Annotated in this window: 63 protein-coding genes (1 of these 63 running past the window's edge); 4 read left to right on the top strand and 59 right to left on the bottom strand. The window is 34.4% G+C overall.

Annotation, left to right across the window (positions count from 1 at the left end):
- From neuC to FNW52_RS13225, 15 genes are all read right to left on the bottom strand, one after another.
- Positions 1 to 1,001, bottom strand: partial view of a UDP-N-acetylglucosamine 2-epimerase gene (gene neuC / locus FNW52_RS13295; protein ID WP_185965980.1) — the 5' portion only. The gene continues 157 nt to the left of window position 1, outside the view; only the first 1,001 of its 1,158 coding nucleotides appear in the window; the start codon lies at positions 999 to 1,001; its stop codon lies off the left edge, out of view.
- The gene (gene neuB, locus FNW52_RS13290) at positions 994 to 2,016 is read right to left on the bottom strand and encodes an N-acetylneuraminate synthase (protein WP_143377935.1); all 1,023 of its coding nucleotides are present in this window, start codon (positions 2,014 to 2,016) and stop codon (positions 994 to 996) included. The genes neuC and neuB overlap by 8 nt, the downstream gene beginning before the upstream one ends.
- Before the next feature lie 10 nt (positions 2,017 to 2,026).
- Complete coding sequence (locus FNW52_RS13285) at positions 2,027 to 3,169, bottom strand: LegC family aminotransferase (RefSeq protein WP_143377934.1); 1,143 nt, start codon at positions 3,167 to 3,169, stop codon at positions 2,027 to 2,029.
- A 2-nt stretch (positions 3,170 to 3,171) separates the two neighbouring features.
- The gene (locus tag FNW52_RS13280) at positions 3,172 to 4,359 is read right to left on the bottom strand and encodes a UDP-N-acetylglucosamine 4,6-dehydratase (protein WP_143377933.1); all 1,188 of its coding nucleotides are present in this window, start codon (positions 4,357 to 4,359) and stop codon (positions 3,172 to 3,174) included.
- A gap of 40 nt (positions 4,360 to 4,399) precedes the next feature.
- Positions 4,400 to 5,473: a Wzz/FepE/Etk N-terminal domain-containing protein gene (locus FNW52_RS13275; RefSeq protein WP_143377932.1), complete on the bottom strand. Its 1,074-nt coding sequence runs from the start codon at positions 5,471 to 5,473 to the stop codon at positions 4,400 to 4,402.
- A 130-nt stretch (positions 5,474 to 5,603) separates the two neighbouring features.
- Positions 5,604 to 8,051 carry an SLBB domain-containing protein gene (locus FNW52_RS13270; protein ID WP_143377931.1) on the bottom strand — a complete coding sequence of 816 codons (2,448 nt, stop codon included), beginning with the start codon at positions 8,049 to 8,051 and terminating at the stop codon, positions 5,604 to 5,606.
- A 332-nt stretch (positions 8,052 to 8,383) separates the two neighbouring features.
- A complete protein-coding gene (locus tag FNW52_RS13265) occupies positions 8,384 to 8,848 on the bottom strand; it encodes a UpxY family transcription antiterminator (protein ID WP_143377930.1) in 465 nt (154 codons plus the stop codon).
- Between the two features lie 81 nt (positions 8,849 to 8,929).
- On the bottom strand, positions 8,930 to 9,976 hold the full coding sequence (rfbB, locus tag FNW52_RS13260) for a dTDP-glucose 4,6-dehydratase (protein ID WP_143377929.1): 1,047 nt from the start codon (positions 9,974 to 9,976) through the stop codon (positions 8,930 to 8,932).
- Positions 9,977 to 10,051: 75 nt separating this feature from the next.
- Positions 10,052 to 11,335, bottom strand: coding sequence for a nucleotide sugar dehydrogenase (locus tag FNW52_RS13255; protein WP_185965979.1), 1,284 nt, complete (start codon positions 11,333 to 11,335; stop codon positions 10,052 to 10,054).
- Between the two features lie 317 nt (positions 11,336 to 11,652).
- Complete coding sequence (locus FNW52_RS13250; protein WP_143377928.1) at positions 11,653 to 13,044, bottom strand: UDP-glucose 6-dehydrogenase; 1,392 nt, start codon at positions 13,042 to 13,044, stop codon at positions 11,653 to 11,655.
- A gap of 90 nt (positions 13,045 to 13,134) precedes the next feature.
- Positions 13,135 to 14,121 carry an SDR family oxidoreductase gene (locus FNW52_RS13245; protein ID WP_143377927.1) on the bottom strand — a complete coding sequence of 329 codons (987 nt, stop codon included), beginning with the start codon at positions 14,119 to 14,121 and terminating at the stop codon, positions 13,135 to 13,137.
- Positions 14,122 to 14,153: 32 nt separating this feature from the next.
- Positions 14,154 to 16,598, bottom strand: coding sequence for a polysaccharide biosynthesis tyrosine autokinase (locus FNW52_RS13240; RefSeq protein ID WP_143377926.1), 2,445 nt, complete (start codon positions 16,596 to 16,598; stop codon positions 14,154 to 14,156).
- Between the two features lie 15 nt (positions 16,599 to 16,613).
- Positions 16,614 to 17,408 (bottom strand): polysaccharide biosynthesis/export family protein, encoded by a 795-nt coding sequence (locus tag FNW52_RS13235; protein ID WP_143377925.1) that lies wholly within the window; start codon positions 17,406 to 17,408, stop codon positions 16,614 to 16,616.
- Positions 17,409 to 17,477: 69 nt separating this feature from the next.
- Positions 17,478 to 18,098, bottom strand: a complete 621-nt coding sequence (gene recR / locus FNW52_RS13230; protein ID WP_143377924.1) for a recombination mediator RecR — start codon at positions 18,096 to 18,098, stop codon at positions 17,478 to 17,480.
- Positions 18,099 to 18,250: 152 nt separating this feature from the next.
- Entirely contained in the window at positions 18,251 to 18,619 is a 369-nt protein-coding gene (locus FNW52_RS13225) for a CoA-binding protein (protein ID WP_143377923.1), read from the bottom strand.
- A 378-nt stretch (positions 18,620 to 18,997) separates the two neighbouring features.
- On the opposite strand from FNW52_RS13225, the gene FNW52_RS13220 reads away from it, so the two are divergent.
- Positions 18,998 to 19,627, top strand: a complete 630-nt coding sequence (locus tag FNW52_RS13220) for a MarC family NAAT transporter (protein WP_143377922.1) — start codon at positions 18,998 to 19,000, stop codon at positions 19,625 to 19,627.
- Positions 19,628 to 19,717: 90 nt separating this feature from the next.
- Here FNW52_RS13220 and ctlX read toward each other — a convergent pair whose 3' ends face one another.
- The 44 genes from ctlX to rpsL all read right to left on the bottom strand — a co-directional run bounded on the left by ctlX (position 19,718) and on the right by rpsL (position 50,977).
- The gene (gene ctlX, locus FNW52_RS13215) at positions 19,718 to 20,653 is read right to left on the bottom strand and encodes a citrulline utilization hydrolase CtlX (protein WP_143377921.1); all 936 of its coding nucleotides are present in this window, start codon (positions 20,651 to 20,653) and stop codon (positions 19,718 to 19,720) included.
- A 173-nt stretch (positions 20,654 to 20,826) separates the two neighbouring features.
- On the bottom strand, positions 20,827 to 21,741 hold the full coding sequence (locus FNW52_RS13210; protein WP_143377920.1) for a dimethylarginine dimethylaminohydrolase family protein: 915 nt from the start codon (positions 21,739 to 21,741) through the stop codon (positions 20,827 to 20,829).
- A 72-nt stretch (positions 21,742 to 21,813) separates the two neighbouring features.
- Positions 21,814 to 23,088 carry a citrate synthase gene (locus FNW52_RS13205; protein ID WP_143377919.1) on the bottom strand — a complete coding sequence of 425 codons (1,275 nt, stop codon included), beginning with the start codon at positions 23,086 to 23,088 and terminating at the stop codon, positions 21,814 to 21,816.
- Positions 23,089 to 23,243: 155 nt separating this feature from the next.
- A complete protein-coding gene (gene eno, locus FNW52_RS13200; protein ID WP_116761874.1) occupies positions 23,244 to 24,536 on the bottom strand; it encodes a phosphopyruvate hydratase in 1,293 nt (430 codons plus the stop codon).
- A 620-nt stretch (positions 24,537 to 25,156) separates the two neighbouring features.
- Positions 25,157 to 26,500 (bottom strand): TolC family protein, encoded by a 1,344-nt coding sequence (locus FNW52_RS13195; RefSeq protein WP_143377918.1) that lies wholly within the window; start codon positions 26,498 to 26,500, stop codon positions 25,157 to 25,159.
- Positions 26,501 to 26,511: 11 nt separating this feature from the next.
- Complete coding sequence (locus FNW52_RS13190) at positions 26,512 to 27,651, bottom strand: FtsX-like permease family protein (RefSeq protein ID WP_143377917.1); 1,140 nt, start codon at positions 27,649 to 27,651, stop codon at positions 26,512 to 26,514.
- A gap of 2 nt (positions 27,652 to 27,653) precedes the next feature.
- The gene (locus FNW52_RS13185) at positions 27,654 to 28,601 is read right to left on the bottom strand and encodes an HlyD family secretion protein (protein WP_143377916.1); all 948 of its coding nucleotides are present in this window, start codon (positions 28,599 to 28,601) and stop codon (positions 27,654 to 27,656) included.
- 13 nt (positions 28,602 to 28,614) lie between these two features.
- Positions 28,615 to 29,337, bottom strand: coding sequence for an ABC transporter ATP-binding protein (locus tag FNW52_RS13180; protein WP_143377915.1), 723 nt, complete (start codon positions 29,335 to 29,337; stop codon positions 28,615 to 28,617).
- Positions 29,338 to 29,561: 224 nt separating this feature from the next.
- Positions 29,562 to 29,975, bottom strand: a complete 414-nt coding sequence (locus FNW52_RS13175; protein ID WP_143377914.1) for a DUF2141 domain-containing protein — start codon at positions 29,973 to 29,975, stop codon at positions 29,562 to 29,564.
- A 44-nt stretch (positions 29,976 to 30,019) separates the two neighbouring features.
- On the bottom strand, positions 30,020 to 30,937 hold the full coding sequence (locus tag FNW52_RS13170; protein WP_255515596.1) for a DUF6268 family outer membrane beta-barrel protein: 918 nt from the start codon (positions 30,935 to 30,937) through the stop codon (positions 30,020 to 30,022).
- A gap of 331 nt (positions 30,938 to 31,268) precedes the next feature.
- Positions 31,269 to 32,147, bottom strand: a complete 879-nt coding sequence (locus FNW52_RS13165; RefSeq protein ID WP_143377912.1) for an AraC family transcriptional regulator — start codon at positions 32,145 to 32,147, stop codon at positions 31,269 to 31,271.
- Positions 32,148 to 32,278: 131 nt separating this feature from the next.
- A complete protein-coding gene (carA, locus tag FNW52_RS13160) occupies positions 32,279 to 33,379 on the bottom strand; it encodes a glutamine-hydrolyzing carbamoyl-phosphate synthase small subunit (protein WP_143377911.1) in 1,101 nt (366 codons plus the stop codon).
- A 363-nt stretch (positions 33,380 to 33,742) separates the two neighbouring features.
- A complete protein-coding gene (rplQ, locus tag FNW52_RS13155) occupies positions 33,743 to 34,231 on the bottom strand; it encodes a 50S ribosomal protein L17 (protein WP_143377910.1) in 489 nt (162 codons plus the stop codon).
- Positions 34,232 to 34,271: 40 nt separating this feature from the next.
- The gene (locus tag FNW52_RS13150; protein ID WP_035668087.1) at positions 34,272 to 35,264 is read right to left on the bottom strand and encodes a DNA-directed RNA polymerase subunit alpha; all 993 of its coding nucleotides are present in this window, start codon (positions 35,262 to 35,264) and stop codon (positions 34,272 to 34,274) included.
- Between the two features lie 21 nt (positions 35,265 to 35,285).
- Positions 35,286 to 35,891: a 30S ribosomal protein S4 gene (gene rpsD / locus FNW52_RS13145; RefSeq protein ID WP_143377909.1), complete on the bottom strand. Its 606-nt coding sequence runs from the start codon at positions 35,889 to 35,891 to the stop codon at positions 35,286 to 35,288.
- A gap of 93 nt (positions 35,892 to 35,984) precedes the next feature.
- Complete coding sequence (gene rpsK, locus FNW52_RS13140) at positions 35,985 to 36,368, bottom strand: 30S ribosomal protein S11 (RefSeq protein WP_024981527.1); 384 nt, start codon at positions 36,366 to 36,368, stop codon at positions 35,985 to 35,987.
- Between the two features lie 8 nt (positions 36,369 to 36,376).
- Complete coding sequence (gene rpsM / locus FNW52_RS13135) at positions 36,377 to 36,751, bottom strand: 30S ribosomal protein S13 (RefSeq protein ID WP_073210387.1); 375 nt, start codon at positions 36,749 to 36,751, stop codon at positions 36,377 to 36,379.
- Positions 36,752 to 36,753: 2 nt separating this feature from the next.
- Positions 36,754 to 36,870 (bottom strand): type B 50S ribosomal protein L36, encoded by a 117-nt coding sequence (gene ykgO, locus FNW52_RS13130; RefSeq protein WP_008992256.1) that lies wholly within the window; start codon positions 36,868 to 36,870, stop codon positions 36,754 to 36,756.
- 12 nt (positions 36,871 to 36,882) lie between these two features.
- A complete protein-coding gene (gene infA, locus FNW52_RS13125) occupies positions 36,883 to 37,098 on the bottom strand; it encodes a translation initiation factor IF-1 (RefSeq protein WP_007136545.1) in 216 nt (71 codons plus the stop codon).
- Between the two features lie 3 nt (positions 37,099 to 37,101).
- Entirely contained in the window at positions 37,102 to 38,448 is a 1,347-nt protein-coding gene (gene secY / locus FNW52_RS13120) for a preprotein translocase subunit SecY (protein ID WP_143377908.1), read from the bottom strand.
- A gap of 13 nt (positions 38,449 to 38,461) precedes the next feature.
- The gene (gene rplO / locus FNW52_RS13115) at positions 38,462 to 38,914 is read right to left on the bottom strand and encodes a 50S ribosomal protein L15 (RefSeq protein ID WP_116761860.1); all 453 of its coding nucleotides are present in this window, start codon (positions 38,912 to 38,914) and stop codon (positions 38,462 to 38,464) included.
- 11 nt (positions 38,915 to 38,925) lie between these two features.
- Complete coding sequence (gene rpmD / locus FNW52_RS13110; protein ID WP_027310825.1) at positions 38,926 to 39,108, bottom strand: 50S ribosomal protein L30; 183 nt, start codon at positions 39,106 to 39,108, stop codon at positions 38,926 to 38,928.
- Between the two features lie 12 nt (positions 39,109 to 39,120).
- Positions 39,121 to 39,648 (bottom strand): 30S ribosomal protein S5, encoded by a 528-nt coding sequence (gene rpsE / locus FNW52_RS13105; protein ID WP_035668102.1) that lies wholly within the window; start codon positions 39,646 to 39,648, stop codon positions 39,121 to 39,123.
- Positions 39,649 to 39,654: 6 nt separating this feature from the next.
- Positions 39,655 to 40,005: a 50S ribosomal protein L18 gene (gene rplR / locus FNW52_RS13100; RefSeq protein WP_039110219.1), complete on the bottom strand. Its 351-nt coding sequence runs from the start codon at positions 40,003 to 40,005 to the stop codon at positions 39,655 to 39,657.
- Positions 40,006 to 40,016: 11 nt separating this feature from the next.
- Positions 40,017 to 40,559, bottom strand: a complete 543-nt coding sequence (gene rplF, locus FNW52_RS13095) for a 50S ribosomal protein L6 (RefSeq protein WP_143377907.1) — start codon at positions 40,557 to 40,559, stop codon at positions 40,017 to 40,019.
- A gap of 18 nt (positions 40,560 to 40,577) precedes the next feature.
- On the bottom strand, positions 40,578 to 40,976 hold the full coding sequence (gene rpsH, locus FNW52_RS13090) for a 30S ribosomal protein S8 (protein ID WP_116761853.1): 399 nt from the start codon (positions 40,974 to 40,976) through the stop codon (positions 40,578 to 40,580).
- Between the two features lie 141 nt (positions 40,977 to 41,117).
- The gene (gene rpsN / locus FNW52_RS13085) at positions 41,118 to 41,387 is read right to left on the bottom strand and encodes a 30S ribosomal protein S14 (protein WP_026707007.1); all 270 of its coding nucleotides are present in this window, start codon (positions 41,385 to 41,387) and stop codon (positions 41,118 to 41,120) included.
- Positions 41,388 to 41,390: 3 nt separating this feature from the next.
- Positions 41,391 to 41,942 carry a 50S ribosomal protein L5 gene (gene rplE / locus FNW52_RS13080; protein ID WP_077377755.1) on the bottom strand — a complete coding sequence of 184 codons (552 nt, stop codon included), beginning with the start codon at positions 41,940 to 41,942 and terminating at the stop codon, positions 41,391 to 41,393.
- Positions 41,943 to 41,944: 2 nt separating this feature from the next.
- Complete coding sequence (gene rplX / locus FNW52_RS13075) at positions 41,945 to 42,259, bottom strand: 50S ribosomal protein L24 (protein ID WP_116761849.1); 315 nt, start codon at positions 42,257 to 42,259, stop codon at positions 41,945 to 41,947.
- 11 nt (positions 42,260 to 42,270) lie between these two features.
- The gene (gene rplN / locus FNW52_RS13070; protein WP_026717863.1) at positions 42,271 to 42,639 is read right to left on the bottom strand and encodes a 50S ribosomal protein L14; all 369 of its coding nucleotides are present in this window, start codon (positions 42,637 to 42,639) and stop codon (positions 42,271 to 42,273) included.
- A gap of 2 nt (positions 42,640 to 42,641) precedes the next feature.
- Positions 42,642 to 42,902: a 30S ribosomal protein S17 gene (gene rpsQ, locus FNW52_RS13065; protein ID WP_026707010.1), complete on the bottom strand. Its 261-nt coding sequence runs from the start codon at positions 42,900 to 42,902 to the stop codon at positions 42,642 to 42,644.
- Between the two features lie 12 nt (positions 42,903 to 42,914).
- Positions 42,915 to 43,106, bottom strand: coding sequence for a 50S ribosomal protein L29 (gene rpmC / locus FNW52_RS13060; protein WP_026707011.1), 192 nt, complete (start codon positions 43,104 to 43,106; stop codon positions 42,915 to 42,917).
- Positions 43,107 to 43,119: 13 nt separating this feature from the next.
- Positions 43,120 to 43,545, bottom strand: coding sequence for a 50S ribosomal protein L16 (gene rplP / locus FNW52_RS13055; RefSeq protein WP_007803637.1), 426 nt, complete (start codon positions 43,543 to 43,545; stop codon positions 43,120 to 43,122).
- Positions 43,546 to 43,564: 19 nt separating this feature from the next.
- The gene (gene rpsC, locus FNW52_RS13050) at positions 43,565 to 44,320 is read right to left on the bottom strand and encodes a 30S ribosomal protein S3 (RefSeq protein WP_077377764.1); all 756 of its coding nucleotides are present in this window, start codon (positions 44,318 to 44,320) and stop codon (positions 43,565 to 43,567) included.
- 5 nt (positions 44,321 to 44,325) lie between these two features.
- Positions 44,326 to 44,739, bottom strand: coding sequence for a 50S ribosomal protein L22 (rplV, locus tag FNW52_RS13045; protein ID WP_035668120.1), 414 nt, complete (start codon positions 44,737 to 44,739; stop codon positions 44,326 to 44,328).
- 6 nt (positions 44,740 to 44,745) lie between these two features.
- Entirely contained in the window at positions 44,746 to 45,024 is a 279-nt protein-coding gene (gene rpsS, locus FNW52_RS13040) for a 30S ribosomal protein S19 (protein WP_007136562.1), read from the bottom strand.
- A 6-nt stretch (positions 45,025 to 45,030) separates the two neighbouring features.
- On the bottom strand, positions 45,031 to 45,855 hold the full coding sequence (gene rplB, locus FNW52_RS13035) for a 50S ribosomal protein L2 (RefSeq protein ID WP_059114053.1): 825 nt from the start codon (positions 45,853 to 45,855) through the stop codon (positions 45,031 to 45,033).
- 6 nt (positions 45,856 to 45,861) lie between these two features.
- On the bottom strand, positions 45,862 to 46,152 hold the full coding sequence (gene rplW / locus FNW52_RS13030; protein ID WP_116761845.1) for a 50S ribosomal protein L23: 291 nt from the start codon (positions 46,150 to 46,152) through the stop codon (positions 45,862 to 45,864).
- Between the two features lie 6 nt (positions 46,153 to 46,158).
- A complete protein-coding gene (gene rplD / locus FNW52_RS13025) occupies positions 46,159 to 46,788 on the bottom strand; it encodes a 50S ribosomal protein L4 (protein ID WP_116761843.1) in 630 nt (209 codons plus the stop codon).
- The gene (rplC, locus tag FNW52_RS13020; RefSeq protein ID WP_066081043.1) at positions 46,788 to 47,405 is read right to left on the bottom strand and encodes a 50S ribosomal protein L3; all 618 of its coding nucleotides are present in this window, start codon (positions 47,403 to 47,405) and stop codon (positions 46,788 to 46,790) included. Before rplC ends, rplD begins: the two co-directional genes overlap by 1 nt.
- 154 nt (positions 47,406 to 47,559) lie before the next feature.
- On the bottom strand, positions 47,560 to 47,865 hold the full coding sequence (rpsJ, locus tag FNW52_RS13015) for a 30S ribosomal protein S10 (protein ID WP_011963470.1): 306 nt from the start codon (positions 47,863 to 47,865) through the stop codon (positions 47,560 to 47,562).
- 11 nt (positions 47,866 to 47,876) lie between these two features.
- The gene (gene fusA / locus FNW52_RS13010; protein ID WP_143377906.1) at positions 47,877 to 50,033 is read right to left on the bottom strand and encodes an elongation factor G; all 2,157 of its coding nucleotides are present in this window, start codon (positions 50,031 to 50,033) and stop codon (positions 47,877 to 47,879) included.
- Positions 50,034 to 50,043: 10 nt separating this feature from the next.
- Positions 50,044 to 50,520 (bottom strand): 30S ribosomal protein S7, encoded by a 477-nt coding sequence (gene rpsG, locus FNW52_RS13005; protein WP_035668130.1) that lies wholly within the window; start codon positions 50,518 to 50,520, stop codon positions 50,044 to 50,046.
- Between the two features lie 73 nt (positions 50,521 to 50,593).
- A complete protein-coding gene (gene rpsL / locus FNW52_RS13000) occupies positions 50,594 to 50,977 on the bottom strand; it encodes a 30S ribosomal protein S12 (RefSeq protein WP_007136570.1) in 384 nt (127 codons plus the stop codon).
- A 265-nt stretch (positions 50,978 to 51,242) separates the two neighbouring features.
- Here rpsL and FNW52_RS12995 point away from each other — a divergent pair, with 265 nt between their 5' ends.
- The 3 genes from FNW52_RS12995 to FNW52_RS12985 all read left to right on the top strand — a co-directional run bounded on the left by FNW52_RS12995 (position 51,243) and on the right by FNW52_RS12985 (position 57,498).
- Positions 51,243 to 52,949, top strand: coding sequence for a hypothetical protein (locus FNW52_RS12995; RefSeq protein ID WP_143377905.1), 1,707 nt, complete (start codon positions 51,243 to 51,245; stop codon positions 52,947 to 52,949).
- 84 nt (positions 52,950 to 53,033) lie between these two features.
- On the top strand, positions 53,034 to 56,099 hold the full coding sequence (locus tag FNW52_RS12990) for a SusC/RagA family TonB-linked outer membrane protein (protein ID WP_143377904.1): 3,066 nt from the start codon (positions 53,034 to 53,036) through the stop codon (positions 56,097 to 56,099).
- A gap of 16 nt (positions 56,100 to 56,115) precedes the next feature.
- On the top strand, positions 56,116 to 57,498 hold the full coding sequence (locus FNW52_RS12985) for a SusD/RagB family nutrient-binding outer membrane lipoprotein (RefSeq protein ID WP_185965978.1): 1,383 nt from the start codon (positions 56,116 to 56,118) through the stop codon (positions 57,496 to 57,498).
- Positions 57,499 to 57,671: the final 173 nt, after the last annotated feature.

The raw sequence follows: 57,671 nt of genomic DNA, 5'->3' as shown, positions 1-57,671 counted from the left end.
ATTTCATTTATATCAATTCCACAATTAATTACATTCACATTTGATAATCTTCCTTTTTGTCTATTCCCGACGTTGATTACTGGTAAATTAAACGATTGAGCTTCAACTAATCCACTCGAAGAGTTTCCAATCATAATATCCGCATATTTTAATAAAGAATAATATCGTTTTTGCCCCAAACTTTGAACAAAGACAACACCACTGTTTTCAGAAGCAAATTTTTCAATCACTCCGTTAATTTCTCTACCCCCATTATCAAAATTAGAAGCCGTAATTAAAACTTGAAATTCATTATAACAACTGATTTCCCTAAGAAGACTTTCAACAAAATCACCATCAATCAGATTGTCAATTGTTTGAGGATGAAAAGTACAACAAATTGTTTTCTTATTTAATGACAAACCTAAGTCCTCAAACAAATCATCTTTTTCAATAAAATCCATATTTAAGATTTCATCTAGACCTGGTTCTCCTGAAGTACAAATCCTCCATTCTTCTTCTCCCATTTTTAAAATATTCTTTTTATAAATATCTGTAGCGGGAAAATGCAAATGAGCCATTTTAGTCAACGCATGTCTAATTTGATTATCGATAGCTCCTTCGGTTGTTTCTCCACCAGAAATGTGAGCAATAGGAATATTATAAAGTAATGCTGAAGAAGCAACAGGTATAAGCTCATATCTATCTCCTAAAACAAATATTAAATCTGGCCGGTTAAAATAAAAATACTTGCCAATTTGTTCTTGCAAATTAGATAAAGAACTTGTAGAAAAATCGTCATGGTTATTGATATCTAAAAAATCAAATGTTTCAGATATTTTAAATCCATCCGCTATAATTTGATTAATAGTTTCCCCGTATTCCTTTATTAAATGTGCTCCTCCTACAAGTAAATCAAGTGAAAAATCCAAGTCCTTGTCAATTGCTCGAATTAATGGGCTTAACAAACCGTATTCAGACCTAATAGAGGTAAAAACAGCAATGTTTTTTATTTTATTCAAAATTCAAATCGTTTAGTTTTAGCACTTCCCCTTCTTCAATTTCTTTATTAGCAGTTTTGCCAATAACGAAATCATAATCCTGAGCACTTAATGCACTTACTGGTCTTTTCATTATCAAATGTTCATCAGTAATGATTTCTCCCGAACTAATAGTTCTATTCAAATAAATTCCTTTTTGAACAATTTTTTTGGTTTCAATTTCAGAATTATGAGCTTTTTTTAATCCATCCCCACTAATTGCTTTCTCAATATTCCTTATCTGTAATACCATCTCTTTCAACTCTTCAGGTTCAAGGGAAGCTTTATGGTCTGGTCCAGGTAAATTTTTATCTAATGTATAATGCTTTTCTATCACAGTTGCTCCAAGCGCAACAGCTGCTAGAGAAACTTCAACACCTTCTGTGTGATCAGAATATCCCACAGCTGTATTAAATACTTTAGCAAGAGTACCCATTACTTTTAAATTAACAGACTCTAGAGAAGCTGGGTAATTTGAAGTACAATGCAAAATTGTAACTGATGGGGCACCAGATTCTATTAGAGCATAATATGCTTTTTCTACTTCACCAATCGAAGACATTCCTGTAGAGAGAATAATTGGTTTTTTTTTCTGTCCAAAACGTCTTAAAAACGGGATGTTTGTAACCTCTCCTGAACCGATTTTAAGAATAGGAAGCTGTAATTCATCTGCTAAGAAATCTAAACTTTTATAATCATCTGGAGTTGAAAGAAACTTAACTCCTTTGGATTCTGAATAAACTTTAAGCACTTTGAAATCCTCGAAAGATAATTCTAATCTTTTAAGCATTTCAAATTGAGTAGTATCTGAACCATCATTGTTTTTTTGATAATCTGCTTTGGCAGCTGATTTATCAACAATATCTTCAGTTATCCACGTCTGAAATTTTACATAATCTACATTAGCCTCAGAGGCCACATCAATTAATTTTTTTGCTAAATTAATATCTCCATTGTGATTAACTCCAGCTTCTGCAATAATAATTACTTTACTCATTATTTATTCTTTATCTAACACTACTTGGTATATTAACAATTCGTTCTTCTAAAAATTCAGCATTGATCTGCCCGTCTTTCTGACAATGAGCATACATCGGCAAACGATACATCAATTGCCATATTGGTCGGGTCATCACTCCGTTCACATTGGTTGTTTCCAGAAACAAATCACGTTCAGCTTTATTTTCCAACTCCACACACATCAACCAATAGTTTGCTTTGGTCTCAGGCGTTTCAGTTCTGAATTTTATCCCATTAGTCGCAAAGAATGATTGGTACTCTTTGGCTAATTTTCTTTTATTATCTAAAAAACCATCCAACTGTTCCAATTGGGCACATGCCAAAGCAGCATTCAAGTTGGGCATTCTGAAGTTATAACCCATTTCATCATGCACATATTCATATGGATGTGGAATTTTGGCTGTAGTGGTTAGGTATTTTCCTTTCTCCCCTATTGAAATGTCGTTGGTAACTATGGCACCACCACCACCACAGGTCACTATTTTATTTCCGTTAAATGAAAAAACACCTACTTTCCCTAAACTCCCTGTTGGTTTTCCTTTGTACTCACTGCCTAATGATTCTGCAGCATCCTCTACCACTGGGATTTTCCAAGCATTACAGACGCTAATCAGTTCGTCTAAATGCACTGGAAATCCAAAAGTGTGCATCGGTACACAGGCACTTATTTTTTTGCCTGTCTTTCTATTATAGCAACCGTCCTCACGCAAATCACCAAATTCTTCTAAAAATGAAGCAACCGCCTTAGGAGACAATCCCATCGTGTCTAAATCAACATCTAAAAAAACAGGGATTGCATTTTGATACGCTATAGCATTGGCAGTAGCTACAAAAGTCAGTGCTTGTGTCAATACTTCATCCCCCGCTTTCACACCCACTAACCGCAATGCCACTTGAATACCCGCAGTACCATTAACAACAGCAACTGCTTTTTGAGTTTGGGTAATGCCTTGCATCATCAATTCAAATTGATCCACATAAGCCCCTACAGAGGACACAAAAGTAGAATCAATAGTTTCTAATAAGTAATTTTTTTCGTTACCCCCAAAATGAGGAACGTGCAACGGAATAAAACTTTCCGTTTTAAACTGTGCTTTTATAAAGGATATAACCGAATTAATATCTGCCATAATTACATTTTTGAATCTAAATATTTACCGGTTTCTTTATGTCCAAAATTTGGAATCATTACATGAAACAAAGCGACAATTTCCTCTTTATCCCATTTTTCATCTGTTTTCATCTGAGCAATTTTAGCGGTAAAATTTTCTAATTTAGATGGATCAAAGTTAGCTTCATTTTTAATAACCCCCAAGTTTTCGAAACGTTGCATATCCAAAACCTCGCTATCAGTAAAAAACTCCTCAAAATCTTTTTCTCCTGTAGTATCACTGGCTGTAAACAAACACGGCCATTTTTTTTGGACTAGCAAAGCCTCAACATTATCTCTGGCTTCTTCTTCATTTTCACACAAATAGGGTTCGTATCCAATTTCAGCCAAGTATTTAACGGCTATGTCTGCAAAAGAGATCAAATGCAAGTTCTCACTCAATTTAGGAAAGAAAATATCTCTATTTTCCCCGAATATACAGGACATCAAACATAATTCTCCCGATTCTTTTGGAGTTACAAAATAACGTTTAATATCATTGGGAGCCACTATAGGCTGTTTTTTTAAAATACGTTGGTTGAAGCCATGTAATAAAGACCCATCCGAAAAGGCCACATTGGCAAAACGGGCGGTGGAAATTTTTATCTGTTGACTTTTACGCATCAAATACATTTCCATGATACGCTTGGAAGCTCCCATCATGTTTACCGGATTAGCCGCTTTGTCTGTTGAAACACAAAAATATTTCTTGGTTCCGTTTTCTATCGATTGTTGTAAAGTTTTCTCGGTATTGAAAACATTCACATCAATCATTCTCATCAATGTAAACGGATCTTTTTCGCTACGAACGTGTTTTAGAGCCGAAAGATTTAAAACATAATCATATTTTCCGTCCGAATTGATAAATGCATCATATTCAACAGATCCGATATCCAAGGCGAAAGTTTGAAAGTCCCCGTCGATATACCCGTAAGAACTTCTCAAGTCACGAACCAGTTCCACCATATTATTTTCGCTGATATCAACAACATGTAACTTTGATGGATTGCGTTTAAAAATTTCTTTGGTTACCGCTTGACCTATTGACCCAGCACCACCTATTACCAAAAAAGAAGAACTACCAACAATTTTAGAAAGTTCATTTTCATACTTTAAAATATCTTTTTCAAATATTTCTGAATCTCGGCCAATTAATTTAAGGATATTCATTTGGTGTCTTAATTGAAGAATAATTTATTATTTAAAAAAATTATTGAATTATTGATTTTAATAACCGCTTTACTATCAAAAACAGTACTGTTAAAAACCCGAACAAAAATCCACCTATCATTAATCCTTTGGCTTTACCAAAACGCTCTTTAGGTAAAGGTAAAATAGGGCGATCAATTACTTGTATTAACGGTGTTTCTTTGCGTAATGTCACTTTAGCCAATTCGCTTTGTTTGACCAACTCTGTTAATATGGCCGTATTGGCTTGTACATCTATCTGTCTGCGGGCTGAAGGGGCACGTCTTACATTCATAGCGGGATTCAGTCCAAAAGTATTATCATTGGCAACTGCTACTCCTGTAATAGCTCCGTTAAGTTCTCTGCGAATAGAATCTCTTTGCTTTTCTAAAATAGCCATATTCATTCTGGCTTTTTTACTTTTGGTATCTACATAAAATTTACTTACTTGTTTAGCAAGTGCTTCGCAAAAATATTTAGAGAACAATTCGTTTGTCGATGCAACATCCACACTTATAATGGCAATTTTTTTATCCTTTTGTGCAACACTCAATGCTTCTTTGGATAAACTTCCATACATCACTCCCATAATACTATCATGTATGCGTGTAAAATATTTGCGTTTGGCATTAGGTAAAAAATGTATATTCTTATATTTTGGATTGTCTTTCCAATCGTTTCTCCATTTGTTATTCTCGATATACATCTCAGCCAAAGAAATTACTTTTCCATTTACTGTAACAGGAGTCAATAATGTCTGTTCTACCATTAAACGAGACTTAAATAGCTCTGTCAAATTGGATCCTGTAAATATACTACCGCCTCCGCCTCCGCCAAGGTCTAATCCTAATGAACTCGCCAATCCAAGCGCACTTCCTAAACCGCCACCACTACCTTTCTCATCTTCTAAAGCAAACGATAATGTTGCGGTATAAACGGGCTTTTTAATAAAGGAGTAGGTCAATCCCAAAGCAGCTCCTATAATTCCTGCTATTACAATGATTTTCCATTGTGACAGCAAATAGGCATACCATTCCTTGGCTTTCTCTAATAACTCTTTTAAAGATATTTCGTCGTTGGGTATTTGTTCGTTCATTTAATTCGGTATTCAATTATTTGTTGTGTATTTTCTGTAGTCTTAAATCAACTTATTTTGTTTATTTTTCAATCATTTGTTATCTAAATTCAGCTTTAACATTATTGAATTCTGTATTATGAGAACCCAGTTATTTAAAAGCGGTAATAATTAACAATGCCATACTGGTAATGACACTACCAATACTTACCCATTCTCCCGTTGTTAATTTTTTAGTAAGAGGTTTTTCAGGAACAACAATCTGAGAACCTGGGGTAACTTTTGGATACGTCCTAAAAAACAAAAATCTCGATTTGGAAACAGCAGCTCTACCATTAGGATAAATGACAAATGCTTTTTTCTTCCAACCTTTAGCATTCACACCTCCTACAGCATTCAAATAATAACTAAAACCCCTTCCGCTTGCATAAGGAATTTCCGACGTTAAAAGCACGCTACCCACAACCTTAACTGTTTCTTTAAAGAATGAAACCTCAATTTCATCACCGGGTAACAAAACGATATTGCTACTATTATTTGGATTTTTAAGCACTTTTTCCCAATTTACAGGGATTGTAGAATACTTTATATCCTCCTTTAATTTCCGTGCCAATTTGTTTTGAATCGTATCTTTACTATCCGCATTTACATTTTGCAATTCATCAATTTGATCTGCTGATATAGGTCTCATAATTTTAACACCTCCTAAAGTAGCGTTTGCTGTTAATCCCCCTGCCCTATTGATAACATCAAATATTTTTTCTTTCTTATGGGCTAAAACATATTTTCCGGGATAGGCTACAGCACCGCTTATTACTACCATTTCTGGTTTTGAAAAAACAGACATCCTTCTAACATTTACAACATCAAATGGTTTTAATACAAAGTTTTTTAGCTGTTCATTATTATCAGAAGCAATTTCTATATTAAATAATTCAACTTTATTTGGGTTGTTCACATCGATTTCTTCGGCTTTTATCATTCGTGCTATTTCCACTCTCTTGGAAGCCGACCCTTTTAACCCCCCTGATTCTATTAATAAATCATTCAAAGTTAGGTTTTCATGGTATTCATAAACACCTGGAGTTTTTACTTCTCCATCGATAGTAACTTTATATTCTTCCTTGAAATCCAAAATAGAATATACCATTACTTTATCTTCTTTACGCAAGGTAATATTAGCATTCATGTCCCCCAACAAAGCTTTTTCTAGATTTACATTTACAACTTCCGTTGTCAAATCCGACTTTAATCTCACTATGATAGCTCTGTTTTTATAGGCATCTTCTTTTAATCCTTCGGCTTGTGCCACTAAATCAGAAATACGCATCCCCTCATAAAAAGAATAGGTGTCTGGCCTAAAAACAGCACCTGCAATTACGATACGGTTTTCAAATCGGTTTAAGATTTTGGAAACTTTATAGACATCTCCATTTAACGGAATATAACTGCTAAATTTTGATGCTTGAATATCTGCGACTTTATACTCTTTTCCTGTTTTTTGCAATACATTTACTGAAGCTGTGTAAGCAAACTCATTAAATCCTGAAGTAAAAGTTAATAAATCTGAAAAACGCTCTCCTTTTTTTATTTCAAAAATCCCAGGTCGTTTTACCTCTCCTTCTACCGTAACTCTATTAGTGTACGCTGGAATCCGAATAACATCATTATCCTTTAAACCAACATTATCCGATTGATTACCACTCACTAGAAAACGATAAATATCAATAATCTTATAAACCTTATTATTTCTTATTAACTCAATATTTCTATAACTCTCATTTTTTGAGGGACCTCCACATAGAAACAAAGCATTATACACTGTTGCAAGTGATGAAATGGAATAGTTACCAGGAAGTCTACTTCCTATGATAGTTACTTTTATAGTTCTAATTCGGCTTAAACTTACCTCTACTTTTGATTGTCCTGAACGTACTGTACTATAAACACGAGCTATAGCTCCTTTTATTTTTTGAGTAGCTGCTTCAATTGTCAGTCCAGACACCTGTATATTACCAACATTTTGTATTGATACTATACCTTCTCTAGAAACCGTTATTTTATCCTCAAACACTTGAACTCCAAAAACACTGATTTGCAATTCATCTGCAGGTCCCAAAATGTAATTTACAGGAGTAGCCAATTTTAAATTAGGTTCGAAATTTAAAGTGGGATTATCAAACAACTCAGAGCCAAAAACAAGTAAATTAAGTGTGTCTTTGAATTTCTTATTTTTGAATTTCTCTTGTTTAAGTTCGGAATCTTCACCATTTCCCTCTTCATATTCAAAATCTTCTTTCTTGACTTTTTTCTTTGTCGTCGTTTTTTCCGAATCACTGGACGAAGGCATCGCCAAACGCTTTTTTAATTTGGCAAACTCCGAAGCACTCATTCCTTTGGCCAAGGCCATTGGCTCAGCTTGGTCAACAGTCAAATTATTACTTTGCAACTGTGTTTTTATTTTAAAAATTTCAGCATCGGTTAAATAATCAACTCTTACAGTACTTAAATCACTCCCTTTTAGAATATCCTGAGCCATCAAAGAGCTCGTTTGAAAAAGGGCTATAAAAAGGACAATTGCTGTAATTATTTTTTTCATATTCTATTTAATTTTTCGCTTGAATTAAAACAAGCTATTTAATATTTTTTTTAATAAACACTAGACATCTACACTCTTCTATTTTACAAGAAAAAGAGACCCCTTTACACGGCTTCGCCGCAGTGAGTCCCAATATTAGGTCACCGTATTATTAAGAGTTTGCAAATTTACATTAAAAAAAAAGATTTTACCTTCTTTTTAAACTCCTGATTTAGCGTTTTCAGAGCTAGCTCTTTTAAAGAAAAACAACAGCAAAAAAACATTGAAAACCAACACCTTAAGCCTAAAACAAGACGCTCTTTTGCTTTTTTTACTTAACAAAAAAAAATAAATTATTTTTTTTCCACTCTAAGAATACATCCTAAAGATTCTAAAACCAATACATAATGATGGTGTTTTACCTCTTGCACAATAGCAGATTGCGCTGCAAAAGGACCCGATTCTAACACGACCTTATCTCCTTTTTGCCAAGTGTCTGCACTAACTTCATAAGTATCTGGTGCACTCAACCAATCTTGAATGATTTGGATCTCTGTTTCTTTTACTACGGCGGGTTTCCCTAGCCAAAACAAATACCGAATGGCACCAGGAATTTCAAAAATAGCATTGCGCTCCTTTTCATTGAGCTGAACAAAAATATAGGAATTAAACAATGGCAGCTCCACCTTTTTTTTGCGATCAGACCATTGACTCACTTTAGTTATCAAAGGACAATACGCTATAACACCTATTTCGTTCAACCGCTCTGCGACTTTCTTTTCCCACTTAGGTTTGGTGTAAACTACGTACCAGTTCATTTTTTAATTTACTATTAATTATCTAGTATCTACATTCAAAAATTAGCCCCGAAATTATCGGGGCTAAAATCTAAAATTCCTCTATGAATACTGTTTTTCATAATACGAAGCATACGCCCCAGAAGTCACATTATTTAACCAATCTTGATTATTCAAATACCAATCGATAGTGATTTCCAATCCTTGTTCGAAAGTTACCGATGGCTTCCAACCCAATTGGGTATTTATTTTTGAGGCATCAATGGCATAACGCAAATCATGGCCTGGCCTGTCTTTTACGTAAGTAATTAACTGTGCTGATTCTCCTGCTGTTCTACCTAGTTTTTGGTCCATAAGTTGACACAATGCTTTAACCAAATCAATGTTTTTCCACTCATTAAACCCGCCAATATTGTACGTCTCGTGATTTTTTCCATCGTGAAAAACCAAGTCGATAGCCACCGCATGGTCTTTTACAAACAGCCAATCTCTGGTGTAGTTTCCATCTCCGTAAACCGGTAATGGTTTATTATTGATGATATTATTGATAAACAACGGGATCAATTTCTCTGGAAAATGATAAGGACCATAATTATTGGAACAATTGGTTATTACATACGGCAATCCGTAAGTTTCCCCATAAGCACGAACGAAGTGATCCGAACTTGCTTTAGAAGCCGAATACGGTGAATTAGGATCATAAGCAGTAGTTTCTGTAAACAAGCCTTCGGCTCCTAGTGATCCGTAAACCTCATCGGTACTCACATGGTAAAAACGTTTACCCTCAAAGTTCCCCAACCATTGCTTTTTGGCAGCGTTCAATAAATTCATAGTTCCAATCACGTTGGTTTTCACAAAAGCCAAAGGATCTTCAATAGAACGATCGACATGCGATTCGGCAGCTAGATGAATGACTCCATCAAACTGTTGCTCTTGAAACAACGTATTTATAAAACTTTCATCTGTAATATCTCCTTTTACAAAAGTGTAATTCGACTCATTTTCAATATCCTTAATATTTTCTAAATTCCCTGCATACGTCAAGGCATCCAAATTAAAAACTTGGTACTCTGGATAGTTTTTTACAAATCGTCTTACGACATGTGAACCAATAAACCCCGCTCCTCCTGTAATAAGTATCTTTTTCATTTTTTTTAGTTTTATATTTTCTATTGACTGAAATCTACCGTCTATTTTCTATTCTCTATTTTCTATTTGACATTGTCAAAGTTTTCCATCAACACCTTCTGTCAAAACTCCTTTCACATCATACAAAACACTACAGTTTTTTCGTAGTGAATTAATGTCTAAATCCAAAAATTCGGCATGAGCCACGCCTAAAACTACAGCATCAAAAGTATTATTTGGAGCCTTATTTACCATTTTTAAACCATATTCGTGTTCCACCTCAGAAGGATTGGCCCAAGGGTCAAAAATAGTCACTTGAATCCCATAATCTTCTAATGCTTTTATCACATCCACGATTTTGGTATTGCGAACATCAGGACAATTCTCTTTAAACGTAATACCCAACATCAACAAGTTAGCCCCATTGATAGTCACTCCTTTTTTGATCATTAGTTTCACTACTTGCGAAGCCACATATTCGCCCATACTGTCATTCAAACGACGACCGGCCAATATTATTTCAGGGTGATAGCCTTTTTCTTGGGCTTTCTGAGCTAAATAATATGGATCTACTCCTATACAATGTCCACCAACCAAGCCCGGCTTGAAGGGTAAAAAATTCCACTTGGTTCCCGCCGCTTTAAGCACAGCAGCAGTATCAATATCTAAAAGATTAAAGATTTTGGCTAATTCATTTACAAAAGCAATATTGATATCTCGTTGTGAATTTTCGATTACCTTGGCAGCCTCAGCCACTTTTATAGAAGGAGCGAGATGTGTCCCCGCAATGATAACCGATTGGTACAATTCGTTTACTTTTTGACCAATTTCAGGAGTGGATCCCGAAGTTATTTTTAAAATTTTCTCAACCGTATGTTCTTTATCGCCTGGGTTAATACGTTCTGGAGAATACCCCGCAAAGAAATCGACATTAAATTTCAATCCCGAAACTTTTTCTAAAACAGGTACACATTCCTCTTCGGTAACTCCTGGATATACTGTAGATTCATAAATAACGACATCTCCTTTTTTTAAAACAGAACCAACGGTTTCACTTGATTTAAACAAAGGCGTTAAATCGGGACGGTTATTTTTGTCAACTGGAGTAGGAACCGTAACAATAAAATAATTACAATTGGCTATGTCTGCTATTAACGAAGTACAATACAACCCTTTTTCAGTACTTGATTTTTGAACTAACACTTTTTGTAAAGTTACTGCATCAACCTCTAGCGTACTATCCATACCAGATTGTAGCGCTTCAACTCTTGGCACATTGATATCAAATCCTACAACCGAAAATTGGGTAGCAAACAATCGAGCCAAAGGCAAACCAACATAACCCAAACCTATTACTGCAATTTTTATGTCTCTATTCAATTTCTTAAACTATTGTTGGATTTAAAAGCTTTATTTATAAAAACAAATTTTCAGAATAGCACTCAAATAATAAAGTTAATTTCCGTTTTGAATTTAGCTCACAAATGTACAAAAAATAAGAATTCCTTTTATTCAAAAAAAGGCCTTCTATAGGGCAAAAAAAAGATTTTTAAAAACTGTAATTGTAAACAACTAACAGTCATAAAAATCTTTAAAAAAAATCGCAGCCAAAAAGTGAAAAATCACTATTTTTAGTTATACCCAATTAAATAAAAAACGCTTACTTTAAGTCACTTTTTATTATATATTTAAAAATATCACGATCCGATAGCTTGATAAACGAACCCAATTTTCACCAATTCTGTTTTATTGAGTATATTTCTTCCATCAAAAATAAAAGCTGGTTTTTGCATACCATCATATATCTTTTGCCAATCATAATTTACAAATTCGTCCCATTCCGTAAGTACTGCAATGGCATGAGCTTTTTCACAAGACAAATAAGGATCGTCAAAAGTAAATATACTATTTGCATTCTCCTCTTCGGTTCTAGTTTCTAAATAATTCAAGTCCGAAAGAATTTTTTTTCTAGACACTTTAGGATCATACACCGCAATTTTTGCCTGTTCGTTAATCAAATCATTAGCTACATATATCGCAGCCGACTCTCTGGTATCATTGGTATCCTTCTTGAAAGCCCAACCCAAAAATGCAATTTTTTTATCGGCAACGGTATTGTAAAGCGTTTGCACTATATTATTAGAAAAACGACGTTTTTGATGATCGTTCATGATAATCACTTGCTCCCAATAATCGGCTACTTCGTTCAATCCATATGATTTCGCAATATAAACTAAGTTCAAAATATCTTTTTGAAAACAAGAACCACCAAATCCTACCGATGCTTTAAGAAATTTAGATCCAATTCGGCTATCCATTCCTATGGCTTTAGCCACTTCATTGACATCGGCACCTGTTTTTTCGCAAAGCTCAGACATGGCATTTATAGACGATATTCTTTGTGCCAAGAAAGCATTAGCCGTTAATTTAGACAACTCTGATGACCAGACATTAGTAGTTAATATTTTTTCAGGACTAACCCAATTGGAATACACATCAACCAAAGCCTGAATCGCTTTTTGTCCTTCTTCCGACGTATCACCTCCAATCAATATTCGGTCAGGATCTAATAAATCCTGAACAGCGGTACCTTCGGCTAGAAATTCCGGATTAGAGAGAATCTGAAATTGAACCCCATTTCCAGTAGTATCCAGAATACTCTTGATTGCTCCAGCTGTTCGTACTGGCAAAGTAGATTTCTCTACAACAATCTTACTGTTTTTGGCAACTTTGGCAATTTGTCTGGCACACAATTCAATATATTTCAGATCGGCTGCCATTCCTTTTCCTTTTCCATAGGTTTTCGTTGGCGTATTTACCGATATAAAAATAATTTGCGCTTCATCTATTGCCTTATCTACTTCGGTAGAGAAAAACAAGTTTCTCCCTCTTGCTTCGGCTACGATAGCATCTAATCCCGGCTCATAAATCGGAATATTATCAGTATTTTCATCATTCCAAGCTAAAATTCTTTCTGCATTCAAATCTACAACTGTAACTTGAATGTGAGGGCATTTTTGCGCAATAACGGCCATCGTCGGACCTCCAACATATCCTGCTCCGATGCAACAAATTTTTGTAATTTTCATATTCTATATAAAATTTAATCATTTAGGAGTAAAGACGCGATTTATCGCGTCTCTACATTTATCATAGACGCGATAAATCGCGTCTCTACACTATCGGACTAGATTCTCCCAATACCAGCCCACGGCTTCCTTCAATCCTTCTTGCAAAGAAAATTTAGGTTCATATCCCAACATCGTTTTAGCTTTATCAATACTTGCCAACGAATGCGGAATATCTCCCGCTCTGTTGGGCCCATATTCAATAGCTACTTCTGCAATCGCTGGATCGTATTGAGCTAAAAATACTTTCAAATAACCAATCAAATCATTTAAGGTATTCCGATCTCCATAAGCCGTATTATAAACCGTGTTTACCGCTTCTTGGTTTTCAGTAGTCATAGCTAATTCATTCATCTGAATAACGTTATCGATGTACGTAAAATCTCGCGAATAATTACCGTCACCATTGATTCTTGGACTCTCATGTTGCATCAATTGCATCACAAACTTAGGAATAACAGCTGCATAAGCCCCGTTGGGATCTTGTTTTCTACCAAATACATTAAAATAACGCAATCCGATGGTCTCCAATCCGTAGGTTCTACTAAAAATTTCGGCATACAACTCATTTACATATTTTGTAATGGCATAAGGAGAAAGAGGTTTCCCAATCACGTCTTCTACTTTTGGCAATCCCACAGAATCTCCATAAGTTGACGAACTTGCCGCATATACAAATCGCTTTACATCGGCATCTCTAGCTGCTACCAGCATATTCAAAAATCCAGAAACATTGACATCATTTGTGGTAACAGGGTCATTGATCGATCTAGGTACAGAGCCCAATGCCGCTTGATGCAACACATAATCTATTCCTTGTACTGCTTGTTGACATGTTTCTACATTACGTATATCCCCCTCAATCAAACTAAAATTTTCGTTGTTTATGAAATTCTTCAGATTATGACGATGACCCGTAGCAAAATTATCCAAACAAACCACTTTATAATTTTTGGATAAAAAATACTCACATAGATTAGACCCTATAAATCCTGCACCTCCCGTAATTAATATCGCCTGTTTATTACTTTCTATCATTACCAATTAATTTAGAATAATCCATCTGGACATTATTTTCTGAATATTTTTTCAAAAACACTTTTCTTTTTTTCAACCTCATGGTATCCACTTGAATAGTTGCCACTTCCATAACCGTAACCGTAACCATAACCTCCACCATACTTGGCTTTATTTTCAAAACCATTCAAAATGACACTGGTATTGTTAAGCTCTCCTCGATTTAATCTATTATTCAATAGCGTTATCATTTCTTTCTTGGTGAAATTTTGGCGTACAATATATAAAGTAACATCACAATATTGAGCTAATTCTAGAGAATCCGCCACCAAACCTACCGGCGGAGTATCCAAAATAATATAATCGTACTTTGTCTTAAGCTCATCTATCAATTCTTTCATTCCATCACCCATAATCAACTCTGATGGATTTGGAGGTACAGGACCTGATAGTATAACATCCAGAAAAGGAATTGAAGTAGTATTAACAATCTCGTCCAAACTTTTTTGTCTAATTAAATAATTTACAACTCCTAGTGCATTATTCAAATTAAACTCTTCAAACAACTTTGGTTTTCTTAAATCCAATCCAACAATGACTGTCTTTTTTTCACTTAAAGCAAATACAGTAGCTATGTTTATCGAACAAAATGTTTTTCCTTCTCCACTCACCGAGGATGTTATCATTAATGTTTTTGCCCCAGCAACATTACTCTTTTTATATAAAAATTGCAGCGAAGATCGAATAGCCCTAAAAGACTCTGACAATGCCGATTTTGGTTTTTCAAAAACAGCCAAATTAGTATTGTCGGTATTCATTCCGATTATCCCAATTAATGGAATACTGGTTAATTTACTAATGTCTTCAGGATTATGAATGGTATTGTTGATAAAGAAAATAATAACAATAACCAACAAAGGAAGAAGCAATCCAAGAAACAGAGCTAATACATAATTTACACCCGTTTTAGGACCAATAAGTCCTCCTCCAATATCTTTTGCAGGATCAATAAAATGAATATCTGATAAATTGGCTGCTTTTACAATATCGGCCTCACTTCTTTTTTGAAGAAACGTACTGTAAATATTATCATTTAGATCGTATTTCCTTTTGATTTTTATCAATTCTTGTTGATCATCGGGAAGACGCTTAATCTTGCTTTCTGTTTGATTAATTTTACTCTCTACTGTTGCCAAGTCATATTGCAGAGCCGCTTTTGCAGTAGTTATATTTTCTAATAAAACATTCTTAACCGCTTCCATTTGATTATCAAAATCCCTAAAGATTTTTTCACTTTTTACAGCATAAGCCATTTCCGATCTTTGGGTAGAAAGTGCTATTAATTTAGACACATTGACAACAATATTGGGATCCTCAATTCCAGCTACTGAAGGCGCAGGTAATTTTGAATAATCTACACTGTTTCTTAAATAGGCTTTTAAAGAATTGTAGTAGCTTATTTTTCTATTTACAGCATCTTTCTCTATATCAAAATCAAGAATTTTATCCGAGAATTTGACTCCTCCTCCTTCTTCAATATCATAAATATTTTTGTCTTTCCTAAACGATTTTAGTTCATTACCCGTTTCTTTTAGCTGAGACTCCATAGCAACAAGTGTGCTATCAATAAAATTAATGGTATTTGTTGCAAATTGATTTTTACTATCCAATTGCCTTTTGATCAACATCTTTACAGTCGAATTAAGATATTCAACCATTCGGGCTTTATTCGTCCCTTGTATTCCCAAAGTGATTATAGAACCTCCTTTGTCGTCTGATTTAACATCTACATTTCTATAACTAGAAACAGTGCCGTCAAAATCATTAAATCGAACAAAATATTCATTTCCTTTATACAAACCGGGATTGTCTTTAATTTGCAACTTCCAATTCAAAAAAGGCAAAGAAACCAGCTCTCCCACTTTATATTTTTTTACAAATTCCCCCTCAACAACGGCAGTATTGCTATAACTATTATCAGAATAATGAATCAATGACGCAGAAGTTCCCTCAAAAGGGATTCTTATTTCGTATTCATTTTCACTTATAAATTTAATTCCGACAACATTCCCAGCTACTTGCCCTTGCTTTTTATCGATATCCACATAAAACGGAACGGCTCCGTAAGCATCTACAAGATTGTATTCACCTTGCACCAAATAATCAATATAAAATTGTAATTTATCTACCACCAACTCATTATGAGAGCGAGATTGTAAGGTGGTCGAAATGGTCTGGATTTGATCTGAAGCGCCACCCCAATTAAACACCAGATTTGTATTTGAAGTAAAAAGTGGATTGGTTTCTTCTTTTACTGAAATTAAGGTTTCGATTTCATAAATCTTTTCTTTACGTATATTTATCTGATACGCAATCATTAATGTTATAAGTATGGATACTAAAAACCATTTCCAATAACTTAATATCTTTATTAAAAATCCCTTAAAATCAAAACTAGTGTGATTTTCAAAAACGGTAAAATCATTAATATCTAACATCTTTTGAAATTGATTTTAATTTTTTAGCAATAAATAAGTAGTGGTTACTATAGACAATAGCGTAATAAGAGTTGTTAAAGATTGTATTCCTGTGCTACCCGTTCCCCATGTTTTTTGCCTAAGCGGTTTCACATAAATATAATCATTGGGCTGCAAAAAGTAATACGGAGAATTCATCACATTGATGTTTGTTAAATCCAAATCTTTCATCTCGGTTCCATTCGGTGTTTGTCTAATAATGGTTACCGCTTTTCTATCTCCTGTGGTGGATATATCTCCAGCATTTGCAATAGCTTCCATCACATTCACTTTTTCCTGAAACAATGTTTTGGTACCTGTACTTCCAACTTCCCCATTAATGGTATATCGAAATCCAGCCAATTTAACTACCACAAAAATATTGGCATTTTCTTTGAAATAGTTTGCCAACAATTGCTTTTCTATGCTAATACGTACTTCCTCAAGAGTAAACCCCATTACATTCATCTCCCCCAAAACTGGAATTCGAATGTTCCCATGATCATCAACCGTAAAACCATCAAAATACAAACTAGACTCTGTTTGCCCTGACGTTCCATCAGGAGCATTACTAGGATTAAAAATAGCCACTAGTTTAGAATCTACCGCTTTAATGGTGATACTCAAAACATCATGCGTTTGCAAACGATAAGGTTTAGATTCTACCATAACAATTGTGTTTTCACTTAAAGGATCCCCTTTTTTCTGAAGATAAACCAAATCCTTTACTGGAATACAAGACGTAAACAACATACTTATAAGTAAGAATATATAGGTAAAATACTTATTCATTTGCAATAGTTTAATAACAAATATAGTTTTAAAATTACTATTTAAAAAGCATTACGCTTAATAAACAATTTAATTGGATTTCAACGATTTCTCAAAAGGAACTCTATGCAATATACTTCTACCTAGAGTCACTTCATCCGCGTATTCTAATTCATCTCCAACTGCTATTCCCCTGGCAATTGTTGAAACAATAATAGATAAACTCGCAATTTGTTTGTAGATATAAAAATTGGTCGTATCCCCTTCCATTGTTGAGCTTAGCGCAAATATTACCTCACTAACCTGACCCAACTTGGCTTTCTCTACCAATGAATTAATGTTAAGCTGACTAGGCCCTACCCCATCAATCGGTGAAATTTTACCTCCCAAAACATGATAAATCCCCCTAAATTGCCCTGTGTTCTCGATTGCCATTACATCTCGAATATCTTCGACTACACAAATAATTTGGTGGTTTCTTTTTTCATTGGCACAAATTTCACAAACTTCACTGTCGGATATATTATGGCAACTGTTACAATATTTGATTTCCTCACGCATAGTGACTAATGCCTGGGCCAAAAAAGAAGCCTGATCTTTGGGTTGTTTTAAAATATGCAAAACCAATCGCAAAGCAGTTCTTTTACCAATTCCTGGCAATTGAGACATTTCGTTAACTGCTTTTTCTATTAATTTTGAAGAAAATTCCAAAGGCTAAAGGATTTAAGATTTTTGATTTTTGATTAACGATTGCAGATTTCTGATTTGGTGTTGGTAAATATCTAAGATTGTCGATTTTACGGAGACTACTACATCTTAATTCAAAAATCATTAATCAAAAATCAGCAATTATTTCCTCTTAATCAATACTTATTTAAGGTCAATAAAGTCAGCGTACATGCCTCTTCAACCTTTATGTTATTTAATTGCAACAATTGATAAAACTCTGGATTTTCTGTCCCAGGATTAAAGATCACACGTTTGGGTTTTGCTTCTACAATATAATTATAATAATCTCTTTGGCGTGCTGAATTTATATAAAGACTTACCGTATCGATGTTTTTAATTGGAATTGCCTTGGTCTTAATTTTCACTCCTGCTACTTCCCCCATATTTTGTCCTAAAGCAAGAACAGAATGTCCTTTATCTACCAACATTTCAATAGCTTTAAAAGCTGCTTTTTCAGGTTTTGTTGTCGCTCCAAGAACTAAGGTTTTTTTATTTTTTGTCATTTTATATCAATATATGATGCAAAAGTAATCAAAAAGGATCAAGCACTTGCTATATATTAGCTGATACTAGGTCATTCTCTTTTAAAATAGCAATGTATCGTGCTTAAAAAATACCACCCCTTTCGGGGTTTTGGGACGATGGAATTACTTATTTCTATAATCATATCACCCTTTCAGGGTTTCTAGTGGGCATCTAATATTGCATTTAACCCGTAACAATCAAAATGTCAATTATTCTATAATCTTTCACTCTTTCAGGTTTCTATAACTCATCTAAACCCAGAAAGGGTGAAATGATTATAGAAAACAAAAAACCTAACAATAGTTTAAAATCATTAATTCAAAAATGTGTATTTTTACAGTAAAAACAAAAACTGCATGGATTTATTTATCTACTTATTTGCCGCATTATTCTCCGTATTAAACCCTATTGGAACAGTACCAATATTTGTTGGTTTGACACATGGCGATTCTAAACAAGAATGCTCAAGAATCTCGTTATGGACTGCTATAAATGTATTTGCCATCCTAATTATTTCCTTTTTTGCTGGACAATATGTTTTAAGTTTTTTTGGCATTAGTATTGATTCTTTACGAATTGCCGGAGGTTTAATCATTGTGAGTTCTGGGTTTTCCTTACTTTCGGGGAAATTCAATAAAAAAAGAGGAATCAATAAAAAGACTGAAACTGATGCTCAAAAAAGAAATGACATCGCATTAACCCCTTTGGCAATTCCGATGTTGGCCGGTCCTGGTTCTATTTCTTTGCTGATTGCCTTTTACCAAGAACACAATTCTACAAATGAACTCATCATAGCATCATTGGCCATATTTGCCATTGCCGCAGTTATCTTTATAATCCTTAGAAGCGCTCATTATCTCGCAAAAATCCTTGGTGCTTCTGGAATAGTGGCTATTTCTAGAATAGTTGGTTTTATTGTTATCGCTATAGGAATTCAATACATCATCAGTGCGATTACCAATATAATTAAAGCGAACATAGCGTAACTCAAAAATATTCAACGAAAAAAATCCAAATTCCAATTAATCGCTATAATTGGAATTTGGATTTTTTGCCTTTTGCCTTTTGTCCTGTCTTTATTCTCTAGGCAAGAAAATTTCGGCCATCATACATCGGGCACTTCCACCACCACAAGCTTCAATGGTATCCAAACTTGAACTCAATATCGTTACATGTTCTTCGATTTGTGCAATTTGCTTTTTAGTCAAACTTTGATAAGCCGAGTCACTCATGACTAAATACCTTCTATCATCTGCTCCTTTTAGTTCTAGCATGTTACCCGCAAAATTATTCACTTGTTCTTCTGTAATCAGAATCACTTGCTTATCATCTCCTTTTAAGCTGTCAAGGACCATTTTTCGTTCTTTTTTATCATCAATACAATCAGCACAAATAACGGCAAAAGTCTCGCCTAAGCACATCATTACATTGGTATGATAAATCAATTTTCGTTCTTTATTGACCGTTTGAAAAGCTTCAAAAATTACGGGAGTAAATTCAAAATCTTCACAAAATTCAATAAACAACTCTTCATCGGCTCTAGGAGAAAGGGCACAATATGCTTTTCCATTTTCTCTATCCAAAACCAAACTTCCTGTTCCTTCCAAGAAAAAACCATCTTCTTCTGCCGAGGTATAATCCATAATATTATCAATTACAAATCCCTTCTCCTCTAGCGTATCCAAAATATCTTCACGACGTTCTAGACGACGATTCTCTGCAAACATCGGATATAATGCCACATCTCCATTCCCATGTAAAGAAATCCAGTTGTTCGGAAAAATACTGTCTGGCGTATCTGAATTTTCCTTATCATCGACTACAGTCACATCAACCCCAACCGCACGAAGCTTTTCTACAAAAACATCAAATTCCTGTTGTGCTTTTGCATTTACTGTTGCAGGCAAAAGACCGTCTAAAACTTTTTGATAATAATTATTGACCGCTGTTTGCTCATTCATTCGGAACGCAACTGGTCGAATCATCAATATGGAGTTTGTTGTTTGTTTCATATTTTTATTTAGTTTAAAAGATTCATTTTATAAAGTTAAGAAATTTTAGATTGAGGATTAACGATTTTTGATTTCAGATGTCATAGACCTCGTAAAATCGACAATCTAATATTTATCAACACCAAATCTGAAATCAAAAATCGTTAATCAAAAATCAACAATCATTTTATCATTTATCCTCTTATTAATGGCAAAGTTGAACAACGCAACAAACCCTCTTGTTTGGCAATCTCCGCGTAAGGGATTTCTTCAACAATAAAGCCATTGGTTCGCAACCAATTATTTAATCTCGTAAAGTTTTTTTCAGAAACCACCACATTCAAATCTATAGAAAATACATTCGAATTCATATTATACATTTCGTCTCTTGTAATATGAAACAAATTTTCTTTCCCAAATAAATTCACTAGAAACATATAGTCCGCTTCTTCTCTGAATCCACTTTTATAAATAATCCCTTTATCTTTACCCACTGGCTGAAAACAACAATCCAGATGCAATGCATTATCACGTGCTTCGATTTTTGATTTAACCAAATCAAATTCTTTCACAATTTTATTAGGAAACAGTTCTTTTATATACTGCACTCCTTGCCAATTGGTTCTGGCCGTTATATAATCTTTGTAATCACTTCCTTTATAAGTGCCAATAAAAACATAATCATTCCAGAGCATCACATCACCTCCTTCTATATGCACTTCTTCGGGTGGGCGAACAACTTTTGAGGGATTCATTCTATCAATTACATATTGAATAGCCTCTAATTCGCGTTCTCTATCTGGCAAAATATTAGACTTAATAAAGATATCATCTATTACAAAACCTATATCTCTTGCAAAAATCTGATTGTAATTTTCTATCGTTTCAGGACGCAAAACGGTTACTCCATATTTTTTTAATACGGAATTGAAGGCTTCCATTTCGACGACCATATCAACTTCTAGCGGATAGGTATTAGCTAAAATATGCTCTAATGATTTAGGATCATAGGCTTCTTCTACTTTTGGTGTTGGTCCGTTATTAATGGCCGAACCTAACACTACAATCCTTAATCTTGAAGTTTCATTTTTTATATTTAATTCTAGCATTTTTGTCAACTTTTGTCAAAGATAAAAAAAAAGCTTCACCAAATGGTGAAGCTTTATTAATCTAAAAAAGTTTTATGACTTAGGATAATCTCTCAAAGGATGACCTGTATATACTTGTCTTGGTCTTCCTATTGGCTCTTTATTCTCTCTCATTTCTTTCCATTGCGCTATCCAACCTGGTAATCTACCTATTGCAAACAATACGGTAAACATATCTGTTGGAATCCCCAAAGCTCTGTAAATAATTCCAGAATAAAAATCTACATTTGGATATAAGTTTCTTGATTTGAAATATTCATCTTCTAAAGCAGACATTTCTAATTTCTTTGCAATTTCAAGAATTGGATCATTTACTCCCAAAGTCGAAAGTACTTCGTCTGCTGCTTTTTTGATAATTTTAGCTCTTGGATCAAAGTTTTTATATACTCTATGACCAAAACCCATTAATCTAAAAGGATCATTTTTATCTTTGGCTTTTGCCAAATACTTATCTGCATCACCTCCAGTAGCGTGAATTTCCTCTAACATCTCAAGAACTGCTTGGTTAGCACCTCCGTGTAATGGCCCCCATAAGGCAGAAACACCAGCCGATATGGAAGCAAAAAGCCCCGCATGCGATGAACCTACCATTCTAACAGTAGATGTAGAACAGTTTTGTTCATGATCGGCATGAAGGATAAATAATTTATCTAAGGCATCTATAACAATAGGATTTGCTGTATAAGGGCCTGTAGGCAACTTAAACATCAAATTCATAAAGTTCTCTACATAACCAATTGTATTGTCGTAATAATTTAAAGGATATCCCATACTTTTTCTATAGGTCCAAGTCGCTATTACTAAAAATTTTCCAATCGTTTTACATACTGTCTCATACATTTCTTTTTCATTCTCAACATTAACCGATTTTGGATTAAACGCAGTCAATGCACTTGTCAAAGCAGACAATACCCCCATTGGATGAGCAGTTTTAGGAAAACCATCAATGATGTTTTTCATCTCTTCATTTACCAATGTAAATCTTCTAATATCATTTTCAAATTGAACCAATCGTTCTGCAGAAGGCAATTCTCCAAAAATTATCAAATAGGACACTTCTAAAAAATGAGATTTCTCCGCTAATTCTTCAATTGAATATCCTCTGTATCTTAAAATACCTAGCTCACCATCCAAAAAAGTGATTTCACTTTTACAAGCACCAGAATTTTTATAACCTGGGTCAAGGGTAATTACTCCAGATACATCTCTTAATTTACTAATATCTATGGCTACTTCGTTTTCACTTCCTTGAATAACAGGGAATTCAAATTTTTTACCGTCAATTTCTAATGTGGCTATTTTTGACATAATATGTTTTTGGAATATACTTTTAAATTATAATTTTCAAATCTAAGGAATTCCATATCAATTTAAAAATTAAAACGGCAATGAATTTGTTAAATATTCAATAAAAAAGCCATTCACTTGAGATGAATGGCTTCTTAAAATTTATTCAATTCTAATTATTTTATTTTGAAAGCATTTTTACCTGGAAAATAGGCAGAACTTCCCAACTCTTCTTCTATTCTCAACAATTGATTGTATTTTGCCATACGATCCGATCTAGAAGCTGAACCAGTCTTAATTTGACCACAGTTCAAGGCTACTGCCAAGTCTGCAATCGTATTATCTTCTGTTTCACCAGAACGATGAGACATTACCGAAGTATATCCAGCGTTTTTCGCCATGTTTACTGCTGCAATAGTTTCTGTCAAAGTACCAATTTGATTTACTTTAATAAGGATTGAATTGGCGATTCCTTTTTGAATACCAGTAGACAAACGCTCTACATTAGTAACAAACAAATCATCTCCAACTAACTGAACTTTATCTCCAATTTTTTCTGTCAATAATTTCCATCCATCCCAGTCATTTTCGTCCATTCCATCTTCGATAGAAATAATTGGATATTTAGCCACTAATTCAGCTAAATAATCAACTTGCTCAGCAGAAGTTCTCACTTTCCCTGTTTCTCCTTCAAATTTAGAATAATCGTATTTTCCGTTTACATAAAATTCTGCCGAAGCACAATCTAAAGCAATCATAATTTCATCACCAAAGGTATATCCAGCAGTTTCTACCGCTAATTTGATAGTATCTAAAGCATCTTCAGTCCCACCAGCTAAATTAGGTGCAAAACCACCTTCATCACCTACAGCAGTACTTAAACCTCTATCGTGTAATACTTTTTTCAAACTGTGAAAGATCTCAGTTCCCATTTGCATTGAATGAGAAAATGAAGTCGCTTTTACAGGGAAAATCATAAATTCTTGAAAAGCAATCGGAGCATCAGAATGCGACCCACCATTGATGATATTCATCATAGGAACCGGCAAAGTATTCGCCGAAACACCACCCACGTATCTGTACAAAGGAAGACCTAACTCATTTGCAGCCGCTTTTGCAACAGCAAGAGAAACACCAAGAATAGCATTTGCTCCTAAATTTGATTTATTTGGTGTACCATCTAAATCAATCATCATTTGGTCGATCAAATTTTGTTCGAAAATTGATGTCCCAATTAATTCTTCAGCAATTTTGAAATTAACATTTTCAACTGCTTTCAAAACTCCTTTACCTAAAAATGCTTTACCACCATCACGTAATTCAACTGCTTCATGTTCTCCAGTAGAAGCTCCAGAAGGAACTGCTGCTCTACCTAAAATTCCATTATCCGTAATTACATCAACCTCAATAGTAGGATTTCCTCTTGAATCAAAAATTTGTCTTGCGTGAATTTTTATAATAATGCTCATTATTTTAAACTTTTATAGTTGTTATTAATTTTGAAATACAAATATATTATATCTAAACAAATGATTTTACAAAATTAAATGAATCTTATTAACGATAACGTTGTAAATTAGATTAAAATCTGTTTTAAATACAATATACATGTAAGTAATAGTACCTAAAAATGTTTTTTTGATATAAATTTCACAGATTGCCTTGAATTTGTTCAATAGAATAATTAAAAAATCAGTGATACTATAATTAAATCTACATCATCCACACCAATATCGTTAAGTAAAAGGATTTAAGAATGAAGATTAACAATTCTTGATTTTCAATTATTTGAATTCGGATTTGGATGCACGACAAATTGCCTCTTTTAAAAAAGCACAATCTATTTAATTCGGGAACGATTGCTTTTATGGTAAATTAACCCATCGAATCTGCGTAAATCTGCCAAATCTGCGTGAAAAATTTTTAGCACGCAGATTTGGCAGATTTATGCAGATTTTTTAAAAATTGATCAAGAAATGTAATTTGTCGTGCACCTTTCAGATTTCTACATCAAAAACAATTCATAAAAACTCCTTAACTTGATTACACCAACATCTGTGCGGCATTTTCAATTGATACCTTTTCAACATTACAAAACTAATTTTCCCGCCGCCTTTTTCCAATCAAGCCATGACACTATCAATTCCTTTTGAAGTTGATTATACACTAGTTCTAAATTTTGCAATTGAATCTCTTTATCATTTAGCTCATTAAACGATATTTGGTCAAACTTATACCTTTCTTGATAAACCATTACAATCTCGGAAGTGAGCCTACTATTTTCACGCACTGTTTTTAATTGCTGCAAGACATTATTATAAGCAGCAATGGCATTCAAGGCATTGTATTTGTTTTTATTAACATCCTCAACAATTTGGTTGTTATTTTGCTCTTGCTGAAATTTTAATTGATCTATTCTTTTTGCCGTATTCTCTCCAAAAAGAACTGGCAGCTTTAATGATACGCCAATGTAACTATTGCCATACCAGCTATCTTGCTGAAAAGGATTCATGTTTTCTGTAAACTGATCCGCTCCTAAATAACCATTGACATTAATTATTGGACAATATTTTGCCCTTTCCAATTTCTTTTTATTCTCTAAAACTTCATTTTGTGTTTTCAGAATTTCAATTTGTGGTAACGCCTGAATTAGATTCTCATCAAAATCAGTAATACTTTCATTCATGCTATATTTTTCTAATACCATTGAAGAAGCAAGAATAGATTCATTTCCTGTAACATATAAAAGGTATTGTTTTAAAACCAATTCATTATTTGCTGCATTAAGGTATTTTTGGATAGCGTTATTGTGCGTTACTTTGGCGTCGTTTACATCAACTTTTAAAACCCTTTTATTACTATATTTTTGGTTTATGGTTTTCAAACTTAATGCCGTCCGAGTCGTATCGCCAACAGCTTCTTTTACTTGCTCCTGTGCCACCAATATATTAAAATACACCTTTGAGACTTCATAAGTAAGCTCTAATCTTGCCTCTTTTTCGTTTAAGTTTGCTAATTTCTCTTGCAACTTAGATTCAGTAATTAATTTCGAAATGGAGATGTCCAACAAAGGCTGTTGCAGCAAAACACCCGCATTTTGAGAATAATTAGCCCCTAGTTTTATCGGAATCAGACCCTCCGAAGGCACTCCAGAATTAAATGCGTCAGCAGGCAAAACGCTTGTGGCAATAATTGCATTATACTGATAATTGTAATTCAACGATACCCTAGGTAAATATTTTGCATTTAACTCTTTTGTCTTTAACTGATTGATTTTAGACTCTGTTTCCAACGAAGCCAATAACTTTCTGTTCTTTTGCGCCTCTTCAATTGCTTTATTTAATGACCATACTGGACTTTGCGCATTCATTTTTGAAAGACACAACAGTATAAGACACACTATAAAACACATACTCATTGAATTATTTTTCATTTAACATTTTTTTAGCCCCTAAATACGGAAGCAGGTTCTACATTTTTGATTCTTCTAATAGCAAACACGGCTCCAAAAAGCGAAATAGAAAAAGTGACGATTAGAATCGAGAAGAGTATTATTGGGCTAAAATCTATCACTATTCCCGTTTGATACATTCCGTTTTTAAAACCCATTAAAAAAACAAGAGCCACCATAAATCCAACAAAAGCAAACAAAGTGGCTTGAGTAAGTATCAAATTTCTAATGTATGAATCTGTAGCGCCTATTGCTTTTAAAGTCCCGTAATCCTTAATCCTGTCAAGTGCTGACGAATACATGGTTAAACCAATAATAAAAAAACCTGCTATGATGGCAAACCCCACCAAAGATCCTGTGCTGGCGCCTAAACCTGTTGAAGCCAAAACACTTTTTATAGTAGATGAACTTAAAGATGATGTACGCCAAGCTCTTACTCCATAAATAGTATTATTGATTTGATCAACAACACGATCTACATCTTCCCCATCTTTTACATTTACCATCAGAGCACTTATATTCGTCGAAGGGATATCCCCATAATACCTTGCTCTATCTACCGTGGTGTACATTAAATAACCGCCCCAACCTCTTATTCCTTTGGTCTGAAGGGTAATAACCGCTCTTTTTCCGTTAATCTCAAAATAGGTTCCAACATTTGACGAACCTCCAAAATTGCTTCGATCAAAGTAATCCGCAGACACACCCGCCTCTTGCAACAAATCCGGAAGTTTTCCCTGTATTATTTTAGAACTATCAGGCCCCGCTTTAAAATACGGATATTCGCTTCCTATAATGTTTACCACAGCACTGGTTCCCCCGGAAAATTTGGCTTTACCGTTTGTCACAACAATAGGAAATGCTTCTTTAACGCCTGCCAAACTCTTAATTTCTTTTTCTTTTCTCGTGTCCATCAAGCTAAGTTGATTGGCATCTGTCGTTTTATTATCAACGACCCAAATATCTGTTGTTGTATTTTTTACCAACACACTCATTAATCCTGTCAAAAAATTGAATGTCCCTATTTGCTGACCAATGAGAAAAGTACTTATTACAATTCCGACAACCACTCCTATGCTTTTTGTTTTATCGAAACGGATAAACTTCCAAGCGGTTTTAATAATAGACTTCATACTTAGTTAGTTGCTGTTTGAATAACGCATTCAATTCGAGAATTAATTAAGTACTTCGTTTGGTTCGCCAATAGGATTTTTATTTCCCGAACTCTTCTGTCTTCTTGATCGCCTGCCTTTTCAGAAAAAAGCGATTTGCGTTTGAGTGCCGAAGAGGCAAAAACTACGACACCCGAACCGATAGTTTTACTAGAACCAATTTGACGAATAATGGCTTTTTGCCCTTTTTTAATTTTGTCTGCAAACAACTCATCAATTTCACAAGTAACAACCAATTTGCTTTTCGGAATAAAATCTGCAAATGCTTGATTTGGGGACAATGCAGCCCCTTTCGTAGCATTCATTGTCATAATTTGCCCATCGTTTAATGCTTTTACCAAATACTGTTGCAATTCCTTATTTGATACTTCCAACTCTTGTTTAATTTCTTGGAGCCGAGAATTCGCAGTCATAACCCGACCTTGCAATTGCTCCACATTCGCCTGAAGAATCTTCGTCTCTGTTTCAAGATTATCAACATTCTGTCTTGTTTCTGCTCCTTTTTCGTTCAAGTTTTTCAACCGCTGCAACTCAATTTGTTTGTTAGCCACATTTATTTTCTGCTCCTTTAAGTTTAATTGCGCAATTTTTATTTCTATTTTTTGCGTTTCAATTCTACTCTTAATCTGGGCTTTTTTGGCATCTTGAACAGCATGATCCAATTCAATAATTAGATCGCCTTTGGCAATTATGTCATTTTCCTTCTTATGGATATTTACGACAACACCTCCTACTTCGGTTGCCAATGCCGATACTTTCTCATCGGGTTCTATCCGTCCGAGTCCCACAATATCAGATGTTAAAACTTCTTTGAGGATTTCAGCCTGATGCGATTTTTTTTCTTCTTTCTTACTACAACCACAAAAAATTAAGGCTGCTAGAAAAACTAGATAAACTAAGTTATTTTTCATTCTTTTTATTTGATTAATAATTCTCGATAAATGTTACACTTTCATTCTCAGTTGCGACTCCATTATCTACATAAATAATTCTGTCTGCAAACTGTCTAAGTCGCATATCATGCGTAACCACAATTACACTCTTACCATTTTGGGCAAGTGCTTTTAATTCGTCCATTACCAAACCAACACTCTTAACATCTAATGCCGCCGTTGGTTCGTCACAAAGCATAATTGGCGGATTGGTTACCAATGCTCGTGCAATAGAAACCCTTTGCTGCTGACCACCACTCAGCATTTTAGGCAAGTTTTTCATTCTATCCTTCATGCCCACTAATTCTAATGCTTGTTCCGCTTTTTTCTTTGCTTCAGCATCGCTTAAATTCATAAGTTGCAACGGCATCATTACGTTTTCTAAAGAATTGAGTGGTGCCAAAAGATTAAAACTCTGAAACACGAATCCTATTTTATTCAACCTCAAAGTCGATAATTGTTTAGCCGAAAGCGTGTTTACTTGTTGACCATCTATAAAAACATCTCCTTTTGTTGGGTAAATAACACAACCTAATAGCGACAACAATGTGGTTTTCCCCGAACCCGAAGGACCTATAATTAATGTAAGCTCCCCCGTTTTAAACTGAACAGTTGTCGGTTTTAATGCTGTAATCAATGTGTCTCCAGTTTGATACTCCTTGCAAGCACCTCTTATTTCTGCAATAACTCTATTTTTCGAAGTTGCCTCTTCCATAATTTAATATCAAGATTTAAGTTTATGTTTTCTTCCGATGATTCTCAGTTTTAGTCGCAGTTTTCAGTCGCAGTCACAGTTTTCAGTCCAAAAAAAGGTGTTGGTAATTAAAATTGAGTCACTTTTTTTTAAATAGCATTATAAACTCGCCAATGTTCAAAATTCTCAACTAACTCTCAAAACTGAGACCAAAACTGAGACTGAGACTGAAAACTGAATAATTCCTAATAAAGATCTATTGTAATTTTTGAATCATTTTTTAAAACATAAATAGAGCAATCACGAAATGTAGGCGCACCGCCGTCTGGCTTAAAATTAGTGCTGTTTCCTACGGGCTCTTTAGGAATCCCCAACCAGCTGCTTTTTAGATCACCGTTATTATCCAAATCTTGAAAAACGGTAATGGCATAAGTCCCTCTTGGCAAGTCAACTTGAAATTTCAGGATTTCTTGATTTGCCTTTTGAACCTTAGTGAAGTAGGCAGTTTTAAGAAAATTTTCTTTTTTGTCGTAAACATTCAGCACGACAGTCCCCTTCCCTTTTTGAACATTGGTCACATCAACATTCATTTTTAGCTGTTGCGCATTAACAAAATACGACACCCCAAATACTAGAACACTTAGAATTGATTTTTTCATTTTCTCTTTTTTTAATTTATTGTTATTGAATTCGTTTTTTGATATTATTTTCCAAAACGGTAGGTTAGCATCATTTTCACATAAGGCATTTCTTTTGCCTTGTACTTACTAATGGTGTCATTCTTAGAACTAAACAACGTGTAACTGTTTGCAAATCCCACACCTCCTTGCAACTGAAGCCAAAAGCTATCAAAAAGACGTTGACTAATTTGCAAGCCACCATGAATAGCCGAGAACTGGGCATAATCAATCTCTGCGCCTTCATTATTCTTGTAGTTTTGTAAATTATGAAGTGTCCAGTCTATCGATCCCGCCACCCCAACCTGCGTGCTATTGCCGAGTTTTCGAAAAGCATTCACTCTTGGCCAGTATAGCTGAGCAAACCATTTACCGTCATTACTCTTATAATCTACAGATATAGCAGGCGTTATCAAAAACTTACCAAAAGCATACATAACATGAGGACCAATCCCGATTTCAAGATTCGATTTTCCTCCAAACTTTTTTGAAACTCCAAAAATGCCATCGAATACCATATCATTCATCGAAAACGAGTTTTTGAAATCAGAAGCAACCGTAGGTATGAGAATTCCAAAAGTGGCCCATCTTTTTCCAAAAGGACGCCGTACAACAATGGTAGGTTTGATCTCTTGTATTTTTGTGATGTAATTCGGACTAACCACTATCTCCGTATCGAATGTAAAGTCCAATATGCGATAGTTGACTGTCCCAAGAATACGGGTTCTTCCAATTTTAAAAGAGGGTATTGGCAACCAATAATCGTAGGTGGTATATTTGAATTCATTTCCAAAATACGGATTTTCGGAAGACAAATACTTAAAGCTACTTTTTCCGTTTACAGTAACGCCAACCCCAGCGCCATCTGTTATTAATTGAGCATAAAATTTATTTGGAAGACCAATAAACAAGGCTAACAAAACCAATGATAGTACTTTTTTCAAAATAACATTTATTAAATTTAAACACACGAGCTGTATCAGCCCTCTAAGATTTTCTTAAGACAAAGGTGCGGTTAAAACAATAATTGCTGTTAGGATATAGTTTGCCGTTACTCGGACAAATCGTGCGTAGTAAAGGTTTTGAAATAAACCATGCAAAATTTGACGAAGTTATTTTGGTCTTTTTCAAGGCAAAAAATCTTTCAATAGCCCAGCTATTCAAAGATTTTTTAACGCAGAAAAAGGGCAAAAGAACGAGGCAAAACGAAGTTCACTGAACACCTATGAAAATAGACTTTATAGTGAAGTAATTGCAGGATTTATTTTGAAACATTTACTCAAGTGAACTTCGGTACTGAGAAGGAGTTGTACCTGTTATTTTTTTGAAAAGTCGCCCAAAATAAGAAGGGTCCTCGTAATTCAACTCAAACGCAATTTCTGAAATATCTTTAGTCAAATCTTGTAAGAGTATCTGGCTTTGCAGGATACTAACGTTGTTGATCCATTCTTTTGGAGCTATTCCAGTAGTTTGCTTAATGCACCTATTCAGATAATTTACAGAAATTTTTAATTTATCGGCATAAAAGGATACCGATTTATCTTGACTATGGTATTTATAAACCAACTCTTTAAAGGTAAAAGTGATTTCATTACCACGGTTTACGGTTTTATTAAGTTCTTTATTTGAAGAAATAATTTTTTGAAAAGCTGCCTGCATAAGCGAATAACAAATTTCAATATTGGAATTTTCATCCCGAAATTCTTGACCTAATAAACAAAACAAAGAATTAAGCCATACACTCGTTTCTTTTGGAAGTTTAATTACTGAATTAGTAGCAAAAATCTGTATCAACTCCTGTTTAGACAGAATGTGATTCAGGACGCTTTCCTCAAATAAAACAAAATGACCCGTTATAACCTGATCAATTTCTTTCATAGCGGTAATATGACCTTGCTTTACAAACAAAACATCGTTCTCCGTTATTGAGATTACCTCGTTATCTACTTGTTGTTTCGCATTTCCCTTGGTAACATGAACTATAGAATTATAATCAGGCCTAAAAAGCGGAGTCGGAATTTGAATATACTCAGTTGTAGTATTCAAATCATAGATCTGTAAAGGAGTTTTTAAGAAATCAAAATCTAAAGAAGCATCAGACATAAATTGTCTTGGAAATTCCTCCGATGATATAATTTTAATAGTCTTATTCATGCTACAAACTTAAGCATTTAATTACAAAACTTTGAAGACGTAATTTTAAATAATCAATAACAAAACACCCTAACAGAGATCATAAAAAAAACCGATTCAACAAAGGATTGAATCGGTTTTCTAAAAGCTATTTATTTTTTTATATTCTCAATAAATTGATCAAAAAGATAAGAAGAGTCGTGTGGACCAGGACTCGCTTCTGGATGATACTGTACAGAGAAACAATTTTTATTCTTCATACGCATACCCGCTACAGTTCCATCGTTAAGATGAAGATGTGTAATTTCTAGATCTGGATGATTGTCTAATTCTTCTTTATTCACGGCAAAACCATGATTTTGAGAAGTAATCTCTCCTTTTCCAGTAATTATATTTTTTACAGGATGATTAATTCCTCTATGCCCATTAAACATTTTATAGGTAGAAACTCCATTTGCCAATGCAATTACTTGGTGTCCCAAACAGATTCCAAACAAAGGTTTATCATTAGCTAGAATATCTTTGGCAACTTGAATAGCACTCTCTAATGGATCTGGATCCCCAGGACCATTAGACAAGAAGTAACCATCTGGATTGAAAGCAGACAAATCTTGGTAAGTAGAATCAAAAGGAAAAACTTTTATGTAGCAATCCCTTTTGGCAAGATTACGAAGTATATTTTCTTTAATTCCTAAATCTAAAGCGGCTATTTTGTAGGTTGCATTTTCATCTCCATAAAAATAAGGCTCAGTAGTAGAAACTTTAGAAGCCAATTCTAATCCTTTCATATCTGGCACTTCAGACAACAAAGCTTTCAAATCTTCTACAGAAGTATCATCCGTACAAATAACGGCATTCATAGCTCCATTGTCACGAATATAGCTTACCAAAGCGCGTGTATCTACATCCGAAATACAAATTAAATTTTGTTTGGTAAAATAATCTTCTAAACTTCCTGATGAATCTTCACGAGAGTAATTAAAACTGAAATTTTTACAAACCAATCCAGCAATTTTAATACTGTTTGATTCTACTTCTTTGTCATTTACTCCATAATTTCCGATGTGGGCATTTGTGGCAACCATCAATTGACCAAAATAAGAAGGATCAGTAAAAATCTCTTGATACCCTGTCATTCCAGTATTAAAACAAACTTCTCCAAAAGTCTTCCCGCTAATTCCAATAGATTTACCGTGAAAGATTGTTCCATCACTTAATAGAAGTATGGCGCTTTTTCGTGTTGTATATTTCATTCGTTTATTTCTATTATTTTTTTAATTGTCGCATGTAACTCGAAAAACTCGTTTCATGTGTATTTCAAATATTGTGCAAATTTAATTTTTTAAAACAGTGAATGCAATGTTTTTAAAAAATAATTAAGTCAGTTTACATTATTCACAAAAAAGAGTCTCATTAAAACAATTATAACATAAGACAAAGTCAAATGTATAATTGAGAATTAAGCAACATAATTTTCGGCGTTCCCATTTTAAAATAAAATTTCTTTAGAATAAAAGATCTCTTTTAGAATAGATTTTCCTTTACAATAAATCAAAAAAAAAGGATAAACTATAAATAGTTTATCCTTTAATATTATTGAATGATTATTTTCATAATTATTCAGCAGCTTCAGTTGTAGTTTCAGCATCAGCAGCTGGAGCTTCAGTAGCTTCATCTCCTTTTTTAGCTTTTCCACCACGACGGCTTTTTGCTTTTTTAACTTCTTTTTTACCACCATTGTAAAGTTCATTGAAATCTACTAATTCGATCATTGCCATATCAGCATTATCTCCTAAACGATTTCCAACTTTAATGATACGAGTGTATCCACCTGGACGGTCACCTACTTTAGCAGCTACATCTCTGAACAAGTCAGTTACTGCATATTTGCTACGTAAGTAAGCAAAAACGATACGACGATTGTGAGTTGTATCTTCTTTTGATTTTGTTATAAGCGGCTCAACGAATTGTTTAAGCGCTTTAGCCTTAGCAACAGTAGTGTTAATACGTTTGTGCTCGATAAGAGAACAAGCCATATTAGCTAACATAGATTTTCTATGCGCAGTCTGTCTGCTTAAGTGATTGAATTTTTTTCCGTGTCTCATTGCTATGTAAATTTAACCCCCACTTTTAGCGGGGACTTAATTATTCTTTATCTAGTTTGTATTTTGCTAAATCCATTCCGAAGTTCAAATTCTTAATAGCTACTAGTTCATCTAGTTCTGTTAAAGATTTTTTACCGAAATTACGAAATTTCATTAGGTCATTTTTGTTGAACGATACTAAATCACCAAGTGTATCAACTTCAGCCGCTTTCAAGCAATTTAATGCTCTTACAGATAAATCCATATCAACAAGCTTAGTTTTAAGCAATTGTCTCATATGCAATGACTCTTCGTCATAAGATTCTGTTTGTGCAATTTCGTCAGCCTCTAGTGTAATTCTTTCGTCAGAAAACAACATGAAATGGTGAATTAAAACTTTTGCAGCTTCAGTAAGAGCATCTTTAGGATTGATAGAACCATCAGTTTTTATTTCAAAAACCAATTTTTCGTAATCTGTTTTTTGCTCTACACGGAAGTTTTCAATTGCATACTTAACATTTTTCACCGGAGTAAAAATTGAGTCAGTAAAAATAGTTCCTATTGCAGCATTCTGTTTTTTGTTCTCTTCAGCAGGAACATATCCTCTACCTTTTTCGATAGTTAAATCGAAATTCAGTTTGATTTTACTATCTAAATTACAGATAACTAGTTCTGGATTCAGAACTTGAAAACCTGAGATGAATTTTTGAAAATCACCAGCTGTTAATTGATCTTTACCTGAAACAGAAATAGTAACTGATTCATTATCGATATCTTCAATTTGACGTTTGAAACGTACTTGTTTAAGATTAAGGATAATTTCGGTAACGTCCTCAACAACACCTGAAATAGTAGAAAATTCATGATCTACACCTTCTATACGAACAGATGTAATTGCATAACCTTCTAATGCTGAAAGCAAAACTCTTCTAAGTGCATTACCAACGGTCAATCCGTAACCTGGTTCTAAAGGTCTAAATTCAAATTTACCTTCAAAATCGGTTGAATCGATCATGATAACTTTATCGGGCTTCTGAAAATTAAATATTGCCATAAATTTCGACTAAGTCAATTATTATTTGTTGTACAACTCTACGATTAATTGTTCTTTGATGTTTTCTGGAATTTGAAGTCTAGCAGGAACAGTAACAAACGTACCTGTTTTAGTTTCATTATTCCATGTAATCCACTCATAAACATGACTTGAATTTGATAAAGAACGTTCGATAGCCTCTATAGATTTAGATTTTTCACGAACACCTACTACATCACCTGGTTTCAAGTGATAAGAAGGAATATTTACATTTTCTCCGTTTACTGTAATGTGACGGTGAGAAACGATTTGACGAGCACCTCTTCTAGAAGGAGCAATTCCCATTCTAAAAACAACGTTATCTAATCTTGCTTCACACAATTGTAACAAAACTTCACCAGTAACACCTTTAGTAGCTGATGCTTTTTTGAATAAACCTCTGAATTGTTTTTCTAAAATTCCATAAGAATATTTAGCTTTTTGCTTTTCCATTAACTGAACAGCAAATTCAGATTTTTTACCTCTTTTCTTAGCCATCCCGTGTTGTCCGGGTGGGTAATTTCTTTTTTCGAAAGCTTTATCGTCTCCGAAAATTGCCTCGCCAAATTTACGAGCGATTCTTGTACTAGGACCAGTATATCTTGCCATTTTAAATTGTTTAAGATTGAGATTATGAATTCAGGTCTTATCCTTCGATAATCTTTTTTCAATCTAGATTTATACTATAATAATTTTTGAGTATTAAACTCTACGTCTTTTTGGAGGACGACATCCATTGTGAGGCATTGGAGTAACATCGATAATCTCTGTAACTTCAATACCACCGTTATGCAAAGAACGGATAGCAGACTCACGTCCGTTTCCTGGTCCTTTTACATAAACTTTCACTTTTTTAAGTCCAGCCTCAAGAGCTACTTTACTACAATCTTCTGCTGCCATTTGAGCCGCGTATGGAGTGTTCTTTTTAGAACCTCTAAAACCCATTTTACCAGCCGAAGACCAAGAAATAACTTCACCTTTTTTGTTAGTCAAAGAAATGATGATGTTATTGAAGGTAGCAGAAATATGAGCTTCTCCCGTTGATTCAACGATAACTTTACGTTTTTTTGCAGTTGCTTTAGCCATATTACTTATTATTTAGTTGCTTTTTTCTTGTTTGCAACAGTTTTTCTTTTACCTTTTCTTGTTCTAGAGTTGTTTTTAGTTCTTTGTCCTCTTAAAGGAAGACCAGTTCTATGACGGATACCTCTATAACAACCAATATCCATTAAACGTTTGATGTTTAAAGAAACCTCAGAACGTAATTCTCCTTCAATTTTGAAAGCTGATACCGCCTCACGAATTGCTCCGATCTCGTCATCATTCCAATCTTGAACTTTTTTATCTTGGCTAACTTGAGCTTTTTCTAAAATCTCAATTGCTCTACTATTTCCTAATCCGAAGATGTAGGTAAGTGCTATAACACCTCTCTTATTTTTCGGGATATCTACCCCTGCTATTCTTGCCATAATTATCCTTGTCTTTGTTTAAATCTAGGATTCTTTTTGTTTATTACGTACAATCTCCCTTTTCTACGCACAATTTTGCACTCGGGACTTCTCTTTTTTACTGATGCTCTAACTTTCATAGTGAATATCCTTTAATATCTATAAGTAATTCTTGCTTTTGACAAATCATAAGGACTCATTTCTAGTTTCACTTTATCACCAGGTAATAATTTGATGTAATGCATACGCATCTTTCCAGAAATATGAGCAATTACGATATGTCCATTTTCTAACTCTACACGGAACATCGCATTTGATAATGCTTCGATGATAGATCCGTCTTGTTCTATTGCTGATTGTTTTGCCATAAGTTAAGCTACTGCTTTTCTATTTTTACCACTCTTCATCAAACCGTCATAATGTTTGTTTAACAAGTATGAATTAATTTGTTGAATCGTATCTATTGCAACTCCAACCATAATTATCAATGAAGTCCCTCCAAAAAACATAGCCCAAGATTGTTGAACATCCATAAGACTTACAACAATTGCTGGGAACACAGCTATCAAAGCAAGAAATAAAGATCCTGGAAAAGTTATTAAAGACATCACTTTATCAAGATAATCTGAAGTCTCAACACCTGGTCTTACACCTGGTATGAAACCACCGCTTCTCTTTAAATCATCAGACATCTTGTTAGTAGGCACTGTAATTGCAGTATAAAAGAAAGTAAATACAACTATCAAAGTTGCAAAAACAAAATTATACCAAAATCCAAACATGTTACTAAAAGCTCCAACGATAGATTGAGATGCATCTGATTTAGACAAACCAGCAACAGCAGCAGGAATAAACATAATCGCTTGTGCAAATATAATTGGCATTACACCAGATGCATTAAGCTTTAACGGAATCCATTGTCTGTTACCACCCATCATATCTTGTTCGAAATCACCAGAAGTAGTACGACGAGCATACTGTACTGGAATTTTTCTAATAGCCATAACTAACAAAACACAAGAAATAATAACAAGTAACCAAATAATGATTTCAATAACCAATAACATTGGTCCACCATTGTTATTAGTAACTCTTGTTGTAAATTCTTGAATGAAAGCTTGTGGCAACCTAGCCAAAATACCAACCATGATCAAAAGGGAAATTCCGTTTCCAATTCCTTTATCAGTAATTTTTTCTCCTAACCACATGGCAAAAATTGTACCAGTAACCAAGATAACCACTGAAGAAAATAAGAATTCAAAAGAGTTAAACCCTAATAAAAAAGCTGAACTAGGTAAAGTTCTGTAAAGATTGTAGATATAAGTTGGTCCTTGTACTAAAGTTATAACAATAGTTAACCAACGGGTAATTTGATTGATTTTTTTTCTACCACTTTCCCCATCACTTTGTAGTTTTTGCAAGTAAGGAATCGCAATTCCCATAAGTTGAACAACAATAGATGCAGAAATATAAGGCATAATCCCTAAAGCAAAAACTGAAGCTTTAGAAAATGCACCTCCGGTAAACATGTCTAGAATAGATCCTAATCCATTTTTGGTTTGTCCCGCTAATCCAGTCAATTGAGTTGCGTCAATTCCAGGAAGCGTAACATGGGCACCAAAACGATAAACAAGAAGTAGACCTAAAGTAATAAGAATTCTATTTTTTAGTTCTTCTATTTTCCAAACATTACTTATTGATTCAATAAATTTCTTCATCTTAATTGAAAAATTACATGATTACAGCTTCTCCACCAGCAGCTTCAATAGCAGCTTTTGCAGTAGCAGTAAATTTGTGAGCAGTTACTTTTAATTTTGCTGTCAATTCTCCTCTACCTAAAATCTTAACGATTTCATTTTTGGTAGCAAGACGATTAGCTACATAAACTGTCATGTCAACAGCATCTGTAATTACTCCATTATCAACTAATAATTGAAGAGTATCAAGATTAACACCTTCGTATTCTTTACGATTGATGTTCGTGAAACCAAACTTAGGCACACGTCTTTGAAGTGGCATTTGCCCACCCTCAAAACCAATCTTTTTAGAATAACCAGAACGAGATTTTGCTCCTTTGTGACCTCTTGCAGAAGTACCACCTTTTCCAGAACCTTCTCCTCTACCTAATCTTTTATTTTGATTGTGTGTAGAACCCTCAGCAGGTTGTAAGTTACTTAAATTCATAACAGTATTTGTTATTTAGCTTCTTCAACAGAAACTAAGTGTTTAACTTTATTTATCATCCCAAGGATTGTAGGATTTGAATCATGCTCTACAACTTGTCCCATTTTACGTAGACCTAAAGCTTCCAAACCTCTTTTTTGTGTAAGAGGACAGTTGATTTTGCTTCTAACTTGTTTTACTAATAATTTAGCCATAATTTCCTTGAATTAACCTTTAAAAACTTTTTCTAAAGAAACGCCTCTTTGTTTTGCAACAGTATAAGCACTTCTCATTTGTAATAAAGCATCAAAAGTTGCTTTTACTACGTTGTGAGGATTTGAAGATCCTTGTGATTTAGATAATACATCATGAATTCCAACTGATTCAAGAACTGAACGAACAGCTCCACCAGCAATAACTCCTGTACCATGAGAGGCAGGAATTAAGAATACACGTGCACCACCAAATTTACCTTTTTGTTCGTGAGGAACTGATTGACCATTCAAAGGAATTTTTACTAGATTTTTCTTAGCATCTTCTACTGCTTTCGCAATTGCTTCAGAAACGTCTTTAGATTTTCCTAATCCGTGTCCAACTACTCCATTCTCATCACCTACAACTACAATAGCAGAAAAACCAAAAGCTCTACCTCCCTTTGTAACTTTAGTAACACGATTTACACTTACCAAACGATCTTTTAATTCAAGACCACTTGGTTTTACTAGCTCTACATTCTTGTATTTACTATTAGACATACTATATTAGAATTTAAGTCCAGCCGCTCTCGCGCCTTCCGCTAATGATTTAATACGACCGTGATATAAATAACCTCCTCTATCGAATGTTACAACATCTATACCAGCTTTCAAAGCTTTTTCTGCTACTAGTTTCCCAACTGCAGTTGCCACTTCAATGTTCGTACCGTTTCCTATTTCTTTTTCTCTTGAAGAAGCAGCCAATAAAGTAACTCCGTTTACATCATCAATAAGTTGAGCGTAAATTTCTTTGTTACTTCTAAAAACAGATAGTCTTGGATTTGTAGCAGTACCACTAATCGTTTTTCTAATTCTGAATCTAATTCTTTGTCTTCTTTCAGGTTTTGTTAATGACATAATGTTATTTTTTAAGCTGATTTACCTGCTTTTCTTCTTAATACTTCACCTACAAATTTAACACCTTTTCCTTTGTACGGCTCAGGCTTACGGAAACCTCTAATTTTTGCCGCAACTTGACCTAAAAGTTGTTTATCTAATGATGTTAATTTCACAATTGGGTTTTTACCTTTTTCAGATATAGTTTCAAGAGTTACCTCAGGTGCTACTTCTAAAACAATATTGTGAGAATAACCAAGTGCTAAATCTAATTTTTGTCCTTGATTTGAAGCTCTATAACCAACTCCTACCAATTCTAAAGATTTTGTAAAACCTTCTGTTACACCGATAATCATGTTATTGATTAAAGATCTGTACAATCCGTGTTTTGCTCTTTGGTCTTTGTGATCAGATGATCTATTCACTTGAACTAGATCTCCTTCAACTGTTACAGTTACGTCCGAAAACTCCTGAGTAAGTTGACCATTTTTTCCTTTTACCGTAATAACACCATCAGCAACTGAAACAGTTACTCCAGCTGGTATTGTTACTGGGCTTTTACCTATTCTTGACATCTTATATAGTCTTTAAAATTAGTATACGTAACAAATTACTTCGCCACCAACATTCAATTGTCTAGCTTTCTTTCCAGTCATTAAACCTTTAGAAGTAGAAACAATAGCAATTCCTAATCCGTTAAGGATTCTAGGAATGTTTGAAGAACCTGAATATTTACGTAAACCTGGTTTACTAATTCTTTGGATATCTTTAATTACAGACTCTTTAGTATCTTTATCATACTTCAAAGCGATTTTGATTGAACCCTGAACAGCGTTGTCTTCAAATTTGTAACTTAAGATATAACCTTGATCAAATAAGATCTTTGTTATTTCTTTTTTTAGATTAGATGCTGGAATTTCGACAACTTTGTGGTTTGCAGCCACAGCGTTTCTAACTCTCGTCAAATAATCTGCAATAGGATCTGTATACATAAGTATTGATTTGCGGTAACGGTTTTCGATTAAACGTAATCGAACCTGAAACCAGTTTATAAATGTTAATAGTTATTAGTAATTAGCCGTTAGTAATTAGCATAACACTAACAACTAACGACTAATAACTAATTACTTTTTCTACCAAGATGCCTTTTTAACACCTGGTATCAATCCATTGTTAGCCATCTCACGGAATGTTACACGTGAAATACCGAATTGACGCATATACCCTCTTGGTCTACCTGTTAATTTACAACGATTGTGCAAACGAACTGGCGAAGCATTTTTCGGTAATTTTTGCAAACCTACGAAATCTCCAGCTTCTAACAAAGCTTTTCTTTTCTCAGCATACTTTGCTACCGTTTTTTCTCTCTTAACCTCACGGGCTTTCATTGATTCTTTAGCCATATCTTAATTCTTTTTAAAAGGTAAACCTAATTCAGCCAACAATGACTTTGCTTCTTTATCTGTTTTAGCAGTAGTAACAAAAGAAATGTCCATTCCAGATATTTTATTTACTTTATCAATATCAATTTCAGGGAAAATGATTTGTTCTAAAACACCAAGATTATAGTTTCCTCTACCGTCAAAACCAGTAGCTTTAATACCACTGAAATCTCTAACACGTGGTAAAGCTGAAGTAATAAGTCTATCTAAAAACTCATACATTCTTTCTCCACGCAAAGTAACTTTTGCTCCAATAGGCATCCCTTTTCTCAATTTGAAAGACGCAACGTCTTTCTTTGAAATTGTAGATACTGCTTTTTGTCCAGTAATCTTTGTTAATTCATCAACTGCATAGTCAATCAATTTTTTATCAGATACTGCTGCACCAACTCCTTTACTCAAAACGATTTTTTCCAATTTAGGAACTTGCATTACGTTTGTGTAACCGAATTCTTCTTTAAGAGCAGAGATAACTCTACTCTTATATTCTTCTTTTAGTCTAGGTATATATGCCATTACTATAGTACTTGATTAGATTTTTTTGAAAATCTTACTTTCTTATCTCCTTCAACTCTGATACCCACTCTTGTTGCTTCCTTAGTTTTAGGATCAATTAGAGAGATGTTCGAAATTTGAATCTGAGCTTCTTTCTTTACAATACCACCTTGAGGGCTTTTTGCACTAGGTTTCGTATGTTTAGAAACCATGTTTACACCTTCAACAATTGCTTTGTTTTTCTCACGGTACACACGTAACACTTTACCTTCAGCACCTTTATGGTCTCCAGCAATTACTCTTACAATGTCTCCTGATTTTATTTTTAGCTTTATCATCTTAAAACGAATTAAAGCACTTCTGGTGCTAATGATACAATTTTCATGAATTGTTTTTCACGAAGTTCTCTTGCTACCGGACCAAAAACACGAGTTCCTCTCATTTCCCCTGCAGCATTCAAAAGAACACATGCATTATCATCGAAACGGATATAAGAACCATCAGCTCTTCTCACTTCTTTTTTGGTACGTACAACAACTGCAGTTGAAACAGCTCCTTTTTTAACGCTTCCGTTAGGTGCAGTATCTTTGATAGAAACTACAATCTTGTCTCCAACAGAGGCATACCTTCTTTTGGTACCTCCTAAAACACGGATAGTTAAAACTTCTTTAGCTCCTGTGTTATCTGCTACTTTTAGTCTTGATTCTTGTTGTACCATAATTATTTAGCTCTTTCTAGGATTTCAACTAATCTCCAACATTTTGATTTACTTAAAGGACGCGTTTCGCTAATTCTTACAGTATCTCCAATGTTACAGTCGTTTGTTTCGTCATGTGCCACAAATTTCTTTGTTTTCAACACGAACTTACCGTATAATGGGTGTTTTACTTTTGTTACTTGAGCAACTACAATGGATTTATCCATTTTGTTTGAAGTAACAACCCCAACTCTTTCTTTTCTTAAATTTCTTTTTTCTTCCATCTTTCAGCAGAATTATTGTAATTCTCTTTTAGTAAGTTCCGTAGCTAATCTTGCAACTGTTCTTCTTACACCTCTAATTTGAAGTGGGTTCTCAATTGGTGAAATAGCGTGAGCCATTTTCAGGTCGGCATATGCCTTCTTAGTCTGGCTAAGTTTTTCTTGCAACTCCGCTGCAGAAAGATCTTTTATTTCTGATTGTTTCATAATATAATATAGATTATGCTTCGAAATCTCTAGCAACTACGAATTTGGTTTTTACTGGAAGCTTTTGAGCTGCAAGACGTAACGCCTCTTTTGCAACTGATAAAGGAACTCCTCCAACTTCAAACATAATTCTTCCGGGTTTAACAACGGCAGCCCAATACTCAACTGCACCTTTACCTTTACCCATACGTACCTCAAGAGGTTTCTTAGTGATAGGTTTGTCTGGAAATATTTTGATCCATAATTGTCCTTCTCTTTTCATAAAACGAGTTGCAGCAATACGCGCAGCTTCGATTTGACGAGAGGTTAAGAACATTCCATCTTCATGTACAGATTTAATACCAAACATTCCATTAGAAAGTTCATGTCCTCTTTGAGAATTTCCTTTCATTTTACCTTTTTGTACCTTACGGTATTTTGTTCTTTTAGGCTGTAACATTTTTCTTTAGTTTAAAAATTTACTTTCGTTTACGAGCGTCTGGTTTTCCACCTTTATTAAAAGGCTTTCTGTCTCCTCTAGGAGAATCTCCACCTTTACCACCACCAGGTTGTTTTTTGTCCATTCCTGCAAGTGGAGAAAGATCTCTCTTTCCATAAACTTCACCTTTCATGATCCATACTTTGATTCCCATTCTACCATAAGTAGTATGAGCCTCTGCAAGTGCGTAATCAATATCAGCTCTGAAAGTTGATAGAGGAATTCTACCTTCTTTGAAACCTTCTGAACGAGCCATCTCAGCACCATTCAAACGACCAGAAATCAAAACTTTGATACCTTCAGCGTTCATACGCATAGAAGCAGCAATAGCCATTTTGATTGCACGTCTGTAAGAAATTCTGCTTTCGATTTGACGACAGATGCTTGTAGCAACTAGATACGCGTCAAGTTCAGGTCTTTTAATTTCAAAGATGTTGATTTGAACCTCTTTGTCAGTAATTTTCTTAAGTTCTTCTTTTAACTTGTCTACCTCTTGTCCACCTTTTCCGATTATGATACCAGGTCTAGCAGTAGTGATAGTAACGGTTACAAGTTTTAAAGTTCTCTCGATGATTACTTTTGATACACTAGCTTTTGATAAACGAGCATGGATGTACTTTCTGATTTTATAATCTTCGGCTAATTTATCACCGTAATCATTTCCACCATACCAGTTTGAGTCCCATCCTCTGATGATACCAAGTCTATTTCCAATTGGATTTGTCTTTTGTCCCATGCTGCTTAAGAATTGCTTTGTGTGTTATTGATAGCTCCAAGCACGATTGTTACGTGATTAGAACGTTTTCTTATTCTGTGTGCGCGACCTTGTGGAGCTGGACGAAGTCTTTTCAACATCATACCACCATCTACTCTGATCTCTTTAACAAATAAACCAGCTTCTTCCATATTAGCTTCAGGGTTTTTTGCTTGCCAGTTGGCAATTACAGATAAAACCAATTTTTCTAATTTTCTTGAAGCTTCTTTAGAACTAAATCTTAAGATGTTTAGTGCTCTTTCTACCTTCTGACCTCTTACTAGATCTGCTACTAAGCGCATTTTTCTAGGTGAAGTAGGGCAGTTATTTAACTTTGCGAAGGCCAAAGACTTGTTAGCCTCTTTTCTTGCGTCTGCTGTTTCTCTTTTACGAACTCCCATTGCTTCTTATTTTTTACCTTTATTTTTTGCTCCAGCATGACCTCTAAAAGATCTAGTTGGTGAAAATTCTCCTAATTTGTGACCTACCATGTTTTCTGTTACGTAAACTGGTACAAATTGACGACCGTTATGAACTGCGATAGTTTGTCCAACAAAGTCTGGAGTAATCATAGAAGCTCTAGACCATGTCTTAACCACTCCTTTATTTCCACCTGCGATGTTTTCTTGAACTTTCTTGTCTAACTTATAATGAACGAAAGGTCCTTTTTTTAATGAACGTGCCATATCTTATTATTTCTTTCTACGTTCTACGATATACTTGTTACTCGGGTTTTTCTTAGAACGAGTTCTATAACCTTTAGCTGGTATTCCATTTCTTGAACGTGGATGTCCACCAGAAGAACGTCCTTCACCACCACCCATTGGGTGATCGACAGGGTTCATTGCAACAGGTCTTGTTCTAGGTCTTCTACCTAACCATCTTGTTCTACCAGCTTTTCCTGATACAACTAATTGGTGGTCTGAATTAGAAACCGCTCCAATTGTAGCCGAACAAGTCAACAAGATTAATCTTGTTTCTCCAGAAGGCATTTTAATTGTTGCATATTTTCCATCTCTTGCCATTAATTGAGCAAATGTTCCAGCTGAACGAGCGATTACAGCTCCTTGACCTGGTCTCAATTCGATACAAGAAATAACAGTTCCTAAAGGAATTCTGCTTAATGGTAATGTATTTCCAATTTCCGGTTGAGATTCTGGACCAGAAACTAATTTCTGACCAACTTTCAATCCGTTTTGAGCAATAACATAAGTTTTCTCTCCATCAGCATAAGCTAACAAAGCGATAAACGCAGTACGATTTGGATCATATTCGATTGATTTCACTGTAGCCGGAATTCCTTCTTTTGTACGTTTGAAATCAATAATACGATATCTCTGCTTGTGACCACCACCCGTATAACGCATGGTCATCTTTCCTTGACTATTTCTACCACCAGAGTTTTTTATCGGCGCTATCAAAGAGCGTTCCGGCTTATCAGTTGTAATGGCGTCATAACCATTCACAACTCTAAATCGCTGACCTGGGGTAATAGGTTTTAATTTTCTTACTGACATTTTATCTTAGATATTGTTGTAAAAATCAATTGTTTCTCCTTCTTGTACTTGAACGAATGCTTTTTTAGCAGCATTAGTCTTTCCACTGATTAAACCACTTTTAGTGTATTTTGTAGTTCTGTCTGGTCTTACATTCATCGTGTTAACACTCAAAATAGTTACTCCATAAGCAGCTTCAACAGCTTTCTTAATTTGCACTTTGTTTGCTTTTTTGTTAACGTAGAATCCAAAACGGTTTAAAACTTCACTTTCTTTGGTTACTTTTTCCGTTACTATAGGTTTAATTATGATGCTCATATCCTATTATTTACTTAAATTTTCTTCAATTACTTCCAAAGAACTCTCTAAAAGCACTAAATTATTAGCATTTAAAATAGCGTAAGTGCTTAATTCATAGCTACTTACGACATTAGCCGCCTTTAAATTACGTGAGGACAAATATACATTTTTATTAGTATCGCCCAACACAAACAGTGATTTTTTATTTTCTAACTCTAAAGCTTTCAAAACGTTAATGAAATTTTTAGTGTTTGGCGTTTCAAAATTAAAGTCTTCAAGTACAATTATATTTGACTCTTTTGCTTTAATTGAGAAAGCAGATTTTCTAGCAAGACGTTTTAAGCTTTTATTCAATTTGAATGAATAACTTCTTGGTCTTGGTCCAAAAACTGTTCCACCACCTTTAAACAAAGGGTTTTTTGCACTACCCGCACGAGCAGTACCAGTTCCTTTTTGTTTTTTAATCTTACGAGTAGATCCCGCTACTTCAGCTCTTTCTTTAGCTTTGTGCGTTCCTTGTCTTTGATTAGCAAGATATTGCTTAACATCAAGGTATACTGCGTGATTGTTTGGCTCAATTGCATATACTGAATCAGAAAGTTGAACTTTTCTTCCAGTATCTTTTCCGTTGAAATCTAATACTTTTACTTCCATTACTTCTGAATGATTACATAAGAGTTGTTACATCCAGGAACACATCCTTTAATAACAAGTAGGTTCTTTTCAGCCACTACTTTTAAAACTCTAAGGTTTTGAACTTTTACATTATCTCCTCCCATACGTCCAGCCATACGCATTCCTTTGAATACTCTAGATGGATAAGAAGAAGCTCCTACAGAACCTGGCGCTCTTAAACGGTTGTGTTGACCGTGAGTTGCTTGTCCAACACCACCAAAACCGTGACGTTTTACAACCCCTTGAAAACCTTTACCTTTAGATACACCTTGTACATCTACAAATTCTCCTTCAGCAAAAATAGAAACATCAATAAGATCTCCTAATTTTTGTTCTGTTGCGAAATCTTGGAATTCAACGACTTTTTTCTTAGCTACAGTTCCCGCTTTTTTAAAGTGACCTAAAGCCGCTTTTGTGGAATGTTTCTCGTTTTTGTCATCGAAACCAAGTTGCAACGCTTCGTACCCGTCAACACCTTTGGTTCTGACTTGGGTAACAACGCATGGACCAGCTTCAATTACTGTACAAGGAATATTCTTCCCGTTTTCGTCGAAAATACTAGTCATGCCGATTTTTCTACCAATTAACCCAGACATAAATATTAATTATTAATTATTAAATATAAATATAGAACGCAGCTTTTAAGCAAATCCTATTTTTTTAGTGGGTGCAAATGTATAACTTATTTGCACATAAACCAAAAAAATATTTTTTACTTAAAAACAGCGTTCCTTTTTACTCTTAAAGTAACTAAACTTTGATTTCAACTTCAACTCCACTTGGCAATTCAAGTTTCATTAAAGCGTCAATAGTTTTAGATGAAGATGAATAAATGTCAATTAATCTCTTGTATGACATTACTTCAAATTGTTCTCTCGCTTTTTTGTTAACGTGTGGAGAACGTAGAACTGTAAAAAGTTTTTTGTGTGTTGGTAATGGAATTGGTCCTGTAACAACTGCACCGGTACTTTTTACCGTTTTTACAATCTTCTCAGCAGACTTGTCTACCAACATGTGATCGTAAGATTTTAATTTTATTCTGATTTTTTGACTCATTTTCTTAAAGATTATGCGTTTCCTTTTGCTTTTTTGATAACTGCTTCCGAAATATTAGAAGGCGTTTCTGCGTAGTGTGAAAATTCCATTGTAGATGTTGCTCTACCAGATGAAAGTGTTCTTAACGTAGTAACGTATCCAAACATTTCAGATAATGGCACATCTGCTTTAATGGTTTTAGCACCAGCTCTATCACCCATGTCATTCACCTGACCTCTACGACGGTTGATATCACCCACGATATCCCCCATGTTTTCTTCTGGTGTAATCACTTCCATTTTCATGATCGGCTCTAATATAACTGCACCAGCAGCTTTAGCAACCTCTCTATACCCCATTCTTGCTGCAAGCTCAAAAGAAAGTGCATCAGAATCCACAGGATGGAAAGATCCGTCTAATAAAGTTACTTTCAAACTATCAACTTGGTATCCTGCTAAAGGACCAGTTTTCATAGCTTCTCTAAAACCTTTTTCAACAGATGGAATATATTCTTTAGGAACGTTACCTCCTTTTACCGCATTAACAAACTGCAATCCAACTGGAGCTTTACCGTCAACTTCGTCTGCTGGCTCAAGTATAAATACGATATCACCGAATTTACCACGACCTCCAGATTGTTTTTTGTATGTTTCTCTATGTTGTGCTTTCTTAGTAAAAGCTTCTTTGTATTCAACTTGAGGTTCACCTTGGTTTACTTCAACTTTGAATTCACGTCTCATTCTATCAACCAAGATATCTAAGTGAAGCTCACCCATACCTGAGATAATAGTTTGACCCGAAGCCTCATCTGTTCTAACAGTAAACGTAGGATCTTCTTCAGCTAATTTAGCCAAAGCCATACCCATTTTATCTACGTCAGCTTTAGTTTTAGGCTCAATAGCAATACCAATTACTGGCGCTGGGAATTTCATACTTTCTAAGATAATTGGGTGTTTTTCATCACACAAAGTATCTCCAGTTTTAATATCTTTAAATCCAACTGCCGCTCCAATATCACCTGCTTCGATATATTCGATTGGGTTTTGTTTGTTAGCATGCATTTGGTAGATACGAGAAATTCTTTCTTTGTTTCCTGAACGAGTGTTCAAAACATAAGAACCTGCATCTAAACGTCCTGAGTAAGCACGGAAGAAAGCTAAACGACCTACGAATGGGTCAGTAGCAATTTTAAAAGCTAAAGCAGCGAATGGCTCTTTAACATCTGGCTTACGCAATATTTTAACTTGATCTTCTTCTAACAATTCAGCATCATCAGGATGAATCCCTTCGATACCTTCTTTATCCATTGGAGATGGCAAATATTTACATACTGCATCTAACATGAATTGAACTCCTTTATTTTTGAAAGAAGAACCAGCAATCATAGGAATGATAGCCATATCCATTACAGCTGCTCTTAATGCAATGTTGATTTCTTCCTCTGTGATAGAGCTTTCATCTTCCATGAATTTTTCAAGCAAAGTCTCATCATAATCAGCAACTGCCTCAATAAGAATCGATCTGTATTCTTTCACTTCATCAAGCATGTCTTCAGGAATAGGCACAATATCATAAGTAGCTCCTAAACCTTCTTCATGCCAAACAATAGCTTGGTTTTTTACTAAATCCACAACACCTCTGAAATCATTTTCTTCACCAATTGGCAAAGTGATCGCAACTGCATTTGATTTCAACATGTCTCTTACTTGTTGACATACCATCAAAAAGTTAGAACCTTGTCTGTCCATTTTATTAACGAAACCAATACGTGGCACTCTGTACTGATCTGCCAATCTCCAGTTAGTTTCTGATTGTGGCTCAACACCATCAACAGCACTAAATAAGAAAACCAAACCATCAAGTACACGCAAAGAACGGTTTACTTCAACTGTAAAGTCAACGTGTCCCGGGGTATCGATAATATTAAAGTGATAAGGCAATGTTTCAGGTAAAACTTTACCTTGCTCAGTAGGAAAATTCCATTCACAAGTTGTAGCTGCAGAAGTAATTGTAATACCTCTTTCTTGCTCTTGCGCCATCCAGTCCATTGTTGCAGCACCATCGTGTACTTCACCAATTTTGTGTGATTTTCCAGTATAGAATAATATACGCTCTGTTGTTGTTGTTTTACCAGCATCAATATGAGCAGCAATTCCTATATTTCTTGTATATTTAAGTTCTCTAGCCATTTCTTAAGAATTAAAATCTAAAGTGAGAGAATGCTTTATTAGCTTCTGCCATCTTGTGAGTATCCATTCTTTTCTTAACAGCAGCTCCTTCTTCTTTAGCCGCAGCTAAACATTCTGAAGCTAGACGTTGTGCCATAGATTTTTCATTTCTTCTTCTAGAATAAAGTATTAACCACTTCATTGCCATAGAAATTTTCCTGTCTGGTCTAATCTGCATTGGAATTTGAAATGTAGCTCCACCAACTCTACGACTACGCACTTCTACGTGAGGCATAACGTTTGTTAAAGCATCCTTCCAAATTTCTAATGAAGGTTTCTCCGCATCTTGTTTTTTAGACTCAATGATGTCAATAGCATCATAAAATACTTTAAACGCTGTCGATTTTTTTCCATCCCACATTAAGTTGTTCACAAAACGTGTTACCAGTTGATCATTAAATCTTGGATCTGGTAAAAGTGGTCTTTTCTTTGCCGCTCTTTTTCTCATGTCTTTTTTTTAATAAAATTTCATACCTATATCGTCACGAAAAATCGCGTCTCTACAAGAATAACGTTTTAAATTACTTTTTTGCTTCTTTTGGGCGTTTTGCTCCGTACTTAGATCTTCTTTGCGTTCTTCCTGCTACTCCTGACGTATCAAGTGCACCACGAACGATGTGATATCTTACTCCTGGCAAATCTTTTACCCTTCCACCCCTAACTAATACTATCGAGTGCTCTTGTAAATTGTGTCCTTCTCCAGGGATGTAGGCATTCACTTCATTACCATTTGTCAAACGTACACGCGCTACTTTACGCATTGCAGAGTTTGGTTTTTTTGGTGTTGTAGTGTAAACACGCGTACAAACCCCTCTTCTTTGAGGACAAGAATCTAAAGCAACCGATTTACTCTTCTTAGTTATCTGAGTTCTTCCTGTTCTTACTAATTGTTGAATTGTTGGCATAATTAATACTAAAAATTTCTTATTATATTAAATTCCCGCTTTTTACGGGGTTGCAAATGTATAAATTTTTTTTTACTCTACAAACCATAATCTATTAATTTTTACATTAAGTAAGCATTTGTTTTTAAACCAAATAGAGAATCAACATTAAAACAAGAATCAAAAACCTCCCCACACAACCCTACTCCATTAATATTATTTAATATTATGATTTTCATCACAAACAATTGATATTTGTATCACATTTATCAAAAACAAAAATTTCTTGAAAACAAAAATCTTCCTTGTTGTCATTTTCCTTTTCAGCTTAACTTCAAGAGCTCAAGATTTTCATTTGAAAATAATCGGAAACACAGCTACAGAAACCAAAACAATAGATTCGATAGGTTACCTATCGAAACACCAAAATACTAAGCTCATACTTGAAGAAATAAATCAACTATCCGGGAAATTATCTCAAATTGGATATATTGAAAACCAAATTATAGAAACCGTCAAAACAAACGACTCTAGTTATTTATCCAAAACCTCTCTCGGAAACAGAATAAAAAACATACATATATATATAGGTATAAAGAACGACACAAGCTCATTAAATCTCTTCGACGAAAAAAAAGACACACTCATACTCCCGTACACCCAAATAGAACCCTTTTTAAAACAAACCACACAAAAATTAGAACAAAACGGTTACGCATTCGCAAAAACAAAACTCATCAATATTCAAAAAAAAAATCAGACACTATATGCTGATTTAAAACTCACCTATGGAAACAAAAGACAATTGAATGAAATAGTACTAAAATACGAAGATGAGCATCAAAAAAACTTATTTCCAAAAGGCGCCTTAAGACAAATCAATAAAAAATACTCAAAAAAAACTTTCAATCAAGAAAGCGTAAAAGAAATACATGATGAATTCGAAAAATTCAGTTTTATTAATCAGATAAAATTTCCAGAAATACTATTCACGAAAGACACTACCAAGGTTTATGTCTATTTAGCAAAAAGAAAAACAAATACATTTGACGGCTATTTAGGATTCAACAATACCGAAAACAAAAAAACAACACTTAATGGCTATTTAGACATTACACTACAAAATGCGTTACGAAGTGGAGAGCAACTATCCATTTACTGGAAAAATGACGGAAATGATCAAAAAATTTTCAATGCCAAAATAGATCTCCCTTATCTATTCAATAGTCCAATAGGACTCAAAGCAGGTATAAACATTTTCAAACAAGACAGCACCTTTCAAAACACCAAAACCGAAATTAATCTTGGTTACTTAATTACAATCAACAAGCGATTTTACGTTGGATACCAATCTACCGAATCAAGCAATATACTAAACTCTATCAATCCTAAACTGAGCGATTACACCAATTCATTCCTGACTACAAATTTTGAATTTACCAAAAGTGATTACACTAATAAAATATCCCCTACAAAATCTTACCTAACACTAAACTTAGGAACAGGAAAAAGAACAATAAACCAAATCACAACTACCGCAATAGAAAAACAATATTTAGCAAATTTTAACATAATGAATAATTTTTATTTTGATAAGAAAAACTGTATAAACATCAAAAGTCAAAATTATTTTCTAAAAAGCGAAACATATTTAACAAATGAATTATTCCGATTTGGAGGCGTAAATTCAATAAGAGGATTCTCAGAAAACAGTTTACAAGCCAGCGTTATGACTTCTGTCATTACAGAATACAGATACTTAATTTCCAGTAATTTACAACTCAACACAATCCTAGACTATTGTTATTACAAGGATCCTACCACTATTCCAGAAAAAAACAACACCAACAAACTTATCAGCCTAGGCCTGGGTATAGGAGTTGACACCCAAAACGGAATATTAAAACTTGCGATTGTTAACGGAAGTACAAGAATTCAAGAGATCCAATTTCACAACACATTCATTAACATTAGTTATAATGTTAAATTTTAGAATAAGTAAAAAAAAACAATTTTTATATTAGGAAAGTTAACAATTTATTATGATTTTTGTCCAACTAATTCAAAATAATTAAAAATGAAACTAAAGTTCAATGGATTCTTAGTACTCCTAGTAGTACTAGTGGCGCAACTAACTTTTGCGCAAGAGAGATCTGTTTCAGGAATTGTTTCCGACAATGCAGGAATGCCTTTACCAGGTGTGACTGTATTAGTGAAAGGAACAAAGAATGGAACTCAATCAGATTTTGATGGTAAGTATACCATCAAAGCTACACCAAGTGACATCTTGGTATTTACCTATGTAGGCATGAAATCTACAGAAAAAAGCGCAAGCTCAATAACAGTAAACGCGAAATTATCAAGTGATGCAACACAATTAGAAGGAGTTGTGGTGACTGCATTAGGAATCAGAAAAGAAGAAAAAAAACTCGGTTATTCAATATCTAAAGTAACCGCGGATGAAATTTCTAAATCTGGAGAACAAAACTTAATACAAGCCCTAGCTGGAAAAGCAGCTGGCGTACAAGTTATTGGCTCAGGAGGAACTCCAGGCGCATCTAGTAAAATAATCATTCGAGGTTTCAACAGTATCAATCGCGGTTCTGACCCTTTAATTGTTGTCGATGGGATACCTTTAGACAACGGAACTACTCAAACAACAGCGGGAGACAATCCATTTAACTCTAATTTATCAGGAGTAAGCAACTCTAATAGAGCACTAGACATAAACCCTGAAGACATTGAAAGTGTTTCTATCTTAAAAGGAACAGCAGCTGCTGCTCTATTTGGTGATAGAGCTGGAAATGGGGTGATTTTATATACAACAAAAAAAGGAAGAGCTCGTAAAGGTATTGGAATTGATGTGTCTTCCTCATTAGCGATCGACAAAGTAAGTCAATTACCTAAAAAACAAAACCAATACATACAAGGATCTCCAAATAGCTCAGGAGTACCTACTTACACAAATGGGACTCCTCAAAGCTGGGGGCCAGCGGTAACACCTGGACAACAAATTTACGACAATGCTAAAAATTTCTTCAAAGAAGGAATCACAAGAAACAATAACGTTTCCTTCTATGGCGGAGACGACAAAATTACTTTTAGAACTTCATTTGGTAATTTAGACCAAACAGGTATGATTCCAGAAACAGGATTGAAAAGAAATACAATCCGAATGAATGGAGATATGAAACTAAACGAACAATGGAAAGCTGGTGGTAGTGCCCAATATACACGCACAACAACAACCATGACTCAAAATGGTAGTAATGTTTCCGGGGTTATGCTTTCTTTACTTCGTGCACCAATTCAATATGATTTGAGAGATTACAAAGACGAAGCTGGCAATAACAAAAATTATTTCGCAAGTTATGACAATCCTTATTTTACAGTAAATGAAAATCCTTTCGAAAGTGATGTAAACAGAGTTGTAGCCAACTTAAACACTAGCTATACACCCGCAAAATGGATCTCATTGGCCCTTAAGGGAGGTGTTGACACCTATTCAGACCAAAGAAAACAAGTATTTGCAGTTTCTTCAAATGGAGACAGCCTAGGTGGTATTGGAGAAGTTGTATTCAACACCCTCAACAACAAATCTTTCTATGGCGACTTAATAGCTAGCGGAATAATACCTTTACAAACTGAATGGCTCAAAGTTAACTATCTTGCTGGTTTAAACTTACGTTCATCACACTTTTCAGATGTGTACTCAAGAGGTAAAGAACTATCTATACCTGGTTTTTATTCGCTATCAAATGCTACACAACTATACGCTTCAAATTCCGAAGAAAATATTATGTCTAGAGCGTTATTCGGTCAAGTAGATTTTGAAATAAAAAATCAACTTTTCTTAACAGGTACAGTTCGTAAAGAATGGTCATCTACTTATGGAGACCTAGCAAAAAGTGCCATTTTCCCATCAGCAAGTGCATCGTGGATTATTACAGAAACCTTTAAATTACCTGAATGGACGAACTTCTTAAAACTTGCCTATAGTTATGGCGTTGTTGGTATAGCTCCAACTTCTTATGCAACTGTTAGTACTTTTGCCCGACCTTCTATAACAGATGGTTTTACAGATGGATTAAGCTTTCCTTATAACGGAATTAATGGAATGAGTGTTAACACATTAGGTAATTCGAATTTAAAACCAGAAAGAGTTTTAGGACACGAAATAAACATAAGCACTAAACTGCTTGACAACCGTATTACTTTAGATTTAAATTACTACAACAAAACATCTAAAGATTTATTGATTAACGTTCCACTTCCAAGGTCTTCTGGTTTTGGTTCTGAATACAGAAATGCTGCAGAATTGACAAATAAAGGAGTAGAAGTTGAATTAGGTTATGATGTAATAAAAGCAAAAAGCTCGTTCAATTGGAATATTAATCTTAACTGGGCTAAAAACGTCAACAAAGTTACTGACATCTCTGGAGGACTTGACCAAATATCGATAGAATCTGCTTTTTCTTCAATTGGATATTACGCCGTAAAAGGAGAACCTCTAGGAAGCTTTTACGGAACCAAATGGTTAAGAGATGCAAATGGTCAAAAAATAATTGCTGCTAACGGTAAAGCTCAATTGGATCCAATATCAGGAAATCTTGGAAATTCAGCTCCTGAGTGGACTGGAGGCGTAAGAAACACATTTACTTTTAAAAGAGTTTCTTTATCAGCGTTTTTAGACATCAGACATGGCGGAGTAGTATATAATGGTACTCAAGCAAGACTAAATAACGTTGGGGTTTCAGAAGAGTCTGCAGACAGACAGCGCACTTACATAATCGAAGGTGTAAAAGCTGACGGTACACCAAATACAACTCCAATTTCTGCTAGAACTTATTTCAGAGAATATCTTGGAGATGCTGGTGGAGCAGCAGAACAATTCGTAACAACTGTTAACTGGGTTAGATTAAGAGATGTCTCATTAAGCTACGATTTTAACACTTCCAAAATAAGCTCAATAAGTTCCGCACAACTATCATTTACAGGTAGAAACTTATGGTTATCAACTAATTACAAAGGAGTAGACCCAGAAACTAGTTTAACTGGTGCAGGTTCTAGAATAAATGGATTAGATTATTTCAACAATCCAGGAAGCAAATCAATCATAATGAGTCTTAAGGTAAGTTTTTAATTTAAATAAAATGAAAATGAAAAAATATATAAAAAGCATAATTCTAACAACAATAAGCATAGGATTCCTATCTAGTTGTCAGTCAGAATTAGACAACTTTAATGTAAGTCCAAATAGTCCTACAATAACCACTCCATCACTTTTACTTGCAAGTATTGAAGTTTCTACTTTTTCAAATCACACAAGTGGATTAAATAGAAACGCTAATATATTCTCGCAACACTTAGCAGGAACTGACATTGGACAACTAGGTCCTGTAGCAAAATACATCGTTACTGAAGAAAATGTAAACAATGAGTGGAACACCATTTACAACACTACTTTAATGAGTGGTTACGTGTTAAACAAACGCTTCGCAACTAGTCATCCATATTACAATGGAATAGCACAAGTTTTGACAGCTGTAAATTTAGCATATGTTACTGATATGTTTGGAGATGTACCTTTCGACGAAGCTTTTAAAGCGGAAGAAGGAATTAAATCACCTAAATACAATACTCAAAAAGAAATTTACGAAAGACTTCAGACTACTTTAGATAAGGCAATTGCAAACCTAAACAAACCTGAAGCAAGTAATGCGACACTCCCATCTGCTGATGATTTTATTTTTAATGGAGATCCTGAAAAATGGATAAAGACAGCTTATGTTTTAAAAGCAAGATTCGCCTTAAGATTAACTCAAGTAGATCCTAATGCTGCTCAAAAAGCTCTAGACTACATAAATGCTTCTGGAATTAGCTCTAATAACGATGATATGAATACCTTTTTTACAGGTAAAGCAAATGAGCTAAACCAATGGAACGCATATAATGTAACCCGTGTAAACTATCTAAAAATGGGGAAAACTTTTGTTGACTATTTAACAGTTTCAAATGACCCAAGAAAAACATTTCTCGTAGCTAAAGACAAAAGTGGAAATTATTCTGGTAATGCACCTGAGGATCAAACCTCTGTTAACACCTCTTACATAGGAAGCGCAGTAGCAAGTGCCGACTCTAATGTAGGAATAGTAACTTATTCAGAAGCTAAATTTATAGAAGCTGAAGCAAAGTTCAGACTAAATGATTTAACAGGGGCTAAATCAGCCTTCAAAATAGCTGTACAATCATCTATATTAAAAATAACTAAGACTCCAGCTCAAGCTACTTTTGTAGACAATGTAACCGCAATTGTTTCGTTAGAAAATATTATTCAGCAAAAATATAATGCATTATTTTTGACTATGGAACCTTACAATGATTATAGAAGAACTGGTTTCCCTGTACTAGTACCTAATCAAAATGCTACTGTTAAAGCAATTCCGTTACGTCTCCCTACTCCTTCGGATGAGAGAAACTACAACAAAAACGCGACTGTAGTTAGTAATGTAACAACCAACGTTTGGTGGGACAAGAACTAAATAATATAAAATAGATTAAAATCAAAAACCATCAGTAGCACTGATGGTTTTTTTTGTAACTATAAATAACAAACTTAAAATAATCGACACTTAAGTAACTTAGATTCAATTAATAAATGCAACATTTGGAAGTTGCGGTGTGGTTAAATTTTTTCAGAAAAGAGAAAAGAAAA

The sequence above is a fragment of the Flavobacterium sp. ZT3R18 genome, from assembly GCF_007097385.1.
Taxonomy (GTDB): Bacteria; Bacteroidota; Bacteroidia; order Flavobacteriales; family Flavobacteriaceae; genus Flavobacterium.
The sequence above is the reverse complement of the archived record's forward strand: the minus strand, read 5'-3'. Positions and strand labels throughout refer to the sequence as shown.

What these genes read in the sequence shown, in the direction of transcription:
- FNW52_RS13265 (WP_143377930.1), bottom strand. Translation starts at nt 8,848, where the DNA reads ATGAACTGGTACGTAGTTTACACCAAACCTAAGTGGGAAAAGAAAGTC.
- rpsD (WP_143377909.1), bottom strand. Translation starts at nt 35,891, where the DNA reads ATGGCAAGATATACTGGTCCTAGTACAAGAATCGCTCGTAAATTTGGC.
- FNW52_RS13190 (WP_143377917.1), bottom strand. Translation starts at nt 27,651, where the DNA reads ATGAAGTCTATTATTAAAACCGCTTGGAAGTTTATCCGTTTCGATAAA.
- rfbB (WP_143377929.1), bottom strand. Translation starts at nt 9,976, where the DNA reads ATGAAAAAGATACTTATTACAGGAGGAGCGGGGTTTATTGGTTCACAT.
- FNW52_RS13175 (WP_143377914.1), bottom strand. Translation starts at nt 29,975, where the DNA reads ATGAAAAAATCAATTCTAAGTGTTCTAGTATTTGGGGTGTCGTATTTT.
- FNW52_RS13235 (WP_143377925.1), bottom strand. Translation starts at nt 17,408, where the DNA reads ATGAATAAGTATTTTACCTATATATTCTTACTTATAAGTATGTTGTTT.
- neuB (WP_143377935.1), bottom strand. Translation starts at nt 2,016, where the DNA reads ATGAGTAAAGTAATTATTATTGCAGAAGCTGGAGTTAATCACAATGGA.
- FNW52_RS13165 (WP_143377912.1), bottom strand. Translation starts at nt 32,147, where the DNA reads ATGAATAAGACTATTAAAATTATATCATCGGAGGAATTTCCAAGACAA.
- FNW52_RS13195 (WP_143377918.1), bottom strand. Translation starts at nt 26,500, where the DNA reads ATGAAAAATAATTCAATGAGTATGTGTTTTATAGTGTGTCTTATACTG.
- rpmD (WP_027310825.1), bottom strand. Translation starts at nt 39,108, where the DNA reads ATGGCTAAATTATTAGTAAAACAAGTTAGAAGCAAAATCAACTGTCCT.
- FNW52_RS12990 (WP_143377904.1), top strand. Translation starts at nt 53,034, where the DNA reads ATGAAACTAAAGTTCAATGGATTCTTAGTACTCCTAGTAGTACTAGTG.
- rplR (WP_039110219.1), bottom strand. Translation starts at nt 40,005, where the DNA reads ATGTCATTAACAAAACCTGAAAGAAGACAAAGAATTAGATTCAGAATT.
- FNW52_RS13275 (WP_143377932.1), bottom strand. Translation starts at nt 5,473, where the DNA reads ATGAACGAACAAATACCCAACGACGAAATATCTTTAAAAGAGTTATTA.
- FNW52_RS13180 (WP_143377915.1), bottom strand. Translation starts at nt 29,337, where the DNA reads ATGGAAGAGGCAACTTCGAAAAATAGAGTTATTGCAGAAATAAGAGGT.
- rplP (WP_007803637.1), bottom strand. Translation starts at nt 43,545, where the DNA reads ATGTTACAGCCTAAAAGAACAAAATACCGTAAGGTACAAAAAGGTAAA.
- rpsM (WP_073210387.1), bottom strand. Translation starts at nt 36,751, where the DNA reads ATGGCAAGAATAGCAGGGGTAGATATCCCGAAAAATAAGAGAGGTGTT.
- ctlX (WP_143377921.1), bottom strand. Translation starts at nt 20,653, where the DNA reads ATGAAACAAACAACAAACTCCATATTGATGATTCGACCAGTTGCGTTC.
- rpsG (WP_035668130.1), bottom strand. Translation starts at nt 50,520, where the DNA reads ATGAGAAAAAGAGCGGCAAAGAAAAGACCACTTTTACCAGATCCAAGA.
- rpsK (WP_024981527.1), bottom strand. Translation starts at nt 36,368, where the DNA reads ATGGCTAAAGCAACTGCAAAAAAACGTAAAGTTATCGTTGAATCAACG.
- rplE (WP_077377755.1), bottom strand. Translation starts at nt 41,942, where the DNA reads ATGGCATATATACCTAGACTAAAAGAAGAATATAAGAGTAGAGTTATC.
- rpmC (WP_026707011.1), bottom strand. Translation starts at nt 43,106, where the DNA reads ATGAAACAATCAGAAATAAAAGATCTTTCTGCAGCGGAGTTGCAAGAA.
- FNW52_RS13220 (WP_143377922.1), top strand. Translation starts at nt 18,998, where the DNA reads ATGGATTTATTTATCTACTTATTTGCCGCATTATTCTCCGTATTAAAC.
- rplN (WP_026717863.1), bottom strand. Translation starts at nt 42,639, where the DNA reads ATGGTACAACAAGAATCAAGACTAAAAGTAGCAGATAACACAGGAGCT.
- infA (WP_007136545.1), bottom strand. Translation starts at nt 37,098, where the DNA reads ATGGCAAAACAATCAGCAATAGAACAAGACGGATCTATCATCGAAGCA.
- FNW52_RS13210 (WP_143377920.1), bottom strand. Translation starts at nt 21,741, where the DNA reads ATGCTAGAATTAAATATAAAAAATGAAACTTCAAGATTAAGGATTGTA.
- secY (WP_143377908.1), bottom strand. Translation starts at nt 38,448, where the DNA reads ATGAAGAAATTTATTGAATCAATAAGTAATGTTTGGAAAATAGAAGAA.
- rplF (WP_143377907.1), bottom strand. Translation starts at nt 40,559, where the DNA reads ATGTCAAGAATAGGTAAAAGCCCAGTAACAATACCAGCTGGAGTAACT.
- rpsJ (WP_011963470.1), bottom strand. Translation starts at nt 47,865, where the DNA reads ATGAGTCAAAAAATCAGAATAAAATTAAAATCTTACGATCACATGTTG.
- rplO (WP_116761860.1), bottom strand. Translation starts at nt 38,914, where the DNA reads ATGAATTTAAGTAACTTACAACCTGCTGAGGGTTCTACACACAATCAA.
- FNW52_RS13250 (WP_143377928.1), bottom strand. Translation starts at nt 13,044, where the DNA reads ATGAAAATTACAAAAATTTGTTGCATCGGAGCAGGATATGTTGGAGGT.
- FNW52_RS13225 (WP_143377923.1), bottom strand. Translation starts at nt 18,619, where the DNA reads ATGACAAAAAATAAAAAAACCTTAGTTCTTGGAGCGACAACAAAACCT.
- FNW52_RS13150 (WP_035668087.1), bottom strand. Translation starts at nt 35,264, where the DNA reads ATGGCAATATTTAATTTTCAGAAGCCCGATAAAGTTATCATGATCGAT.
- rpsQ (WP_026707010.1), bottom strand. Translation starts at nt 42,902, where the DNA reads ATGGAAGAAAAAAGAAATTTAAGAAAAGAAAGAGTTGGGGTTGTTACT.
- FNW52_RS13185 (WP_143377916.1), bottom strand. Translation starts at nt 28,601, where the DNA reads ATGAAAAATAACTTAGTTTATCTAGTTTTTCTAGCAGCCTTAATTTTT.
- rpsH (WP_116761853.1), bottom strand. Translation starts at nt 40,976, where the DNA reads ATGTATACAGATCCTATTGCAGATTATTTGACGAGAGTTAGAAACGCT.
- FNW52_RS13280 (WP_143377933.1), bottom strand. Translation starts at nt 4,359, where the DNA reads ATGAATATCCTTAAATTAATTGGCCGAGATTCAGAAATATTTGAAAAA.
- eno (WP_116761874.1), bottom strand. Translation starts at nt 24,536, where the DNA reads ATGAGCATTATTATAAAAATTCACGCAAGACAAATTTTTGATTCAAGA.
- rpsN (WP_026707007.1), bottom strand. Translation starts at nt 41,387, where the DNA reads ATGGCTAAAGAATCAATGAAAGCCCGTGAGGTTAAGAGAGAAAAAACG.
- rpsS (WP_007136562.1), bottom strand. Translation starts at nt 45,024, where the DNA reads ATGGCACGTTCATTAAAAAAAGGACCTTTCGTTCATTATAAGTTAGAC.
- FNW52_RS13205 (WP_143377919.1), bottom strand. Translation starts at nt 23,088, where the DNA reads ATGTCAAAAATAGCCACATTAGAAATTGACGGTAAAAAATTTGAATTC.
- rplQ (WP_143377910.1), bottom strand. Translation starts at nt 34,231, where the DNA reads ATGAGACACGGAAAAAAATTCAATCACTTAAGCAGACAGACTGCGCAT.
- rplB (WP_059114053.1), bottom strand. Translation starts at nt 45,855, where the DNA reads ATGTCAGTAAGAAAATTAAAACCTATTACCCCAGGTCAGCGATTTAGA.
- rplX (WP_116761849.1), bottom strand. Translation starts at nt 42,259, where the DNA reads ATGATAAAGCTAAAAATAAAATCAGGAGACATTGTAAGAGTAATTGCT.
- FNW52_RS13240 (WP_143377926.1), bottom strand. Translation starts at nt 16,598, where the DNA reads ATGTTAGATATTAATGATTTTACCGTTTTTGAAAATCACACTAGTTTT.
- FNW52_RS13245 (WP_143377927.1), bottom strand. Translation starts at nt 14,121, where the DNA reads ATGATAGAAAGTAATAAACAGGCGATATTAATTACGGGAGGTGCAGGA.
- fusA (WP_143377906.1), bottom strand. Translation starts at nt 50,033, where the DNA reads ATGGCTAGAGAACTTAAATATACAAGAAATATAGGAATTGCTGCTCAT.
- rpsE (WP_035668102.1), bottom strand. Translation starts at nt 39,648, where the DNA reads ATGTCTAATAGTAAATACAAGAATGTAGAGCTAGTAAAACCAAGTGGT.
- ykgO (WP_008992256.1), bottom strand. Translation starts at nt 36,870, where the DNA reads ATGAAAGTTAGAGCATCAGTAAAAAAGAGAAGTCCCGAGTGCAAAATT.
- rplD (WP_116761843.1), bottom strand. Translation starts at nt 46,788, where the DNA reads ATGGAAGTAAAAGTATTAGATTTCAACGGAAAAGATACTGGAAGAAAA.
- FNW52_RS12985 (WP_185965978.1), top strand. Translation starts at nt 56,116, where the DNA reads ATGAAAAAATATATAAAAAGCATAATTCTAACAACAATAAGCATAGGA.
- rpsC (WP_077377764.1), bottom strand. Translation starts at nt 44,320, where the DNA reads ATGGGACAAAAGACAAATCCAATTGGAAATAGACTTGGTATCATCAGA.
- carA (WP_143377911.1), bottom strand. Translation starts at nt 33,379, where the DNA reads ATGAAATATACAACACGAAAAAGCGCCATACTTCTATTAAGTGATGGA.
- rpsL (WP_007136570.1), bottom strand. Translation starts at nt 50,977, where the DNA reads ATGCCAACAATTCAACAATTAGTAAGAACAGGAAGAACTCAGATAACT.
- rplC (WP_066081043.1), bottom strand. Translation starts at nt 47,405, where the DNA reads ATGTCTGGGTTAATTGGTAGAAAAATCGGCATGACTAGTATTTTCGAC.
- FNW52_RS13285 (WP_143377934.1), bottom strand. Translation starts at nt 3,169, where the DNA reads ATGGCAGATATTAATTCGGTTATATCCTTTATAAAAGCACAGTTTAAA.
- rplV (WP_035668120.1), bottom strand. Translation starts at nt 44,739, where the DNA reads ATGGGAGTTCGTAAAAGAGAAACAGCAGACGCAAGAAAAGAGGCTAAC.
- rplW (WP_116761845.1), bottom strand. Translation starts at nt 46,152, where the DNA reads ATGAGCATCATAATTAAACCTATAGTAACGGAAAAAGTAACCAAAGAA.
- FNW52_RS13270 (WP_143377931.1), bottom strand. Translation starts at nt 8,051, where the DNA reads ATGAAAAAAATAATTACAGCAATTGTCCTTTTTATAGCCCTTTTTCAA.